Annotated in this window: 50 protein-coding genes (1 of these 50 running past the window's edge); 31 read left to right on the forward strand and 19 right to left on the reverse strand. The window is 65.7% G+C overall.

Annotated features, from left to right (window positions below):
• The 3 genes from CEY11_RS25995 to hpaI form a co-directional block, all read left to right on the forward strand.
• Positions 1-141: fumarylacetoacetate hydrolase family protein (locus CEY11_RS25995; protein WP_332888358.1), on the forward strand; the 141-nt coding region annotated here is incomplete at its 5' end.
• A gap of 69 nt (positions 142-210) precedes the next feature.
• Entirely contained in the window at positions 211-1,017 is an 807-nt protein-coding gene (hpaH, locus tag CEY11_RS03775; protein WP_088602047.1) for a 2-oxo-hept-4-ene-1,7-dioate hydratase, read from the forward strand.
• 360 nt (positions 1,018-1,377) lie between these two features.
• Positions 1,378-2,187 (forward strand): 4-hydroxy-2-oxoheptanedioate aldolase, encoded by an 810-nt coding sequence (gene hpaI, locus CEY11_RS03780; RefSeq protein ID WP_088602708.1) that lies wholly within the window; start codon positions 1,378-1,380, stop codon positions 2,185-2,187.
• 80 nt (positions 2,188-2,267) lie between these two features.
• Here the strand turns inward: hpaI and CEY11_RS03785 are convergent, their stop codons facing one another.
• Complete coding sequence (locus CEY11_RS03785) at positions 2,268-2,927, reverse strand: GntR family transcriptional regulator (RefSeq protein ID WP_233154709.1); 660 nt, start codon at positions 2,925-2,927, stop codon at positions 2,268-2,270.
• A 306-nt stretch (positions 2,928-3,233) separates the two neighbouring features.
• Here CEY11_RS03785 and CEY11_RS03790 point away from each other — a divergent pair, with 306 nt between their 5' ends.
• The 5 genes from CEY11_RS03790 to CEY11_RS03810 all read left to right on the forward strand — a co-directional run bounded on the left by CEY11_RS03790 (position 3,234) and on the right by CEY11_RS03810 (position 8,776).
• Positions 3,234-3,989: an NAD(P)-binding domain-containing protein gene (locus tag CEY11_RS03790; protein ID WP_088602048.1), complete on the forward strand. Its 756-nt coding sequence runs from the start codon at positions 3,234-3,236 to the stop codon at positions 3,987-3,989.
• Entirely contained in the window at positions 3,986-4,654 is a 669-nt protein-coding gene (locus CEY11_RS03795; protein WP_088602049.1) for an RraA family protein, read from the forward strand. Before CEY11_RS03790 ends, CEY11_RS03795 begins: the two co-directional genes overlap by 4 nt.
• Positions 4,655-4,960: 306 nt before the next feature.
• Positions 4,961-5,968 (forward strand): TRAP transporter substrate-binding protein, encoded by a 1,008-nt coding sequence (locus CEY11_RS03800; protein ID WP_088602050.1) that lies wholly within the window; start codon positions 4,961-4,963, stop codon positions 5,966-5,968.
• 20 nt (positions 5,969-5,988) lie between these two features.
• Positions 5,989-7,839, forward strand: a complete 1,851-nt coding sequence (locus CEY11_RS03805) for a TRAP transporter large permease (protein WP_088602051.1) — start codon at positions 5,989-5,991, stop codon at positions 7,837-7,839.
• 124 nt (positions 7,840-7,963) lie between these two features.
• On the forward strand, positions 7,964-8,776 hold the full coding sequence (locus CEY11_RS03810) for an amidohydrolase family protein (protein ID WP_088602052.1): 813 nt from the start codon (positions 7,964-7,966) through the stop codon (positions 8,774-8,776).
• A 71-nt stretch (positions 8,777-8,847) separates the two neighbouring features.
• On the opposite strand, the gene CEY11_RS03815 is transcribed toward CEY11_RS03810, so the two are convergent.
• On the reverse strand, positions 8,848-9,513 hold the full coding sequence (locus CEY11_RS03815) for an O-methyltransferase (protein WP_088602053.1): 666 nt from the start codon (positions 9,511-9,513) through the stop codon (positions 8,848-8,850).
• Between the two features lie 521 nt (positions 9,514-10,034).
• Between CEY11_RS03815 and argE the strand changes: the two genes are divergently transcribed.
• The 9 genes from argE to CEY11_RS03860 all read left to right on the forward strand — a co-directional run bounded on the left by argE (position 10,035) and on the right by CEY11_RS03860 (position 20,529).
• Positions 10,035-11,183, forward strand: coding sequence for an acetylornithine deacetylase (gene argE / locus CEY11_RS03820; RefSeq protein WP_088602054.1), 1,149 nt, complete (start codon positions 10,035-10,037; stop codon positions 11,181-11,183).
• Positions 11,184-11,310: 127 nt separating this feature from the next.
• On the forward strand, positions 11,311-12,891 hold the full coding sequence (locus tag CEY11_RS03825; RefSeq protein WP_408608104.1) for an ABC transporter substrate-binding protein: 1,581 nt from the start codon (positions 11,311-11,313) through the stop codon (positions 12,889-12,891).
• Between the two features lie 86 nt (positions 12,892-12,977).
• Positions 12,978-13,949, forward strand: a complete 972-nt coding sequence (locus CEY11_RS03830) for an ABC transporter permease (RefSeq protein ID WP_088602056.1) — start codon at positions 12,978-12,980, stop codon at positions 13,947-13,949.
• 13 nt (positions 13,950-13,962) lie between these two features.
• The gene (locus CEY11_RS03835; RefSeq protein WP_088602057.1) at positions 13,963-14,883 is read left to right on the forward strand and encodes an ABC transporter permease; all 921 of its coding nucleotides are present in this window, start codon (positions 13,963-13,965) and stop codon (positions 14,881-14,883) included.
• A gap of 19 nt (positions 14,884-14,902) precedes the next feature.
• Complete coding sequence (locus CEY11_RS03840; RefSeq protein WP_088602058.1) at positions 14,903-16,648, forward strand: dipeptide ABC transporter ATP-binding protein; 1,746 nt, start codon at positions 14,903-14,905, stop codon at positions 16,646-16,648.
• A gap of 233 nt (positions 16,649-16,881) precedes the next feature.
• The gene (locus CEY11_RS03845) at positions 16,882-17,130 is read left to right on the forward strand and encodes a GlsB/YeaQ/YmgE family stress response membrane protein (protein ID WP_088602059.1); all 249 of its coding nucleotides are present in this window, start codon (positions 16,882-16,884) and stop codon (positions 17,128-17,130) included.
• Positions 17,131-17,265: 135 nt separating this feature from the next.
• Positions 17,266-17,640 (forward strand): YkvA family protein, encoded by a 375-nt coding sequence (locus CEY11_RS03850; RefSeq protein WP_088602060.1) that lies wholly within the window; start codon positions 17,266-17,268, stop codon positions 17,638-17,640.
• The gene (locus tag CEY11_RS03855; RefSeq protein ID WP_408608105.1) at positions 17,637-19,115 is read left to right on the forward strand and encodes a DUF2868 domain-containing protein; all 1,479 of its coding nucleotides are present in this window, start codon (positions 17,637-17,639) and stop codon (positions 19,113-19,115) included. The genes CEY11_RS03850 and CEY11_RS03855 overlap by 4 nt, the downstream gene beginning before the upstream one ends.
• Positions 19,102-20,529, forward strand: a complete 1,428-nt coding sequence (locus CEY11_RS03860) for a GTPase/DUF3482 domain-containing protein (RefSeq protein WP_088602062.1) — start codon at positions 19,102-19,104, stop codon at positions 20,527-20,529. The genes CEY11_RS03855 and CEY11_RS03860 overlap by 14 nt, the downstream gene beginning before the upstream one ends.
• Before the next feature lie 271 nt (positions 20,530-20,800).
• Here the strand turns inward: CEY11_RS03860 and CEY11_RS03865 are convergent, their stop codons facing one another.
• From CEY11_RS03865 to CEY11_RS03875, 3 genes are all read right to left on the reverse strand, one after another.
• Positions 20,801-21,346: a TPM domain-containing protein gene (locus tag CEY11_RS03865; protein ID WP_233154711.1), complete on the reverse strand. Its 546-nt coding sequence runs from the start codon at positions 21,344-21,346 to the stop codon at positions 20,801-20,803.
• A 259-nt stretch (positions 21,347-21,605) separates the two neighbouring features.
• Positions 21,606-22,550 (reverse strand): TPM domain-containing protein, encoded by a 945-nt coding sequence (locus tag CEY11_RS03870; RefSeq protein WP_198958848.1) that lies wholly within the window; start codon positions 22,548-22,550, stop codon positions 21,606-21,608.
• A gap of 16 nt (positions 22,551-22,566) precedes the next feature.
• Positions 22,567-23,181: a LemA family protein gene (locus CEY11_RS03875; RefSeq protein WP_088602064.1), complete on the reverse strand. Its 615-nt coding sequence runs from the start codon at positions 23,179-23,181 to the stop codon at positions 22,567-22,569.
• 513 nt (positions 23,182-23,694) lie between these two features.
• Here CEY11_RS03875 and CEY11_RS03880 point away from each other — a divergent pair.
• From CEY11_RS03880 to CEY11_RS03895, 4 genes are all read left to right on the forward strand, one after another.
• Positions 23,695-25,179, forward strand: a complete 1,485-nt coding sequence (locus CEY11_RS03880) for a DEAD/DEAH box helicase (protein ID WP_198958827.1) — start codon at positions 23,695-23,697, stop codon at positions 25,177-25,179.
• 132 nt (positions 25,180-25,311) lie between these two features.
• On the forward strand, positions 25,312-25,941 hold the full coding sequence (locus tag CEY11_RS03885; RefSeq protein ID WP_088602065.1) for a LysE family translocator: 630 nt from the start codon (positions 25,312-25,314) through the stop codon (positions 25,939-25,941).
• A 60-nt stretch (positions 25,942-26,001) separates the two neighbouring features.
• Entirely contained in the window at positions 26,002-27,609 is a 1,608-nt protein-coding gene (locus CEY11_RS03890) for a peptide chain release factor 3 (RefSeq protein WP_088602066.1), read from the forward strand.
• Between the two features lie 219 nt (positions 27,610-27,828).
• Positions 27,829-28,506 (forward strand): 5-formyltetrahydrofolate cyclo-ligase, encoded by a 678-nt coding sequence (locus CEY11_RS03895; protein WP_088602067.1) that lies wholly within the window; start codon positions 27,829-27,831, stop codon positions 28,504-28,506.
• Between the two features lie 260 nt (positions 28,507-28,766).
• Here CEY11_RS03895 and bfr read toward each other — a convergent pair whose 3' ends face one another.
• A complete protein-coding gene (gene bfr, locus CEY11_RS03900) occupies positions 28,767-29,237 on the reverse strand; it encodes a bacterioferritin (protein WP_088602712.1) in 471 nt (156 codons plus the stop codon).
• 227 nt (positions 29,238-29,464) lie between these two features.
• Between bfr and CEY11_RS25910 the strand changes: the two genes are divergently transcribed.
• Complete coding sequence (locus CEY11_RS25910; protein WP_269845250.1) at positions 29,465-29,587, forward strand: hypothetical protein; 123 nt, start codon at positions 29,465-29,467, stop codon at positions 29,585-29,587.
• 91 nt (positions 29,588-29,678) lie between these two features.
• Here the strand turns inward: CEY11_RS25910 and CEY11_RS03905 are convergent, their stop codons facing one another.
• Both CEY11_RS03905 and rpoN read right to left on the reverse strand, forming a co-directional pair.
• The gene (locus tag CEY11_RS03905) at positions 29,679-29,957 is read right to left on the reverse strand and encodes a (2Fe-2S)-binding protein (protein WP_088602068.1); all 279 of its coding nucleotides are present in this window, start codon (positions 29,955-29,957) and stop codon (positions 29,679-29,681) included.
• A gap of 98 nt (positions 29,958-30,055) precedes the next feature.
• A complete protein-coding gene (rpoN, locus tag CEY11_RS03910; protein ID WP_456297769.1) occupies positions 30,056-31,465 on the reverse strand; it encodes an RNA polymerase factor sigma-54 in 1,410 nt (469 codons plus the stop codon).
• A 16-nt stretch (positions 31,466-31,481) separates the two neighbouring features.
• Here rpoN and CEY11_RS03915 point away from each other — a divergent pair, with 16 nt between their 5' ends.
• Together CEY11_RS03915 and leuA are read left to right on the forward strand one after the other, a co-directional pair.
• Positions 31,482-32,054 carry a hypothetical protein gene (locus CEY11_RS03915; protein ID WP_198958828.1) on the forward strand — a complete coding sequence of 191 codons (573 nt, stop codon included), beginning with the start codon at positions 31,482-31,484 and terminating at the stop codon, positions 32,052-32,054.
• Positions 32,055-32,355: 301 nt separating this feature from the next.
• Positions 32,356-34,062: a 2-isopropylmalate synthase gene (leuA, locus tag CEY11_RS03920; protein WP_088602070.1), complete on the forward strand. Its 1,707-nt coding sequence runs from the start codon at positions 32,356-32,358 to the stop codon at positions 34,060-34,062.
• A gap of 124 nt (positions 34,063-34,186) precedes the next feature.
• Here the strand turns inward: leuA and CEY11_RS03925 are convergent, their stop codons facing one another.
• Entirely contained in the window at positions 34,187-34,534 is a 348-nt protein-coding gene (locus tag CEY11_RS03925; RefSeq protein WP_088602071.1) for a DUF1840 domain-containing protein, read from the reverse strand.
• Between the two features lie 110 nt (positions 34,535-34,644).
• On the opposite strand from CEY11_RS03925, the gene CEY11_RS03930 reads away from it, so the two are divergent.
• The 4 genes from CEY11_RS03930 (at position 34,645) to CEY11_RS03945 (ending at position 42,065) form a co-directional block, all read left to right on the forward strand.
• Positions 34,645-38,493 carry a phospholipase effector Tle1 domain-containing protein gene (locus CEY11_RS03930; RefSeq protein WP_088602072.1) on the forward strand — a complete coding sequence of 1,283 codons (3,849 nt, stop codon included), beginning with the start codon at positions 34,645-34,647 and terminating at the stop codon, positions 38,491-38,493.
• A 232-nt stretch (positions 38,494-38,725) separates the two neighbouring features.
• Positions 38,726-40,411, forward strand: a complete 1,686-nt coding sequence (argS, locus tag CEY11_RS03935) for an arginine--tRNA ligase (protein ID WP_088602073.1) — start codon at positions 38,726-38,728, stop codon at positions 40,409-40,411.
• Between the two features lie 6 nt (positions 40,412-40,417).
• On the forward strand, positions 40,418-41,131 hold the full coding sequence (locus tag CEY11_RS03940) for an SPOR domain-containing protein (RefSeq protein ID WP_088602074.1): 714 nt from the start codon (positions 40,418-40,420) through the stop codon (positions 41,129-41,131).
• Between the two features lie 298 nt (positions 41,132-41,429).
• A complete protein-coding gene (locus CEY11_RS03945) occupies positions 41,430-42,065 on the forward strand; it encodes a thiol:disulfide interchange protein DsbA/DsbL (protein WP_088602075.1) in 636 nt (211 codons plus the stop codon).
• A gap of 163 nt (positions 42,066-42,228) precedes the next feature.
• Here the strand turns inward: CEY11_RS03945 and CEY11_RS03950 are convergent, their stop codons facing one another.
• Both CEY11_RS03950 and CEY11_RS03955 read right to left on the reverse strand, forming a co-directional pair.
• A complete protein-coding gene (locus tag CEY11_RS03950; RefSeq protein ID WP_088602076.1) occupies positions 42,229-43,584 on the reverse strand; it encodes a 2Fe-2S iron-sulfur cluster-binding protein in 1,356 nt (451 codons plus the stop codon).
• A 140-nt stretch (positions 43,585-43,724) separates the two neighbouring features.
• A complete protein-coding gene (locus CEY11_RS03955; protein ID WP_088602077.1) occupies positions 43,725-44,810 on the reverse strand; it encodes an aromatic ring-hydroxylating dioxygenase subunit alpha in 1,086 nt (361 codons plus the stop codon).
• Between the two features lie 304 nt (positions 44,811-45,114).
• On the opposite strand from CEY11_RS03955, the gene CEY11_RS03960 reads away from it, so the two are divergent.
• Positions 45,115-46,068 carry a LysR substrate-binding domain-containing protein gene (locus CEY11_RS03960; protein ID WP_088602078.1) on the forward strand — a complete coding sequence of 318 codons (954 nt, stop codon included), beginning with the start codon at positions 45,115-45,117 and terminating at the stop codon, positions 46,066-46,068.
• Positions 46,069-46,235: 167 nt separating this feature from the next.
• On the opposite strand, the gene CEY11_RS03965 is transcribed toward CEY11_RS03960, so the two are convergent.
• From CEY11_RS03965 to CEY11_RS04000, 8 genes are all read right to left on the reverse strand, one after another.
• Entirely contained in the window at positions 46,236-47,711 is a 1,476-nt protein-coding gene (locus CEY11_RS03965) for an FAD-binding oxidoreductase (RefSeq protein ID WP_088602079.1), read from the reverse strand.
• Positions 47,712-48,926 (reverse strand): amino acid aminotransferase, encoded by a 1,215-nt coding sequence (locus tag CEY11_RS03970; RefSeq protein ID WP_088602080.1) that lies wholly within the window; start codon positions 48,924-48,926, stop codon positions 47,712-47,714.
• 212 nt (positions 48,927-49,138) lie between these two features.
• Complete coding sequence (locus CEY11_RS03975; protein WP_088602081.1) at positions 49,139-49,993, reverse strand: amino acid ABC transporter ATP-binding protein; 855 nt, start codon at positions 49,991-49,993, stop codon at positions 49,139-49,141.
• 130 nt (positions 49,994-50,123) lie between these two features.
• Complete coding sequence (locus CEY11_RS03980; RefSeq protein ID WP_088602082.1) at positions 50,124-50,789, reverse strand: amino acid ABC transporter permease; 666 nt, start codon at positions 50,787-50,789, stop codon at positions 50,124-50,126.
• Positions 50,786-51,436, reverse strand: a complete 651-nt coding sequence (locus CEY11_RS03985) for an amino acid ABC transporter permease (protein ID WP_088602083.1) — start codon at positions 51,434-51,436, stop codon at positions 50,786-50,788. Before CEY11_RS03985 ends, CEY11_RS03980 begins: the two co-directional genes overlap by 4 nt.
• A 103-nt stretch (positions 51,437-51,539) precedes the next feature.
• Entirely contained in the window at positions 51,540-52,358 is an 819-nt protein-coding gene (locus CEY11_RS03990; protein WP_088602084.1) for a transporter substrate-binding domain-containing protein, read from the reverse strand.
• A gap of 274 nt (positions 52,359-52,632) precedes the next feature.
• The gene (locus CEY11_RS03995) at positions 52,633-53,700 is read right to left on the reverse strand and encodes a lactonase family protein (RefSeq protein ID WP_088602085.1); all 1,068 of its coding nucleotides are present in this window, start codon (positions 53,698-53,700) and stop codon (positions 52,633-52,635) included.
• Positions 53,701-53,736: 36 nt separating this feature from the next.
• Positions 53,737-55,827: an acetate--CoA ligase family protein gene (locus CEY11_RS04000; RefSeq protein WP_088602086.1), complete on the reverse strand. Its 2,091-nt coding sequence runs from the start codon at positions 55,825-55,827 to the stop codon at positions 53,737-53,739.
• Between the two features lie 374 nt (positions 55,828-56,201).
• Here CEY11_RS04000 and CEY11_RS04005 point away from each other — a divergent pair, with 374 nt between their 5' ends.
• A complete protein-coding gene (locus CEY11_RS04005) occupies positions 56,202-57,002 on the forward strand; it encodes an IclR family transcriptional regulator (RefSeq protein ID WP_088602087.1) in 801 nt (266 codons plus the stop codon).
• Positions 57,003-57,385: 383 nt separating this feature from the next.
• A protein-coding gene (locus CEY11_RS04010) for an MmgE/PrpD family protein (RefSeq protein ID WP_088602088.1) crosses the window boundary here: on the forward strand, positions 57,386-57,671 show its beginning. It continues 1,082 nt past the right edge of the window; the window shows 286 of its 1,368 coding nt (coding positions 1-286); it begins with the start codon at positions 57,386-57,388; its stop codon lies beyond the right edge, outside the window.

Genomic DNA, 57,671 nt, shown 5'->3' on the forward strand with positions numbered 1-57,671 from the left:
ATCCTTACTGGCACGCCCGACGGCATCGTCAACGTGCAGCCGGGCGACGAGGTCGTCACCGAAATTGAAGGCATCGGCCGCCTGGTCAACACCCTGGTGGCATGCCCCGGCGACACCGCCGCGCCGACCGACCCCGCCTAGCGCCTGTTCACACTAAGCCGCCGCCCGCCGGCCTCGAGCCGGCCCCATCCATTCCGTGGAAGCCACCCCATGCTAGACCAAGACACCATCAAGACCCTGGCCGCCAGGCTGCACCAAGCCGAACGCAGCGGCGAGCAGGTTCGCCAGTTCTCGCTGGAACATCCCGAAATGGCCATCGAAGACGGCTACGCGGTGCAAAGCGCCTGGGTCGCACTGAAACTGGCCGAAGGCCGCCGCGTCAAAGGCCACAAGATCGGCCTGACCTCGCGCGCCATGCAGCAGTCCTCGCAGATCGACGAACCCGACTACGGCGTACTGCTCGACGACATGTTCTACTACGACGGCGGCCAGATCCCCGCCGGGCGCTACATCATGCCCCGCGTCGAAGTCGAACTCGCCTTCGTCCTCGGCAAGCGCCTGCAAGGGCCGGACGTCACCCTGTTCGACGTCTACGACGCCGTCGACTACGTCACGCCCGCCCTGGAAATCATCGACGCGCGCATCCAGATGACCGACCCCGACACCCAGCGCACGCGCAAAGTCTTCGACACCATCTCCGACAACGCCGCCAACGCCGGCGTAGTCATAGGCGGCCGGCCCGTGAAGATCCGCGAATTCGACCTGCGCTGGGTCAGCGCCATCATGTCGCGCAACGCCGTGGTCGAAGAAACCGGCGTCGCCGCCGGCGTGCTGAACCACCCCGCCAACGGCGTCGTCTGGCTGGCCAACAAACTCGCCCCCTACGGCGTCGCCCTGGAAGCCGGCGAAGTCATATTGTCCGGTTCCTTCACCCGCCCCGTCTTCGCCCGCCCCGGCGACACCTTCAGCGTAGACTACGGCCCCCTGGGCACGGTCAACTGCCACTTCGCGGCCTGAAGGCGAGAGGCCTGGCAGCGTGCAGGCTCCAGGGTTCCCCCAAGGCCTTCAAATGTGCAGGCAAGCTCCGTCCCCGGCACCCAGCCGTCTACGACGCAAGCGGAGGGTATGGGGTGTTTCCCGGAGGCGAGTGGGTCATCGAGCCGGAGGGGAATACCCCATACCAGGCCGCGGCTCAAGAACCCGGCGCGGCGACGACCGCGCCCCTGCCGCAAACACACCCTACACGCCACTACCATAGCTACACTTAAGAGATGAGCCCTTCGTGCAGTACAGTGCCCGCATCGGCATGAATCCGCAGTTCTCCATTTTTCACCGTACATGACACCCACAGACGAGCTGGATCCCGACACGATCATCATGGACATCCTGACCAACACCTTCAAACAGTCCCTGCGCCAAGGCAAACCGCAAGTCGGCCTGTGGGCCGCCCTGGCCCATCCCCTGACCGCCGAAATCTGTGCCGGCGCCGGCTTCGACTGGATACTGCTGGACGGCGAACACGCCCCCAACACCCTGCAGACCCTGCTGCCGCAGCTGCAGGCCGCCGCCCCCTACCCCGTCGCCCCCGTAGTGCGGCCGTCCTGGAACGACCCCGTACAGATCAAGCAGATCCTAGAGCTCGGCGCGCAGACCCTGCTGATCCCCATGGTGCAGTCCGGCGCCGAAGCCGCCGCCGCAGTCGCCGCCGTGCGCTACCCGCCGCAGGGCATACGCGGCGTCGGCAGCTCCATCGCGCGCTCCGCGCGCTGGGGCCGCATCCCCGACTACCTGCAACGCGCCAACGAGCAAATGTGCGTGCTGGTGCAGATCGAAACCCCGCAAGGCGTTGCCGCCCTCGACGACATCCTCGCCACCGAAGGCGTAGACGGCGTATTCATCGGGCCGGCCGACCTGTCCGCCAACATGGGCCACCTGGGCCAGCCCGGCCACCCCGAAGTCGCCAAGACCATCGACGACGCCATTACCCGCATCGTGCGCGCCGGCAAAGCCGCCGGCATCCTGCACAGCAACATCGAGCAGGCCCGCCACTACCTGGAACTGGGCGCCACCTTCGTCGCCGTCGGCGTAGACGCCACCCTGCTGGCCCGCGCCGCGGAAAAGCTAGCCGGCGAATTCGGCCGCGCCCCCGCCAGCGCCGCGCCGGCCAAGCCGGCCGGCCCGTATTAATTATCACATCCGGTACAGCGGCCGGAGAGACTTGTCACCATGGCGACGTCCGACAACGAGCTTGTCGGACGCCGGCCAAACTATAAGCTATCCATCCGTCGGCTCATGAAACGTTGGCTTGCCATCAATAAGTGAACCGACATGATCTGTTCGGCCAAGTCTCCTTGCTTGAGCGACAGCGCCATCAAGAGATCCTTATGGTGCTGAAGGCTGCGCCGTAGATCTTCCTGGTCATACAAAAAGAAAGATCGGGTGATGATCGGCATGTCGATCATAGTCTCGAGCATCATCCTCAAACGCTGCGAGCCCGCCGCGTCGAGGAGCAAATGGTGGAACGTGCTGTTTGCTGCCTGAATCGCATTAATTGCGCCACTATCTTCACCCATTGCATCAATGGCCCTGGCCATTTGGTCATTGCATTGCTTCAGTTTCTCGAGCATCTTGGGATCCATGCGCTCGGCGGCCAAACGGGCGGCAAACGGCTCAAGACGAATACGCAATCGGAACATTTCCTCTATGTCCCAGCGCGTCCACCTGGCGACAAATACCCCCCGCCCTCCTTCGGCAACCGCCAACCCATCCTCGATCAACCGTTTCAGTGCCACACGCACAGGCGTTCTGCTGACGCCCATGTCTTGGGCGAGATGACTTTCCTTCAGCTGTGTGCCGGCGGTGTAGTGTCCGGCAACGATGCGCTTCTTAAGAGCTTCGTATATTTGCTCGCTACCTTTTTTCATCATTCGGCTCTCACCTCAGGCTGCATACAAGCCCGCTTTCTCAACTTTACCTTGGCCCGGCGAAATCATTGAATTTGCCGATGGGCCTGGGCACGCAGCACATAGCCCTTCGTACAACGGGCATCGTGGGCTGTAAGCCGAAAAACGATAGCCCTCTCCCGCTACGCGGCCTCCCCCTGAAAGTGTCGTTTCTATCATCATAATTAAATACTATAAAAATACAAAAATAATCTTGTTAAGGGTAAATACCTAATCTATTTTTAATAAAACCCACATATCATAGATTTATTGTTCTTTTTTAGTCTTTTTATGAAGACCGCAACCATCGGGCTTGGTGATGCAGGACATTGCTACGCAACTACGCTATCCGAGTCGGGCCACCGCATTTTCGATATCTGCGACAGCCGCCCAAACACACACATCGAAGAGTATGCCCACAGAGTCGGTGCAAACTTGCACACTACGCCAGGCCCGTGGCTGGCAGAAACCGACTCGGTAATTTCAGCGGCCTTCGACCGCGCAGCACTAGATGTAGCCAGACCGTCTCTGGCGCATATGCATAAAGGCGCGATATACGCGGACTCCACCACGGCCAATCCCGCGGAACTGGCCGTTGCTGGCCGCGTTGCGTCCGCAGCCGCGATCCATTACATCGACGTGGCAATTACCGGAACCATCTACACAAAAGGCGCCCAAGCACCTCTGCTGTGCGCCGGCCCGAATACCGGCAAACTGATTGAAATCATGCAGAGCATTGGCGGTGGAGTGTCTGGTGGCTGCCGAACACATAGGCTCGAGACACGAACCTTACAACGTGCTATCCGACATAGACGGCGCGGCTGCGATCTTCAAGCGCACCTTCGAGTCCGTCCGGAACAGCCCGAGCCCGGACACAGCAAAGACATGACGGAAAAACTCGAGCAGTCGGGATACACCTCGATAGCAAGCACACTGCTGAACAATTGGCGAAGCAGCATCGTGCAGATCACGAGGTGTTCGGCGCCCTGGTCAAAGAATCCGGCATCAAACCTCAATAATCGACTACCCGAGCAGGAAGAAACATGATTGGCTTTCAAATTCTTCAACGTCGGCGTGCAGTAGACACGGCGACGGCAGAGCGATTCAAGCAGTTGCCCGTCGCCAATGTCAGCGACAACATGGCACGTATGTATTCGGGCGGGGCACATCTTCGTCCCATGCACAATGGCAAACCCATGTCCGGCCCCGCCATAACGGTAAGATGCCGTCCCGGCGACAACCTTCTTGTGCACAAGGCGCTCGAAGTCGCCTCTGCGGGCGACGTAATCGTCGTCGACGCAGGCGGAGACCTCACCAACGCCATCATCGGCGAGATCATGGTGGCATATGCGAAGAAGCGCGGGCTGGCTGGCATCGTCATCAACGGCGCCATTCGAGACTCCGAAGAAATTGGCCGGGGAGATTTTCCCGTATTCGCTGCCGGCGTCACCCATCGGGGCCCCTACAAAGACGGCCCCGGAGAAATCAATGTCACGGTCTCTCTCAATGGAATGACGATCGAGCCAGGGGATCTCATCATCGGCGACAGCGACGGCATTTTGTGTGTTCCCTTCGACATGACAACTGAGGTTTACCAGCATACCGTCAAGAAGCATGCCGACGAGGGAAAGACACTAGCCGAAATCGACGCGGACAGGTACGACCCGAGCTGGGTGGATGCTCGCTTGAGGTCGTTGGGCTGCCCTTTGTAACGTGCCAACTACCGAGGAATAACGCATGCGACGAGCCCGGCTGCATTAACACAGTGCACCGGGCCGGCACCAATCTTGGCCTCCAGGATGCCGGGAACGGCTGGCTGGCGGCTGAATGCGGATCCAAGCGGCTACTTTGTTGGCGATTAACGGATATACAGCACATCCGGTCGGCGTTCAGAACGCAGACTATGAATAGCGTACACGCCGGACAGTGCATCATCCCTGCAAAAACCATACGTTCAACTCATCACCAATGCGGCACGTTGGACGGACATCAACCATAACTCTTTCAGGAGACGATTTATGAGCATCAGTAGACGACAGTTCATCGCGAAAAGCGCGATCGTGGGGCTGGGCAGCGCAGCCTTTGCAACCAGCAAGGCCGCATCCTCCAAAGTCACATTGAAGCTGACTTATCCCGATGTCAGATCTCACCCGTTCTACGAAGTCGGACAGCACTTCGCGGACGCCGTACGGGAAAAGACAGCAGGCGCCGTCGACATTCGGATTTTCACGCTGGGCGAACTCGGCAGCGGCGTCAATATCCTCACGGGCCTGCAAACTGGCACGATCGATTTGTGCGCCCACACCACGGGCTTCATCGGCCGGGTGCTGCCGCAAGTGCAAGGGCTTGACCTACCTTTCTTGTTCGACGACGTGAGCATCGGAGACAAGGTCGTCGATGGCCCCGTTGGCAGCAAGCTCCTGGGCCTACTCAAGCCCAAGCGGATTTACGGTCTGTCGTGGGGAACCTGGGCACCGCGCGTGACGGAGACCGTCAGCAAGCCTGTTACCGAGCCCTCGGCCATGAAAGGTTTGCGCATCCGCGTCCAGCCGGGCGCGATCTACGAGGAGACCTTCAAGGTTCTTGGCGCCATTCCCGTGGCGATGGAGCTGACGGAAGTCTATCTCGGGCTGTCGCAAAAGACGATCGACGCCACGGAAGTTCCCATGATCTCCGTTGCGGCAGGGAAAAACTACGAGGTTCTGAAATCGGTCACGAAAACCGACCACACCTACAACGCGGGCATCATGATGGCGAGCCAATCACGCTTCGATCGCCTCAAGCCGGCATATCAGGACGCCATCCGGACGGCTGCGGTCGAATTGACGCCTTATTGGCGGTCTCTCATCAAGAAGCGTAGCGAAGAGGCGGAAGTCTTCCTGAAGGGGAAGGGATTATCCATCCATGACGCCGACAAGGCTGCCTACAAGAAAGCGGTGGAGCCCGTCTACAAGGAATTCCGCAACAAAATAACGCCGGAATTCTACGACGAGCTCATGGCCGCCGTATCGGCGGCAAGGGCGTGACCGGCCAAGGAGCTAGCGGGATGACCATGAATCTTGCGAGGCGGTTCGGCGCGATGGTAGAGGCTCTGGATATGGCTGCCAGAGGGTTGGCCGGCGTGGCGCTGATCGTAGAGCTTTTGGTCGTGCTGGCCGATGTTTCGGCGCGATCTTTCTTCGGATTCTCATTGTTGTGGAGCCACGAAGTCTCGGAGATCGCGTTATCCGTCATTACCTTCGTGGGCGGCTGTGTCGCGTACAGGGCCGGCCATCACTCCGCTGTACGGATCATCACCGACAAAATGCCCGCGGCATCCGCCGAGTATGTGCTGCTCGTCATCGAGCATCTCATACTCGTGCTCGCAGCCACGGTATTTTATTCGGCCCAGCAGTTGCTGGAGATCAACATGCTGTCGACGATGCCGGTGCTTGGCATCGAAGTCGCTTGGCTGGATCTTCCCGCTCTGGTGGGCATGGCGATGCTCGTCTTGTTCTGCATCGAGAGCATACTGCGCCGGTATGACCGGCGTAAGGTGTTGCGCGTTGCACCCGCCATGTTGGTGGTCACCGTGGTGGCGATGTTCCTGTACCTCGGCGGATCCATAGCCGTTCAGCCGAACGACGCCCTCCTGATCATGCTTGCGGCGTTTTTCATAGGCGTGCTGCTCGGGCTTCCCGTCGCTTTTTCCATGACCTTCGCCAGCCTGCTGTTCCTGTTGGTGAGCGGCGAGGCTCCGGTCATTGCGCTGGCGCAGAATATGGTCGATGGCAGCACGTCCAGCTTCATATTGCTGGCCCTGCCCTTTTTCATCTTTGTCGGCCTGGTCATGGAAAGGGGCGGCATCAGCACCAAGCTGGTGGCCTGGGCGATGGCCATGGTCGGCCATCTGCGGGGCGGAATCCTGCAGGTCATGGTGGTCACCACCTATCTGGTTGCGGGCATTTCTGGGTCGAAGACCGCCGACGTGGCGGCCGTTGGGTCGGTCATGCGGGCGGAACTCATAAAGCGGGGCTACAAGCAGGAAGAGGGCGCCGCAGTCCTGTCGGCGGCGACGGCAATGAGCGAAACCATTCCGCCAAGCATCGGAATGCTGGTACTGGGTTCGGTGACGCCGATCTCCATCGGAACGCTCTTCCTCGCAGGCATCATCCCGGCTGCGGTCGTGGCCCTGTGCATTATGCTGGCCATCTACCTGATCACGCGGCTGCGCGGTGAACAGCCCGGCAAGCGAGCCAGCGGCAGCGTCATGCTTGCCGCCGCGATCCGCGCGATACCGGCGATGATCATGCCGGCGATCATGATCATCGGGATCAGGGCCGGTATCGCGACCCCGACCGAGGTGTCCGCCGTCGCAGCTTTTTATGGGGTTCTGCTCGCGGTCGTGATTTATCGTGCAATCGGCTGGAGGGATTTTTGCCGGATTACCGCGGAAAGCGCAGTGGTTTCCGGCATGGTGCTGTTCATCATTGCCGCTGCATTCGCTTTTTCGTGGGCGTTGTCGGCCGCCTATTTGCCCCAGCAGCTGGTCTCCTTCGTGCATGGTACGAGTAAGGCCGTCTTCCTGATTGAATCCATTTTCTTTCTGATTATTATCGGGTCACTGCTCGAAGGGCTGCCGGCGCTCATCATCCTGGGGCCCATGTTGCTGCCTCTGGCAACCGAACTGGGTGTCGGCAGCGTGCACTATGCGATTCTGCTGTTGCTTGCCATGGGCGTAGGCATCTTCATGCCCCCGCTGGGTGTCGGCTTTTATGTGGCTACGGCAGTTCTCGAATCGAAACTGGAGTCTGCTGCGAAGGCGATGCTGCCTTTCCTGGGGGTGCTGCTGATTGGAATCCTGCTGGTCGCCTTTGTGCCATGGTTTACGGATGTCCTGCCCGCTCTGTTCGAGTGACGAATCATGGGCTGCGCAGCGGCCTAGCCCGTACGAGTGACGGCAGCCCATGTTCCGCAGATTTTAATTTCACTATTTTCATATACATCTGAAGGAGGCGAACGTGAGTGTATGCGACTGCCATATGCACATATTCGATGCGCGGTTTCCCCTGTCGGCCAAGGCGGTTCTGGCGAGCCCGAAATCGGCAACTGTCGAACAGTATCGCGCGGTACAGGCAGGGTTGGGCAGTGACCATTGCGTGATTGTTCAGCCTTCAGGCTACGGCGTCGACAATCGGTGTCTCGTGGATGCGCTGAATCAATTCCATGGCGCGGCACGTGGCGTTGCGGTTATCGACGAAACCGTCTCGGAAGCGGAGCTTTCCGATTTGCAGCGTGCCGGAGTAAGAGGAATCCGGTTCAATCTCGTCCAGACGGGCGCCACATCGATTTCCATGCTGGAGCCGCTGGCGGCGCGCATCGCCCCACTGGGCTGGCATGTACAGGTACATTGCACGCCCGCCACCCTGCGCCAGATCAGCGGCATGCTCTCGGCCCTGCCCGTACCCGTCGTACTCGACCACATGGGTTCTGTAGGCGCAGATGGTGCCGCGCTTATCGCGCGCCATCGGGACGCGTTGCTGGATCTCATGAAGCAGGCCCATTTATGGATGAAGCTGTCGGGGCCGTATCTGAATAGCTGGTCGCCCGAGGCAGATGTGCCGGAGCTCGGGAAATTCGTCCGAGATCTGGCCCAACTGGCTCCGGATCGAATCGTCTGGGGAAGCGACTGGCCACACGTGACTGAAGCCACCCCTCCCGACGATCAGCTTATGGTGCAAACGCTGCGACAATGGGTCGGAAACGACTCCATCTGGGCTCGCGTACTCTGGGAAAACCCGCAGCGCCTGTACGGGTTCAGCCTTCCCCAAACGACAATCCCGTCGTCCAACTAAGGCTCAGGGGTATCAGGGCGCCACTCCGACCGCTCTCGTTGACAACGCAAGAGCGGTTTCCCGCCATCCTGCTAAGCCACCAGCGCCAGCGAAAACCCATCCCAGCCCTTGCTGCCCACCGTCTGTATTGCCGTGGCCGTCAGCCGCGTGTGATCCGCCATCATTTCGCAGAAACGCTGCACCCCCTGCACGTCCGGATCCTTAGTCGCTGCGTCGGCCACCTGGCCACGGCGCACCACGTTGTCGCCGATGATCACCGTGCCCGGCCGCGACAGCGCCAGAGACAGCTCCAGATAGCGCGGATTGTTCTCCTTGTCGGCATCGATGAAAACCAGGTCGAACGGCGCCTCGTCATCGCCGATCATGCGCTCCAGCGTTTCCACCGCCAGCCCGCAGCGGATCTCCACCCGGCCCGCCTGGCCGGCCAGCTCTACATTTTTCTCGGCCAGCGCCGCATACCGCTCGTCCCGCTCCAGGCTCACCACCATCCCGCCTTCCGGCAGCGCCCGCGCCAGCCAGATAGTGCTGTAGCCGCCCAGAGTCCCGATCTCCAGAATGCGCCGCGCGCCCTTCATGCAGGCCAGCAGATACAGGAGCTTGCCTTGATTGGGCGCCACGTTGATCGCCGGCAGCCCGGCCCGCTCGCAGCGAGCCAGCACCTCGTCCAGCACCGGATCCGGATCCAGCAGCGTGTCGGTGAAATAAGCATCGACAGCCGTCCAATTTTCCTGGTTCATGCATGACTCCATTGTTTGATGGGCCGGCCCGGCAAATGCCCAAAACCAAGCCGCAGATAATCGGGCCCCCAGCGGCCCCGCCGCGCAAGCCCGGCGCGGGAGAACCCCGCCGAAAGCGGCGAAGGCCACAAGCGCCCCGCAAGCAGCCACGGCCTGCCATCTATACCACGAATACATGACTCGCGCGTTTCCAAGGCACACCCGCAGGCTGCCACCCGCCCGGCCCGCCCTTCGCACCAAACCCGCCGGCTGTCCGGCCCGCCGTTCGCGCCAGGGCCGCCGCCCGCGTTCTGTAGAGGAAACCCATACACCCGCGCAAATGTATAGACTTATAGTAAACCCTAGGTTGGCGCCAAATTGACCGCAAACATCGGGCTTACCCCAAGGCGAAATCATTGACGTTCAAACTATTGCGTGACTAACATCCTCGCTGACCGCCACGAATAGAGAAAAGAATTGGCCGCAGTCCCGCCGCATGCGGGAACACATCACCCCGGTGGCCGAGCAGGAGAACGCAAGCTGTGAAGCCCCAGTCCCTAGAAATGATCACCACGCTGGTCGGATTCGACACGGTTTCGCGCAACTCCAACCTGGGCCTGATCCACTACGTGCGCGACTACCTGGCGGGGCACGGCGTGCAAAGCCAGCTCATCGCCAATCGGGAAGGCACCAAGGCCAACCTGTTCGCCACCGTGGGCCCGCAGGTCGAGGGCGGCATCGTGCTGTCCGGCCATACCGACGTGGTGCCCGTCGACGGCCAGCCCTGGGACACCGACCCCTTCGAAGTCGTGCAGAAAGACGGCCGCCTGTACGGCCGCGGCACCGCCGACATGAAATCCTTCTCGGCCGTCGCGCTGGCCATGGTGCCCGACATGCTGGCCCGGAACATCCGCCGCCCGGTGCATTTCGCGCTCAGCTACGACGAAGAAATCGGCTGCGTCGGCGCGCCGGCCCTGATCGAACGCCTGTCCATCGCAGCGGCCAAGCCCAGCGCCGTCATCGTCGGCGAACCCACCGGCATGCGGCCCATCGTCGCCCACAAAGGCATCGCGGCGCTGCGCACCACCGTCATCGGCCACGAGGCCCATTCCAGCCAGGTGCAGGACGGCGTCAGCGCCGTGACCATCGCCGCCCGGCTGATCGCCTTCATCGACGACATGATGGCCCGCAACAAAGCCGAAGCCGACCCCGCCAGCCCCTTCGTGCCGCCCTATACCACCCTGCACGTCGGCACCGTCGAAGGCGGCACGGCGCTGAACATCATCGCCCGCCAGTGCAGCTTCATATGGGACGTCCGGGCATTGCCCGGCGACGACTGGCACCGCTATCTCGAACGCTTCCAGGCCTATGCCGACACGCTGCTGCGCGACATGCGCGCGGTCGCGCCCGAGTCCTCGATCAGCACCGAAATCTTCGCCGACGCCCCGCCCATGCAGGATCAAGGCGGCGCGGCGCAGGAAATCGCCTGCCGCCTTTCGGGCTGCCCGTGCAACGGCGTGGTGCCCTATGCCACCGAAGCCGGCCAATACCAGGAAAAAGGCTTTTCCACCGTGCTGTGCGGGCCGGGCTCCATCGACCATGCGCACAAACCCAACGAATACATCGAGATCTCGCAGGTGCAGGCCTGCGAGGCTTTCATGGAAAAACTCATAGACCAGCTGGCCGCCTGAAGCAGGCCGCCGGCCCATTGCCTACACGAGGTGAGCCCCCCATCGACAACCGTATCCACGACCACAAGTTGTGCCATACCAAAAATACCTAACCGGCAGGAGATATACGATGAAGTTTTCCAAGTTGATGCAACACACGGCGATCGCCGCGGCCATCGTGCTGGGCGTGGGCGCCCAGGCGCAGAGCAAGACACTGCATTGGGCGTACCAGGGCGACATGATGTCGCTGGATCCGATGTCCCTGAACGAAACCTTCACCCTGGGCTTCCAGGGCTGGTTCTACGAGACCCTGGCGGGCTACGACAAGAACCTGAAACTGGTGCCGATGCTGGCCACCAGCTGGGAAAACCCCGAACCCACGAAGTGGATCTTCCACCTGCGCAAGGGCGTGAAATTCCATGACGGCAGCCCCTTCACCGCCGACGACGTGATCTTCTCGTGGAAGCGCAGCCTGACGCCGGGCTCCGACATGAAGGGCTACGGCGCCAAGGCCACCGACGTCAAGAAGATCGACGATTACACCGTCGAAGTCATCACCCCGGGCCCCAACCCCATCCTGCCGCGCGACTGGACTTTCCTGTACATCATGAGCAAGAAGTGGTCCGAGACGCACAACACCACCCAGGCCACCAACGTCAAGGGCGGCGAGAGCAACTACGCCAATATGCACGAGGACGGCACCGGCCCGTTCGTCGTCGTGGATCGCCAGCCCGATGTGAAGACCACCCTCAAGCGCTTCGACGGCTACTGGAACAAGAACATGCCCACCAACGTCACCGACGTGGTGTTCCAGCCCATCACCCAGGAATCGACCCGCGTGGCGGCGCTGATATCGGGCGAAATGGACATCGTCCAGCCGGTGCCCGTGCAAGACTGGCCGCGCCTGGAAAAAGAGCCCAACGTGCGCGTGCTGAACGAACCCGAGGCGCGCGCCATCTTCATCGGCATGGATCAGCACCGCGACCAGCTGCTGTTCTCCAACGTCAAGGGCAAGAACCCGTTCAAGGACAAGCGCGTGCGCGAAGCCATCGACCTCACGGTCGATACCAACGTCATCAACAAGAAGATCATGCGCGGCGCGGCCAAGCCCCTGGGCACGCTGATCGCCGACAAGATCAACGGCTATGACGAATCCTTCGGCAAGCCCTACAAGCCCGACGTCGCCAAGGCCAAGAAGCTGCTGGCCGAGGCCGGCTACCCGAACGGCTTCGAGGTGCAGCTCGACTGCCCCAACGACCGCTACGTCAACGACGAGAAGATCTGCCAGGCGGTGGCCAGCATGCTGGCGCGCGTCGGCATCAAGATCGACCTGCTGGCGCAGACCAAGTCCAAGTATTTCGCCAAGGTGCTGCTGCAGGCCGGCAACAACACCAGCATGTACTTGCTGGGCTGGACGCCGAGTTCGATCGACGCCGACAATTCCCTGGTCAACCTGGTTTCCTGCCGCAATCCCAAGACCGCGGCCGGCCAGTTCAACCTGGGCGGCTACTGCAACCCCAAGATCGACGCCATCACCGCCAAGATCGAGTCCGAGACCGACCAGGCCAAGCGCAATGCCCTGATCAAGCAGGCCTTCACCATGCTGCGTGACGACTACGGCTACCTGCCGCTGCACCAGCAGCCCATGTCCTGGGGCGTGCGCAAGGGCATCAAGGTGGCCCAGCGCGCCGACGACGTGCTCGACATCCGCAATGTAGTCATGCCTTAAGCCGGCTGGCGCTGTCCCATGCCGCAGGCCGCCAGCGCGGCCTGCGGCAGGCGGCGCACATTCGCCACCAGGCAAAGATTCCTCGCATGCTGAATTTCATCGCTCGGCGCATCCTGCAGTCGGTCTTCGTGATGCTGGCCGTGGGCTTCATCGCCTTCGCCATGTTCCGCTACGTGGGCGATCCCATCAACAATATGGTGGGCCAGGACACCACGCTGGCGCAGCGCGAAGCGCTCAAGAAGCAGCTCGGGCTGGACGACCCCTTCATGGTGCAGTACCTGCGCTTCATCGGCCATGCCGCGCAGGGCGACTTCGGCGTGTCGTACCGCCAGCGCCGGCCGGTCAGCGAGCTCATCGCCAGCCGCATGCCCGCCACGCTGGAACTGTCCTTCGTGTCGGCGCTGATCGCGCTGCTGCTGGGCATACCCATGGGCATCTACACCGCGTTGAAGCGCCGCGGCGTGCTGTCGCACACCTTCATGACCATCTCGCTGATAGGCATCTCGCTGCCCACTTTCCTGATCGGCATATTGATGATCCTGGTGTTCGGCGTGCTGCTGCGCTGGCTGCCGAGTTTCGGCCGCGGCGAAGTGGTACACCTGGGCTGGTGGACCACGGGCTTTCTCACCAAGAGCGGCTGGCTGTCGCTGATCATGCCGGCCTTCACGCTGGCGCTGTTCCAGATGACCCTGATCATGCGCCTGGTGCGCGCCGAAATGCTGGAAGTGATGCAGACCGATTTCATCAAGTTCGCCCGCGCGCGCGGCCTGCCCGAGCGCATGATCCACTTCCGCCATGCCCTGAAGAACACCCTGGTGCCGGTCATTACCATCACCGGCCTGCAGCTGGGTTCGATCATCGCCTTTTCCATCATCACCGAGACGGTGTTCCAGTGGCCCGGCATGGGGCTGCTGTTCATACAGTCCATAGGCGCGGTCGACATCCCGGTGATGGCCGCCTACCTGCTGCTGATCGCCTTCTTTTTCGTGATCATCAACCTGATCGTCGATTTATTGTATTTTGCGGTCGATCCCCGGCTGCGCTTACAGAAGAACTGAGAGCCTGCTTCATATGGACTCCACCAGCACCTGGGCCCGCCTGCGCAACAGCGACCTGCTCTACAGTTTCTGCCATTCGCCCATGGCCGTGGTTTCGGCGCTGCTGGCGCTGGCCATCATCCTGGGCGCCGTGTGCGCGCCGCTGATCGCCCCGCACAACCCCTTCGACCTCGCCTCCCTGAACCTGCTCGACGCCAACAACCCGCCCGCCTGGGCCGACGACGGCAGTACGCAGTTCCTGCTGGGCACCGACGACCAGGGCCGCGACATCCTGTCGGCGATTCTGTACGGCTCGCGCATCTCGCTGCTGGTCGGCCTGGCCTCGGTGCTGTTCTCGATCGTGCTGGGCGTTACGCTGGGCCTGATCAGCGGCTATGCCGGCGGGCGCATCGACGGCGTGATCATGCGCATCGCCGACGTGCAGCTGTCCTTCCCCGCCATCCTGATCGCGCTGCTCATCGACGGCATCGCGCGCGGCCTGATGCCGCGCGACCTGCAGGATCGCCTGTCGCTGTACGTGCTGATCTTCGCCATCGGCATTTCCGGCTGGGTGCAGTATGCGCGCACGGTGCGCGGCGCCACCATGGTCGAGCGCAACAAGGAATACGTGCAGGCCGCGCGCCTGATCGGCATGCGGCCGTTCACCATCCTGCGCCGCCACATCCTGCCCAACGTGCTCGGCCCGGTGCTGGTGATCGCCACCATCCACCTGGCCGTGGCCATCATCACCGAGGCCACGCTGTCGTTCCTGGGCGTGGGCATTCCGCCCACCACGCCTTCGCTGGGCACGCTGATACGCATAGGCAACAGCTACCTGTTCTCGGGCGAATGGTGGATCTCGATTTTCCCCGGCCTGACGCTGGTGCTGCTGGCGCTTTCGGTCAACCTGCTGGGCGACTGGCTGCGCGACGCGCTCAATCCCCGGCTGGGCTGACGGCGCAGGACACAGACACATGGCATTGCTCGACATAGAAAAACTGCACATCGAATTCGCCAGCCGGCACGGTGCGCTTACGGCCATCGACAACGTCACGCTGTCACTGGAAAAAGGCGAAATCCTTGGCGTGGTGGGCGAATCGGGAGCCGGCAAATCCACCATAGGCAATGCCGTCATGCGGCTGCTGGAGCCGCCCGGCAAAATGACCGGGGGCGCCGTCAGCCTGCAGGGCCGGCGCATCGACCAGCTGCCGCCGCACCAGCTGCGCGAACTGCGCGGCCGGCGCATCAGCATGATCTTCCAGGATCCGCTGACCTCGCTCGACCCGCTGCAGACCATCGAAAGCCAGCTGGTCGAGACCATGCTGGTGCACCTGAGCCTGACGCGCCAGCAGGCGCACGCGCGGGCCGTCGAGCTGCTCGAGAGCGTCGGCATACCCGAGCCGCGGCTGCGCCTGCAGCAATATCCGCACCAGTTCTCGGGCGGCATGCGCCAGCGCGTGGTGATCGCCCTGGCCCTGTGCTGCGAGCCCGAGGTGGTCATCGCCGACGAACCCACCACCGCCCTGGACGTCTCGATACAGGCGCAGATCCTCGACCTGCTGCGCAAGCTTTGCAAGGAAAAGCAGGTCGGCATGATCCTCATTACCCACGACATGGGCGTGATCGCCGAAATTACCGACCGCGTCGCCGTGCTGTACCGCGGCAAGCTGGTCGAGGAAGGCCCCACCGGCAAGATCCTGGGCAACCCCGACCACCCCTACACCAAGAGCCTGATTTCGGCCGTGCCGCGCCCCGACGTCAAGCTGCGCCGCTTCCCGATGGTGACCTACATCGAGAACGTGCAGACCGACAGCCGCAAGGATCTGGACATTCGCACCCACTGGCTGGGCCAGGCGCGCGACTACGGCCGGCACGACGACACGCCGCTGTTGCGCGTGGAAAACCTCGGCATGCGCTTCGTGCTGAAAGATGCCTTCCTGAAGAAGAACCGCCGCATGCTGGACGCCGTCAAAGGCGCCAGCTTCACCATCCGCGAAGGCGAAGTCTTCGGGCTGGTGGGCGAATCGGGCTCGGGCAAATCCACCATCGCGCGCCTGATCGCCGGCCTGTACAAAGCCAGCAGCGGCTCGGTGATCTTCGACAACGTCAACGTTACGGCGCTGCGCAACGAGGCCGGGCTCAACGCCTTCCGGCGCCAGATCCAGATGGTGTTCCAGGATCCGTATTCCTCGCTCAACCCGCGCATGCGCATCCTGGACATCGTCGCCGAGCCCATCCGCTTCCACAAGCTGGCGTCCAGCGAGGCACAGACCCGCGCCATCGTCGCCGACCTGCTCGACTATGTCGGGCTGGGCCAGCGCGCGCTGCGCCGCTACCCGCACGAATTTTCCGGCGGCCAGCGCCAGCGCATCTGCATCGCGCGGGCGCTGGCCACACGGCCGCGCTTCCTGATCTGCGACGAGCCCACTTCGGCGCTGGACGTGTCGATCCAGGCGCAGATCCTGAACCTGCTCAAAGACCTGCAGGAAAAGCTGCACCTGACCATTCTCTTCATCAGCCACGACCTGCCCGTCATCCGCCAGATGTGCGACCGGGTGGGCGTCATGCGCCACGGCGAATTGCTGGAAGTCGCCGACACCGAAACGCTGTTCGCCCATCCGCAGCACGAATACAGCAAGCACCTGCTGTCGCTCATGCCGACGCTGCATTTCATGTCGCGCGAAGGCCTGGAACTCGAAAAGCCGGCCACCCTGGCCTGAGCAAGGGCCCGGCAGGCCCCGCCGCACGGGCTCGCCGCACGGCACCCCCTGTGTGACCTCCACGCCACACCCGCAGGAGGCAAAGCGTCAAAATTCGCCAAGCCCTAACTTTTTGAAACGAAAATTGCCCCCTCATGCTGGACGATGGTGCGCCCGCCGCCCTATGATGAACGCGCATGCTCGGCTCGTGCCGCTGTATCGGCTTTTCTCGTCAACTACCAGAAAGGATCACCATGGGTATCATCAGCATGATCATCGTCGGCTTCATCGTCGGCCTCATCGCCAGGGCCATCATGCCCGGGGAACAGAAGCTCGGCTTCATCATGACCGTCATCCTGGGTATAGTCGGTTCGCTGGTCGCCGGGTACATCGGCCACGCGGCGGGCTGGTACGCGCCCGGGCAAGGCGCCGGCTGGATAGGGTCGATCGTGGGCGCCATCATCGTGCTGTTCATATACGGGCTCATCGTCAAAAAATCCTGAGCTCCCGGGTACATCCCATACGGCCCCAAGGCACCCGGCAGGGTGCCTTTTTCATGGGCCGGGACGCGCCGGCCCACTACAATGTCTGCACGCCGGGCCGCGGTTCGGCCGCCGCCACTTTCTTGCGGAGCAAGCATGAATCCTCAATACTCCCGCCAGCCGCAGGCTCCCCAGGGCTTGTGGCGCAAGCTGCAGCAGCACGCCGGGGCCGCGGGCCGGGCGGTGCTCGAGAAGGCGCTGTACCTGTACTACGCGGCGCAAAGCCCGGCCACCCCGAAATGGGCCCGGCGCGTAATCTACGGGGCGCTGGCCTACTTCGTGCTGCCGCTGGATGCCATACCCGATCTGATCCCCGGCATCGGCTACACCGACGACCTAAGCGTGATGGCCGCGGCATTGGCAACCGTGGCGCTGTACATTACTCCGGAAGTCAGGGCGCTGGCGCAACACAAGATCGCGCAGTGGTTCGACGGCGAGCCGCACCGCGGCGCCACCCGCAGCTCGGCTTGATGCCCGGCGCCGACGGCCTGGCGGCCCACTGGATGGCCGAGACCGTGCGCCTGCGGGAGGCGCACTGGGGGCCGCTGGAAGACGCATCCGAATCGCGCCGCGCCCGCGCAGAAGGCCGGGGGCTGGCCGCCAAAATCCTGCTGCGCGCCCGCTATCTGGGGCAGCGCGAAAAGCTCGACGAACTGCTTGCTCGCTGGAAGCGCGGCGCGCGCCTGGCCCTGCTGGGCCTGGCCGTCGCCGCGCTATTCGCCGGCGCCGGCGCGGCCCTGGGCGCCCTCGGCAACGGCGAACGCCCGGTCAATCTGCTGCTCGCCTTGTTCGCCATATTGGGGCTGCACACACTCACTTTTCTGGCATGGCTGCTCAGCTTCGGCGTACACGCCCAGGTCGCCGGCCTGGGCCGCCTGTGGCTTTGGCTGACCCGCAAGCTGGCGCGCAGCCCCGACGCCGCCCTGGCGCCGCGCGCATTGCTGGAGCTCCTGTCGCGCAACGGCGCGCTGCGCTGGATCCTGGGCGGTGTCAGCCATGGCCTGTGGGTCTGCGCCTTCGCCAGCCTGCTGCTGGTTCTGGTCGCAGTGCTGTCCACGCGCCGCTATACCTTCGGCTGGGAAACTACGCTGCTGTCGGCCGACGCCTTCGTGCACGCCACCACGATACTGGGCTGGCTGCCCGCCAGGCTGGGCTTCGCCATGCCGGCGGCTGACATGGTGCGGGCCAGCAACGGCCTGCACACCCTGCCGGCATCGGTGCAAATGCTCTGGTCGAGCTGGCTGCTCGGCTGCGTGCTGGCCTACGGCCTGCTGCCGCGCCTGCTGGCACTGCTGCTGTGCCTGTACATGAGCCGCAGGCGCCTGGCCGCCACCGCGCTCGACGCAAGCCTGCCGGGCTACGCCGAGCTGCGCGAACGGCTGCAGCCCTCCAGCGAGCAGACCGGCATCGACGCCCCCGACACGGGGGAGGTTGCCACGCGCATACCGTCCGGCCATGGCGCCGCGCAGGCGGGCCGGCCGCTGGTGGTCGGCATCGAGCTGCCGGGCGACGAGCCCTGGCCGGTGCAGGCGCTGCCGGAGGGCATGGCCGACGGCGGCAATATCGATAGCCGTACGCAGCGCAATGCGCTGCTCGAAAGCCTGCGCGCCCATCCGCCGTCGCGGCTGCTGGCCGTCTGCGACGCGCGCCAGACACCCGATCGCGGCGCCCTGGCGCTGCTGGCGGAATTGGCGGCGCCGGCCGGCGAGCTGCGGATACTGCTGCATGGCGCCGCCGCGGGCGCGGGCCGCAGCGCGGCATGGCGCGAGCGCCTGGCCGCCGCCGGCCGCCCCGCCGACAGCCTGTATGAACATTGGCCGCCCGCGCTCGCGTGGCTGCAGCATGGCGGCGACCCGAGCCAGGCAGACAGCGGTGCCGGGCCCGACGCCCCGGCGCCGGGAAGGCCGCAGCCCCCATTGCAGGAACACCGCGATGGCCGAAACTGAACGCGCCCGCCTGCGCCTGGCCGTCGTCGGCCACACCAACACCGGCAAGACTTCGCTGCTGCGCACGCTGACGCGCGACGCGGACTTCGGGGTGGTGCGCGACAGCCCCGGCACCACCCGGCACGTGCAGGGCGCACGGCTGCTGGTCGAGGGCCAGCCGGCGGTAGAGCTGTTCGACACCCCCGGCATGGAAGACGGCATGGCCCTGCTGGATTACCTGGATCAACTGGCACAGCACGCCGGCACGCGCCTGGACGGCCCCGAACGCATCCGCCGCTTTCTCGACACGCCCGAGAGCCAACGGCGCTTCGAGCAAGAGGCGCGCGTGCTCAGGCAATTGCTCGACTGCGACGCCGGCCTGTACGTGGTGGATGCGCGCGACCCGGTGCTGGCCAAGCACAGGGACGAGCTGGCCATACTGGCGGCCTGCGGCAGGCCCCTGCTGCCGGTACTGAATTTCGTGCGCAGCCCGCAGCAGCGCTGTGCCGCGTGGCGTGAGGCCCTGGCGCGGCTGGGCCTGCATGCCAGCGTCGAATTCGATTCCGTCGCCCCGGCCCTGGACGGCGAGGCGCAGCTCTATGACAAGCTGGCGCTGCTGCTGGATGGCTACTCCGGCCTGCTGCGCACGCTCAAGGACGACATCGCCACCCAGCGCGAGCGGCGCCGCCACGACGCACTGCTGCTGATCGCCGAGCTACTGGTGGACGCCGCCGCCTGGCACCTGGCCACTGCGGTGGACGAGGAGTCCCTGCGCAATGCCACCGCCGCGCTGCGCGACAAGCTGCGGCGCCGCGAAGGCCGCTGCGTCAAGGCGCTGCTCAAGCTGTACCGCTTCCGCACGGCCGACTTCCCGCAGCACGCGCTGCCCCTGGAAGGCGAACGCTGGGGCATGGATCTGTTCCATCCGCAAGCCCTCAAGTCAGTGGGGGTGCACGTCGGCAAGGGGGTCGCGGCCGGCGCCATGGCGGGCGCAACCATCGACGCCTTCACGGCCGGCATGAGCCTGGGCGCCGCCGCGCTGGCCGGCGCCGCCATCGGCGGCCTGTGGCAGGGTGCAGACCGGCTCGGCAAGCGGCTGCTGGGGCGCGTGCGCGGCTACCGCGAGCTGGGCGCGGACGATGCCGTGCTGCGACTGCTCGGGCTGCGCCAGCTGGATCTGCTGGCGGCGCTGGAGCGGCGCGGCCATGCCGCCCAGGAAGGTATCGAGCTACCGCGCGATGCCGGCGCCATGTGGCTCGACGCGGCAGGCGGCGCGGCCGCGGCGGCGCTGCGCAAGGGACGGCTACCGGAAGAAATCACGCTGGCGCGCAGCCAGCCGCAATGGTCGACGCTGTCGGACGACTATGAAAACACGCCGGAGCGGCGGCGGGCGATCGCCGCACTGGCTAGGCATCTGGGCGACGTTCCTTCATAAAGCTGCATGCCGCGCCGCCAGAACAAGTTCGACGCAAATATGTATTGAATTTTTCTGGCGTTTACCTAACGGTCATGGCGGGCGCCGCCTCCCCCGAGGATGAAAGAGGCTTCTTTCACGCTAATGCCTGATGCAGTGCTTCGAAGAGCGTAAATATCCTGGCTGAAAAGGCTCCACGCGGACGCGCAGTACCGGTTGAAGGCACCGGTATCCGGCTCCTCAGCGCCATGGCAAATCCGCGGAGGTCGCAGTGGCCGGCCCTGCAGCGGCCCTACAACATCACCGGCTCGTCGGGTAGCGCATTGGGGTGCGGCGCGCCGGGCACGGGCGCGGGGCAGTGCGCCTGCAACAGCTTTTCAATGGCGTCGACGGTTTCCAGCAAGGCGTGGCCGTAGCGCCCGGCGGCCAGGCCGGCCTGCAGCTGCGCGCAGGCCTCTTGCCATGCGGCGTCGGGAACGCCCACTCCGCGGTCGGCGATGATTTCCACATAGTGCCTGTCCAGGGCCAGGTACAGCAGCACCCCGGTGTCGCCCGGCGTGTCCCAGACCTTGAGCCGGCCGAAGACTTCCAGCGCCCGCAAGCCGCAGTCGCGCTCATGCGGCGGCGCAACCGCCTCGACCGCTACCATCAGTTCGCCCGTATGGCCGCGTTCGGCGCGGCTGATATGTTCGGCGATCTCGCCCAGCAGCCGTGCCGTGAAATGCCTGCGGCGCAACCAATGTCCCTGGACGTAGCCCCAACCCGTGAGTTCGCGCCACGCGGTGCCGCCTTTGCGTACCTTGGATTTATTTTCGGTCATAGCATCGGGTGTCGTCATGTTCAATTTGGTTCGTGGCAGCCGCGATATACACCTCGCAGCATGGCTCTTCGAGATCCGGCGGCGAGCCTAGACACAATGTATTGACCTACCCCCCTCAATTACGGCTCTGCGCCCCTGGTTGCAAAACCTCTAGCGTAATCCGCGTCGCTTGAGCTGCGGTAGGTCAATATATTGTGTCTAGCATGCACAGGCCCTTATCGATCCAGCCCTTGCCGGGAAAGGCGAGCCAAGTCATTTTTTCCGCGATGAGGTGCCGCTACCAGCTGCCCGAAGCGCCACCGCCGCCGCTGCTGCCGCCACCCCCGCCGAAACCGCCGCCACCGCCGCCGAAGCCTCCGCCGCCGCCAAAACCCCCTCCAAAACCGCCACCGAAGCCGCCCAGGCCGCCTATTACCCCGCCGGTACGCGAGACGCGGGCCGCGCCGCGCCGCCCGGCTCTTGCGGCGCGGGCCACGTGGCTCAGGACGAAGGCCGCCACGGCTCCGGCCAGCGCGTAGCCTATGCTGTGGAACATCAAATAGACGAACAGCGCCGCGGCCAGGGCCGCGAAGGCCGAAGGCAGCAACATGACGATGAAGGCCAGCGGCAGCAGCATCTGCACCGGCGCGGCATCGCCGCCCGAAGCCCCGGCGCGCGCAGGTGGCGGCGGCAGGGACTCGCCGTCGACCAGCTTGACCAGACTGTCCACACCCGCCTTCACCCCTGCGGCGAAGTCGCCCTGCTTGAAGCGCGGCGCGACCTGCTCGCGGATGATGCGTCCGGCCAATATGTCGGGCACCGCGCCCTCCAGGCCGTAGCCGACCTCGATGCGCAGCTTGTGGTCGTCTTTGGCAATCACGAACAGAATGCCGTCGTCGACGTTCTTGCGCCCCAGCTTCCACTTATCGAACACGCGGACGGCGTATTGCTCGATGGTGTCCTTGCCGATGGACGGCACCATCAGCACCGCGATCTGCGCCCCCTTGCGCTGCTCCAGCGCGGCCAGCTGCTGTGTAAGCTGCGCCTGCGTGGCGGCATCCAGGGTGTGCGTCAGGTCGGTAACGCGCTGCGTCAGCACCGGCACGTCCTGCTGCGCGCCGCACAGCGGCGCGTACAGCGCGAACAGCGCAAGCAGGCACGGCAGCAGCCATGGCGCGAGCCACGCCGCCATGGTCGAACCGGCACGATTGGCGCGGGCTGGCGCCGCGGCGCTGTATAGCATCATGATGCCTCCGCGGTCATTTGGCTGCCGCCGGCTCCGGCAGGCTGAACTTCACTTCGGGGTCGCGCATCAGTTGCTCTTGCTGCGCCACGCCATAGTTTTCCATGGTGTGATAGCCGAATATCTTGGCCGTGATCAGCGTCGGAAACTGCCGGATGGCCAGGTTGTAGGCCTGCACCGCCTTGACGTAGCGGCCGCGCTCGGTGGCAATGCGGTTTTCCGTGCCCTCGAGCTGCGTCATCAGGTCGCGGAACAAACCGTCGCTCTTGAGCTGCGGGTAATTCTCGGACACCGCGATCAGGCGCGACAGCGCCGAGCTGAGCTGGCCCTGGGCCTGCTCGAACTGCTTCATGCGCTCGGGGTTGTCGAGGTCTTTGGCGCTGATCTGCAGGCTGCCGACCTTGGAACGCGCCTCGGTCACCTGGGTCAGCACCGCGCGCTCGTTGACCATATAGGCATTGACCGAGTTCACCAGCTTGGGCACCAGCTCGGCGCGGCGCTGGTACTGGTTCAGGGTCTCCGACCATGCGGCCTTGACCTGTTCGTCCAGGCGCTGGATGTCGTTGTAGCCGCAGCCCGAAAGCATCACGGCCAGGCAGGGCAGGAGCAGGGCCAGCAGGAATCGTTTCATGTATAAGCGGGGTATGTATCGTTGAACGGAAACCGGGAAAAGCCGCCAGCAGTCGCGCAGCCGCACAGACAGCACCTGTGGCTGCGGCTATGGCTATGGCTATGGCTACGGCTACGGCTGCGGCTGCGGCTGCGGCTGCGGCACATGCGGATTGTCGCGGCAATCGGCCGCGGGCGGCATCCCATTTAACAAAACCTTACCATTGCAGGCCGCCGCAGGGGCCGCAGCACCGCCGGCCTTGCGCAAAACCGGCGGCAGTGTGATCCGAACGCCACATAAAAGGCATCGAGCGCCCGGCATTCCACTTGGAATGCCGCCGCATACGACAGGCGTGGCGCATCTACGCTACAATGGCAGGCTTAGCGCGTCATGCCAGTCAACGCGCATCTCGCAGGCCGTGATCGTATTGATCCTGTCGGCCCTGCCAGCAGCTGATCCCTCAGCCTCACCTTTTTTCGCCTGCCTAGATTGGTCTCTCTCGACTCGAGCGATAGGCTGTCGCGGGAGTTTTTCTTGAATACGCAATCTTCATTTGCCTCGCTGGGCTTGGCAGAGCCCTTACTGCGCGCCATTTCCGATACCGGCTACAGCCAGCCGACCCCCATCCAGGCGCAGGCCATCCCCACCGTGATGCAAGGCACCGACGTCCTGGCCGCGGCCCAGACGGGCACCGGCAAGACCGCCGGCTTCACGCTGCCGATTCTGCACCAGCTCATGCAGCGCCCGCTGGCGCAGCGCAAGCCCGGGCGGCCGCGCTGCCTGATCCTGACGCCGACGCGCGAACTGGCCGCACAGGTGGAAGAATCGGTACGCACCTATGGCAAGTACACCTCGATGCGCACCATGGTGATGTTCGGCGGCGTCAATATCAACCCGCAGATCAGCGCCCTGCGCAAACCCCTGGACATCCTGGTGGCGACGCCGGGCCGGTTGCTGGATCACGCGCAGCAAAAGACCGTGGATCTGTCGGGCGTGGAAATCCTGGTGCTCGACGAAGCCGACCGCATGCTGGACATGGGCTTCATCCGCGACATACGGCGCGTGCTCGCGCTGCTGCCCAAGCAGCGCCAGAACCTGCTGTTCTCCGCCACCTTCTCCGACGAGATCCGCGAGCTGTCGCGCGGTGTGCTGAACCAGCCGGTGGAAGTCTCGGTGGCACGGCGCAACACCGCTTCGGAACTGGTCAGCCAGAGCGTGGTCATGACCGAACAATCGCACAAGCGCGACCTGCTCAGCCACATCATCCGCGAAAGCGGCTGGCACCAGGTGCTGGTCTTCACCCGCACCAAGCACGGCGCCAACCGCCTGGCCGAAAAACTCGTCAAGGACGGCCTGTCGGCCGCCGCGATCCACGGCAACAAGAGCCAGGCGGCGCGCACCCGCGCGCTCAGCGGCTTCAAGGACGGCAAGGTCGCCGTGCTGGTGGCCACCGACATCGCCGCGCGCGGCCTGGACATCGAACAACTGCCCCACGTGGTCAACTTCGAGCTGCCCAACGTGCCGGAAGACTATGTGCACCGCATCGGCCGCACCGGCCGCGCCGGCAGCGAAGGCGCGGCCCTGTCGCTGGTGGACTCCAGCGAAATCAAGCTGCTCAATGCCATCGAGAAGCTGATCCGCAAGCCCATAGAACGCAGCACCGTGGCGGGCTGGTCGCCCTCGATGGTCAAGGCCGACCCCACCCCCGAGCGGCGCGAACCCCAGCCCGGACGACGTTTCGGCGCGGGCCAGGGGCGTGGCCGCCAGGACGCCGCACCGCGTGCGCGCGGCGCCCGCCCGTCGGCACAGGGCCGGCCGGCACAGCCGGCGGCCAGGAACGCGGAACGGCGCGAAGGCGAAAGGTCGGGCGCGGCCCGTTCCGGCACGCCCCGGCCCGGTTCGGCCAGGCCGGCCGCAGGGCGCGCCGAAACAGCGGCCCGCCCCGACTCCGCGCGGGCTAGCGGCAGCGGCCGCCGGCCCGCACAGGGCGCCGCGGCGCTGCTGAGAAAATCCGCCTGACGGGGCGCGCAATCAAAAAAGGCAGAGGCGTTGCGGCGCCTTGCCGTACTATCTGTACCGTCAGCGGCTGCGCGCCTCGTTCCTCCAGGCGCCTGCCGCTTTGATTGCAAAACCCGTGCGAGGCCTGCCGCCATGCCGCTGTCCACCTGGCTTACCTTTTTCGCCGCTTCCTGGGCGATCTCGTTCTCTCCCGGCGCGGGCGCCGTCTCGGCCATGGCCGCGGGGCTCAAGTACGGCTTCCTGCGCGGCTACTGGATCACGCTGGGGCTGATCTCGGGCATCCTGTGCCAGCTGCTGGTGGTAAGCGTGGGCCTGGGAGCGCTGCTGTCCGCGTCCGAGGTGGGCTTCGCCATCGTCAAGTGGCTGGGCGTGGGCTATCTGATCTACCTGGGCTGGCGGCAATTCCGCAGCGACGCTTCGCCCGTGGCCGTGGACGCCGGCAACCCGGCCGCCTTCCGCATCCGCGAACTGCTGCTGCGCGGCTGGCTGGTGAACGTCACCAACCCCAAGGGCACCGTGTTCCTGCTGGCCGTGGTGCCGCAGTTCCTGGATCCCACGCGGGCGCTGACGCCGCAGTACCTGGCCATAGGCGCGACGCTGTGCTTCACCGACATCGTGGCCATGGGCTGCTATACCGCCCTGGCCTCGCGCGCCCTGAAGCTGCTGCGCAAGCCGCGCCACGTGCGCTGGCTCAACCGCTGCTTCGGCGCGCTGTTCATCCTTGCCGGCACGGTGCTGGCCACGTTCAGCCGCCACAAATAAGCCCGTAAGCGCCATGCGCCGCCACGCAGCCGCGGCGCGCACACACGTTAAAATCCTCGCATGAGCATCAAACAAGAAGTCGCGCGGCGACGCACCTTCGCCATCATTTCCCACCCCGACGCGGGCAAGACCACACTTACCGAGAAACTGCTGCTGTTCGCCGGCGCGATCCAGATCGCGGGCAGCGTCAAGGCGCGCAAGGCCAGCCGCCATGCGGCCTCCGACTGGATGGAAATCGAAAAGCAGCGCGGCATCTCGGTGGCCTCTTCGGTCATGCAGATGGAATACCGCGACTGCGTGCTGAACCTGCTCGACACCCCGGGCCACCAAGACTTCTCCGAAGACACCTACCGCGTGCTGACCGCGGTGGACGCGGCACTGATGGTGATCGACGCGGCCAACGGCGTGGAGCCGCAAACGATACGGCTGCTGCAGGTCTGCCGTGCGCGCAACACGCCCATCATCACCTTCATCAACAAGCTCGACCGCGAGGTGCGCGAGCCGCTCGACCTGCTCTCCGAGATCGAAGCGCACCTGGGCATGGACGCCGTGCCCTTTTCCTGGCCCGTGGGCATGGGCCGCGCCTTCGGCGGCGTGTTCGACATCCGCCGCGACCGCATGCGCGTCTTCAAGGCTGGCCAGGAACGGCGCGGCGCCGAAGACGAAATCATCGACGGCCGCGACAATCCGGCGATTGCCGAACGCTTCGGCGACGCCTACGCCCAGGCCCGCGAGGAAATCGACCTGATCGAAGCAGCGGCCCAGCCCTTCGACCACGCCGCCTTCTTGGCCGGCCGCCAGACCCCGGTGTTCTTCGGCTCGGCAATCAATAATTTCGGCGTGCAGGAAGTGCTCGACGCGCTGGTGGAGCTGGCGCCCAAGCCCGGGCCGCGCGCCGCCCTGGAGCGCGAAGTGCAGCCCGACGAACCGCGCTTCAGCGGCGTGGTATTCAAGGTGCAGGCCAATATGGATCCGGCGCACCGCGACCGCGTCGCCTTCCTGCGCGTCAGTTCGGGGCGCTTCGAGCGCGGCATGCGCCTGAAGGTGTCGCGCACCGGCAAGGAAATCCGCCCCAACAACGTCGTGTCGTTTCTTTCGCAGCGCCGCGAACTGCTGGACGAGGCCTATGCCGGCGACGTCATCGGCATCCCCAATCACGGCGTGCTGCAGTTGGGCGACGTGCTCACCGAGGGCGAGAACCTGCAGTTCACCGGCCTGCCCTTCTTCGCGCCCGAGCTGTTCCAGGCGGTGGAAGTCAAAGATCCGCTGCGCACCAAGCAATTGCGCACCGGGCTGACACAGCTGGGGGAAGAAGGCGCGATCCAGGTGTTCAAGCCGGCGGCGGCCGGCGGGGCGCTGCTATTGGGAGCGATCGGCCAGCTGCAGTTCGAAGTGGTGGCGCACCGCCTCAAGACCGAATACGGCGTGGACGCGCGGCTGATGCCGTCGCGCTACAACATGGCGCGCTGGATCACGTCGGACGACCCGAAGGCGCTGCGCAAATTCCTCGATTCGAACGCCGCCAATATCGCCTACGACGTGGTCGATGCCGTGGCCTTCCTGGCCAGCTCGCCAGCCCAGCTGCGGGTCGCCGCAGAGCTGTACCCGGCCGTGCACTTCCACGCCATGCGCGAGCATGGCGGCCAAGTGTTCGGCGACAAGGCCTGAACGCGCCATGGGCAGTCCTCAACCCGCCGTCGGGGAACGATACGCCGCCGGCAAGATCAGAACTTCTCCTAACATTCTCGCGGGCGCACGCGTGCCCGCGTTGTTTATACTAGGATTTGTCCTCTGGATGGCCACCGCGGCGGGCTGGCGCCCGCGTGCCTCAGCCGCCGCCCCCGGGCAGCAGAGGCTCATACATTTCATGAACCGAGGGTAAGTCGCATGTCCTGGCGTTTCCTCATTGTCGTATTGCTGGTTGCCGCAGGCGCGTCCGCCTGGGGCGGCCTGCGCCTGGGAGACTGGCTGGTGGTGCACGCCCCCGTGGCGGCCACCGACATGCCCGGCCAGTCCAAAACCGATGCCGTGCCGGTGCTGGACGCCAACGGCCGTCCTTACACGGCCCGACCGCCCCAGCCTCTGGTCAACGGCACCTTCGGCGTGCCCGAACCCATCCCGCCGGTTACCTGGGAACTACCCGAAAAGGCGCTGGTTGACGCTTCCAACCCGAATGCCGTGGTAGATCTGGCCACCACCACCATCACGGAAGACGAGGCCAAACAAATCGCAGCGGCCGGCGCGGGCGCCGGCCAGCCGCTAGTGGGCATCGCCGACGTGGGCGGCCTGAACTTGGGCGGCGGCGTCGGCACCAACGGCTCGCAGCCCATTCAGCCGATCCAGCCCGTGCAGCCAGTCCAGCCCGTCGAAGCTCCGCCCCCGCCGCCCGCACCGCCGCTGGACAACAGCGGCGAGTGGCGCACCGCCCTGCATCGCGAAATTCTCGCTTGCAGTGCCCAGAGCTTCTTCGAAAGGCCCAGCTGCGCCTGGACTGCCCGCAAGAAGTACTGCGAGCCCAACAACGCCTGGGGCAAAGTGCCCGACTGCCCGGCCAAGAGCTTCTGATACGGGCTTGCGCTCAAAGCGACAAGCGTGCCGGATCAAAGCGACAAGAGTGCCGGAAGAATCACGCACGTAGCCGTCGAACGGCATAAGTAGTATGGATACGCCCGGGCAAAGCAACGCCGCGGGCTTTTTGACAGCGCATCCACAGTTTTGACGGCGCATCAATAGGGGCACGAAGCGCGGCGCACGGCAGCAGGCCCGCGCCCCGCTTTCGGCGGAGGCTCGCGGGCGCTGCCCGCTGTTCACCCGATATTTGCCCGCTACTCGTCCATTTGCGACTGCAGGTAGTTCTGCTCGCCCACCTTGCCGACCAGCTCGATCTGGGTTTCCAGCCAGTCGATATGCTCTTCGGTGTCGTTGAGTATGTCCTGGAACAGGTCGCGCGACACGAAGTCGCGCACCGATTCACAGTACGCCATACCTTCCTTCACCGTGTCCTGGGCCATGGATTCCAGCTTCAGGTCGCACTGCAGGATCTCGGGCACGGTCTCGCCGATCAGCAATTTATGCAGATCCTGCAGATTGGGCAGGCCGTCCAGCATGAAAATGCGCTCGATCAGGCGGTCGGCATGCTTCATTTCGCCCAGCGACTCATCGTATTCATGCTTGCCCATCTTGTTCAGGCCCCAATGCCGCAGCATGCGGGCATGCAGGAAATACTGATTGATGGCGGTAAGCTCGTTCTTGAGCTGTTGATTCAAATATTGGATGACGGTTTTATCACCTTTCATGGCCATGCTCCTGTAAGTTGCGCGGCTGCTGAAACAAGCAGCATCGAGCGGGCGTACACCCGCAGCGCGGCGCGCCATGGCGCCGTCATAAATGCAAGGCTAGCATGGGAAATCGACGATTTCACCCACCTTGAACGGGGCGAAGGGCGCGTACAGAGAACGGGGATGGGAACGCTAATGATTCCACATGTAGCTACCGCTCAAGGCCTTGCAAGAGCGGATGCCAGATGGAACAAGGGCTGCGGCGGCAAGCACCAGCGCATTTTTGGGAAAAATCGGGGACAAAACAGACCGGCGGACAGGGCCGCCACGGCGATGAAGAGGAGGGAAAGCCGATGCGGGAAATTTGAAACAAAAAGCAACGGCACCGCCCCTAAGCCTGTCGTTGCGATTCACGGCCGCCGGAAAGGCGCCCCGGAAACGCACAGGCGCGGCAGCGGATCAGGCGCGGCGGGCGACGACTTCCACCAGCTCGGCGGCACCGACACGGGCGTCGTTGGCTGCGGCACCCGCCAGCACACCGCCACCCAGGCCGTACTCGCCGGTGGCGTGCTCGGCATGGCGGCCGCCAGGCAGATATTCGGCAACCGTTTCAGCGCAGCAGCCGCAGCAGGTCGCGACCCCTAATTGGGCCTGCAGATCCGACAGCGAGCTGGCCCCTTCCGCAACAGCGGAACGGACGTGGCTTTCGGTGATAGCGTTGCAGATACAAATGAACATGAGAACAATTATCATCCGTCGCCCTGTAAAAAGCAAGCGACAAATGCTGCACCGCGTCGGCTCGCCGCCACAACTGCCGCCGCACCCCGCGCCCGCGCTCAGCCCGATTCCAGCGCGGCCCGGGCCTTGCGCAAGGAAGCGGGCTGGATGCCCGCGGCTTCGCGGTACTTGGCCACGGTGCGGCGCGCGATCACCACGCCGCGCTCGCTCAGGCTGGCCGCGATCTGGCTGTCCGACAAGGGCTTGGCGCCCGACTCCTGGGACACCAGTTGCGCAATCAGCGTGCGCACCGCGGCGGCCGAGGTCGTGTCGCCGTCCTCCGTGCCCAGCGCGCTACCGAAGAAACGCTTCAGTTCCAGCACGCCCCAGGGCGTGGCCGCATATTTCTGGCGGGTGGCGCGCGACACGGTGGATTCGTGCATGCCCAGGGCCTCGGCAATATCGCGCAGCACCAGCGGCCGCATGGCCTGCATGCCGCGTTCGAAGAATTCCTGCTGGCGTTCGACGATGGCCTGCGCCACCCGCAGCACGGTTTCGAAACGCTGGTTGACGCTGCGCAGCAGACCGTGAGCCTGCTGCAATTGCTCGTGCAGCGGGCCGCGCTCGCCGCTTTGCGACAGCAGGCGCTCGTAGTGGCTGTCGACGCGCAGCCGCGGCACGGTGGCGGGATTCAGGCGCGCCACCCAGCGGCGCCCCGCCCTGGACACCAGCACCTCGGGCGTCACGAAGTCGGCGACGTTGCCCGCCCAGGCACGGCCAGGCCGGGGCTCGAGCCCGCGCAGCAGCGCATGCGCACCGCGCAGGGTTTCCTGCGAGCAGTCCAGGGCCGCGCGCAGGCGCGCCAGATTGCCGGTGGCGAGCAGATCCAGATGGCGCTGCGCCAGCACGCGCGCGCAGGCCCGCACCTGTGCATCGCCCTGGCCGCCGCCCGCATCCATCTGCAGAATCAGGCATTCGCCCAGAGAGCGCGCGCCCACCCCGGGCGGGTCGAAGGATTGCAGCAGCCGCAAGGCCGTATTCAGCTCTTCGGCTTCGACGCCCAGCTCGGGCGGCAGGCAGGCCGCGATTTCCTCGAGCGGCGTCTGCAGATAGCCGTCGTCGTCGAGTTCGTCGATCAGCAGCGTCACCAAGGCCACGTCGCGCCCGCCGGCGCGCGTCAGCCCGAGCTGGCCCAGCAGGTGCTGCGCCAATGTTTCCGTCGCGGCCGCCTCGGGCCGTTCGAATTCGCCGTCTTCGCCAGCATGACGCCCCGGCAGGGTCAGGTTGGCCCAATCGTCGCGCGGCTCGGCATCGGCGGCCTGGGGCTCGGCGGGTTCCGGTGCCGCGCCATCAATGTCATACTCTGCCTCCGGCTGTCGCTCGAGCAGCGGGTTGTCCTGCAGCGCCTGCACGATTTCCGCCTCGAGGTCGGGCGCCGAAAGCTGCAGGAACCGTATCGATTGCTGCAGCTGGGGTGTCAGCGCCAATTGCTGATGGTTACGAAGTTCTAATGAATGGCGCGCTTGCATAGGTACAATATTTTGCATGAAACAGAATCCAACATCACAGCCCACCCGCCAAGATGACGCCCTGCTGCGCAATGCCTTGCTCAAGCTGACCGCGGCCCAGAAAATCACCTGCGTGGTGGTGATCGTGGTGGTGGCGCTGATCTGGTACGACCTGCTCAATCGCCTGGTGGCCTTTGGCCACGATCTCGATTATTCGGGCCTGCATGCGCTGGGCCCGCAGGCCATCGAATTCATCCAGCAGTACAACCCCTTCTTCTGGTGGGGCCTGGTCGCGCTCTGCACGCTAATTATTGCGTATTTTCTGTACCGCTACGTGCGCGGCAGCCAGGACAAAGTGCGCGGCAAGCTGGTCAGCGCCGAGATGTTCACCGAACTGGTGCAGCAATTGTCCGAACCCGCCAAAGAGGTGCTGCGCTGGGCCTGGCAAGACCGCCGCGACCCGGTCACCGTTGGCGATCTGCAACGCACCGCCCACGAGTTGCGGGCGCGCCGCGCCGCCAAGATCACGCTGGCGCGCCAGCACGAACAGGCCCTGGATACCGCCGCGCCCGCCCCCGCGCCAGGCGCCAGCGGCTTGCAATCTTCGTGAAAATATGGTCGACTATGGGAATGGAAGCACGCGCCCATTCCCTTCAATCCGTCTTGCGCAGCCACGCTGCGGGCGGTTGTGCGCGCATTGGTTCTTCCCATGGCGCTTCCACGCCCCCCGCGGCTTCTTCCCTTCCCCTCGCCCTATCGCTACTGCTACCGATCGGTTGCCGGGCCTAGCGTTCCCGTGGCAGTTCGGCAACCGTTGCGCCACGCATACATACATCGCCGCTCGGCCCATTCCTGAATATCCCGTGCCAGCCGGCGATCTCGCTTAGATTCCAGCCTGATAGGTGCACGACATGATTCCCCGTCCTTCCGATAAATACCGGCCGTTCCGCCCTTTTACCCGCGATTTCTCCGAACGAACCTGGCCGTCGCGGCGCATCGAGCATCCGCCCATCTGGATGAGCACCGATCTGCGCGACGGCAACCAGTCGCTGATCGAGCCCATGAGCGTAGAGCGCAAGCTGCGCTTCTTCGAACAGTTGATAAAAGTCGGCTTCAAGGAAATCGAGGTCGGCTTTCCTTCCGCCTCGCAGACCGACTTCGACTTCGTGCGCAAGCTGGTCGATGAAAAGCGCATTCCCGACGACGTCACCATCATTGTGCTGACGCAGGCACGCGAAGACCTGATCCGCCGCACCGTCGACGCGGCCGCCGGCGCCAAGCGCGCCATCGTGCACCTGTACAACGCCTGCGCGCCGGCGTTCCGCAAGATCGTCTTCAACATGAGCAAAGACCAGATCAAGGAAATCGCGGTCAGCGGCACCCGCGTGGTCAAAGAGCTCACCGCGCAGCATCCGGAAACCTCGTGGCGCTACGAATATTCGCCCGAGGTCTTCAGCACCACCGAGCCTGAATTCGCGCTGGAAGTCTGCAACGCGGTGGGCGACGTCTGGCAGCCCACGCCCGAATCCAAGATCATCTTCAACCTGCCGGCCACGATCGAGGCCACCACGCCCAATCTGTACGCCGACCAGATCGAATGGATGCACAAGAACCTGAAGCGCCGCGACAGCGTCGTGCTCAGCGTGCACCCGCACAATGACCGCGGCACCGCGGTGGCGGCCGCCGAATTCGCCGTCATGGCCGGCGCCGACCGCATCGAGGGCTGCCTGTTCGGCAACGGCGAGCGCACCGGCAACGTCGACCTGGTGACGCTGGCCCTGAACCTGTACACCCAGGGCGTACACCCGGGCCTGGACTTCTCCGACATCGACGAAGTGCGCCGCTGCGTCGAATACTGCAACCAGCTGCCCGTGCACCCGCGCCACCCCTACGCCGGCGATCTTGTGTTCACCGCCTTCTCGGGCTCGCACCAGGACGCCATCAAGAAGGGCTTCGCGCAGCAGCAGCCCGACGCCCTGTGGGAAGTGCCCTACCTGCCGATCGACCCCGCCGACCTGGGCCGCAGCTACGATGCGGTGATCCGCGTCAACAGCCAGTCCGGCAAGGGCGGCGTCGCCTACCTGCTCGAACAGGAACACGGCCTGGCGCTGCCGCGCCGGCTGCAGATCGAATTCAGCCGCGCCATCCAGCGCGTCACCGACGAGACCGGCTCGGAAGTCACCTCCGGCGCGGTGTACAAGATCTTCAGCAAAGAGTACCTGGAACAGAACCAGCCCTGGAAACTGGTGCGCCACCGCATCAGCGGCGACCCGCAGGCCGGTAGCGGACACCAGTTCGCCATCGAGGCCGAGGTCGAGGAAAACGGTGTGATCCGCCATCTGCAGGGCAAGGGAGACGGCGCCATCGCCGCCTTCGTCAACGCCTTGGGCATGCCGGTACGCATCATGGACTACCACGAACACGCCATAGGCACCGGCACCGACACCCGCGCCGCGTCCTACGTGGAACTGCGGGTAGGCGATTCGGCCACCGGTTTCGGGGTGGGCATCCACCACGACATTGTCACGGCATCGTTCCTGGCCATCCTCAGCGCCGTCAACCGCCATGCGGCGACCGAGGCGGCGCAAGCCACCGCGGCCGAAGCGACCACGGCCTGACCCTTGCGCGCGGCATGTGCCGCGCCATGCAAAGGGCCGCGCCGGCTATATGCCGGCGCGGCCTTTGTTTTGGCCCTTTGTTTTGCTTGTATCCCCTGGCGGGGGCGACGGCCCGCCCGGGCGACTACCAGGTCGTGGGGGCGGGCTCCCAGAGCACGTCGGCGTCTTCGTCGCGCGACAGCTTCAGCATGGCCAGCAGAGGCCAGGCGCGGCGCCGGAAGCTTACCGCCTGCGACACGGGATGCTCTTTGGAATCGTTCTGGTCATTGTCGAAGGGAATTGCCGAGTCGGGATTCGCCGAGATGGCATTTTCTATGCCGGCGATGGCCTGGGCAAGCTGGTCGCGCGTGATGACCCCGCGGTCGGGCATGCTGTCGGTATAGGGCTTACCCGCCGCCTTCAGTATGGGCAGCGCGTGCTCTTTGAACATCAAGACTTCGGCCGCGGCCTTCGAATGAAATACAACTAGCATTGGCAGGTTTTCCTCAATGGACACATGGATACACTACCCTATCTTGCACAGGCTGCCAAGCGGCAATATGGGAGGCATTACCCGTACCGCCCCATGCAGGAGAACGCCTCATGCCGCCGCGCTGCATCCCGATACTGCTGCTCGCGCTGTGCTGCGCGGCAGGCGCCCATGCGCAGCTCAGTTGCGGCCCCACGCCCCTGGGCCAGCCCTGCGGGGCAGGCGGCATCGCCACCCTGCCCGCCAGCACCGAGCCCGGCATCAACCTGGGGGCGGGCAATCCCGTCAACCTCGCCACCGGCAATAAATACCAGCAAGAACTCGACCTGCCGCCCAGCCGGCTCGCCCCACGCCTCGAACTGCGCCGCCACTACAACGCGCAAGACCCGCGCGATTCGGCCCTGGGACGCGGCTGGGCCTGGTCTTACGACACGCGGCTGTATCACGCGGGCGGGCGCTGGCAAGTCGTGCAGGCCGACGGCAGCCGCATCGCCTTCATCGCCGACACCGATGCCGGGGCGCACGGCGTCGTGCCCGCCCTGCACGCCGCCCATGGCAGGCTGGAACGGCGCAATCGGCTATGGGTCTGGATATGGCCCAACCGCCAGCAGCATTATTTCGACCGCCGCGGGCGCCTGGCACGCATCGTGTTTCCCGAAGGCGACGTATTGCGCATCGAACGCCACCCGCCGGCCGCGGCGGGCTTGCAAGCCCGGGCGCAGGCGGGCCAGATCAGCAGGCTGGTCGGCAGCCGGGGCGTCGCGCTGGTGTTCCATTACCAGATCCATGGCGGCCGCGCCTACATAGACCGGATCGAATCGCCCGCCGGCATGTTCCGCTATGTCTTCGAGCCCGTGCCCGCGGGCACGGGCCGGCGCCTGCGCGAAGTCGCGCGTCCCGACGGCATGCGGCGCCGCTACCTGTACGAACCGCAACAGCAGGCGGGCCACGCCCGCCACCTCACCGGCATACAGATCGTCGCGGCCGACGGCCGCAGCCTGCGCACGGCAAGCTGGGCCTACGACACCCGCGGACGCGCCGTCATGTGGGCGCCCGGCCAGCCCGACGCCGCGGGGCGGCTGCACATACGCTACGTCGAACCCGCCACGGCGCGGCGGCCCGGCACGACCGAGATCACCGATAGCGGCGGGCGCCTTACGCGCCTGCGCATCGCCCGCATCGGCGCGTACTACCGGGTACTACAAGTGGACGGTGCGCCCTGCGCGGGCTGCCCGGCGCCGGGCACCCGGGCGCGCTACGACGCGCAGGGGCGCCTGCTGCACATCAACGGAACCGACCTGATCCGCCGCCCTTCGGGCGCGCTGGCGGCCATACGCGCGCCGGGCTCGGGCTGGCCGGGGCTGGAATTGCACTACGGGCTATGGGGGCGGCGCAGCGCGTGGGCCAGCACGCTCACCGGTGCCGAAAACCTGCGCTACGACCAGCGTGGCCGGCTCATGCAGCGGGCCTACGCCAACGGCGACCGCTGGGCCTATCGCCACGATGCCCGCAACCGCCCCAGCCTCATCCTGCACAGCAATGCGCAGGGCTCGGCCCGCACGCACGTAAGCTGGCAGGGCGGCCTGCCGCTGCGCATCGACCACCCGCACGAAACCGAGGCCCGCCACTACGATGGCCTCGGACGCTTGGCAGGCCATGACGTCGCCAGGCCTGCCCTGGGGGCCCGCCCCGCCATCCGCTACAGCGAAGCCTTCCGGTACGACCCCGCCGGCCGCCTGCTGCACCATCAGCTGCCCGAAGGCGGCGCGCTGCACTACCGCTGGGGCCCTCGCGGCCGGCTGCAGGCCATAGACTGGGTCGACGCACGGGGCCGCAGCCGCCCCGTCATCGCCGGCGATCCGCGGCGGCCCGGCTACCGCTACGGCAACGGCCTGGAACTGCAGGTGCGCGTCGCCGGCCGCCGCGCCCGCAGCCTGGCGCTGCACCACCACGGCACGCTGGTGTGGGCGCAGCACCTGCAATATGACGCCGCCGGCCGCATCGCGGGCGAGCGGCATAGCGTTCCCTCGCTGCGCCACGAACAGGCCTGGCGCTATGCCTACGACACACGCTCGCGCCTGGTGGGCGCGCAACGGGCGCAAGCCGCAACGCCCATCTGGTATGCCTGGAACGAAGACGGCTCGCTGGCTGCGCGCGGCGCGCCGGGCCACAGCATCAAGCCGGCCATCGTGCGCGACGCCAGCGGCCTGCCGCTGCAGCACGACGGCTTCCGGCTGACATACGGCCCACAGCGCCGCCTGGCGTCCGCGCAGCGCAACGGCCTGGCTCACCGCTACTTCCACAATGCGCGCGGCCAGCGTATTGCCGTGCGCTCTCCGGCCGGCGACATCGATTATTTCTACCTGGACAACCGCCTGGTGGCCGAAGCCCGGCATGGACGAGGCCCGGGCCGGCCGGAGCAAGAGCAGGGGCAGGGGCAGGAGCGGAAGCGGGAGCAGAGGAAGGCACAAAGACAGGGGCCGGTGCAAACACAAGCACAAGAGCAAGCACAAACACAGGCACAGGCACAGGCACAGGCACAGGCAGGCTATTCCATCACGCGCCGCTATATCTATGCACGCCACGCCTTGGTGGGCTTCATCGACTACGCCACCGACCCGGCCACGCACGCACCCACGGCTAGCCTGTACGCGGTGCACTCCGACCTGCTGGGCGCGCCCCGCCTGGTCACGGACGCCGGCGGCCGCATCCGCTGGCTGGCCGAGTACGAACCCACCGGCTCGGCGCGGCGCATCGCCGGCGACCTGGAACTCGACCTGCGCCTGCCCGGCCAGGTGCTGGATCGCGGCACCGGCTGGCACGATAACCTGCTGCGCACCTACCTGCCCGGCCTCGGCCAATACCTGGAATCCGATCCGCTCGGCCCCCTGCCGGGCAGCCAGGCTCTGGGCTATGCCGCGCAGCAGCCGCGGCGCCACGCCGACCCGCTCGGGCTGCTGCTGTTCGCCTTCGACGGCACGCGCAACAGCCCCATATCGCAGACCAATGTCTGGAAACTGAGCCAGTGGTACCAGGACGGGCCCGTGTTCTACCAAAGCGGCCCGGGCAACTCCGCCGCCTTCGACTGGGACGCCATCACCGCCCACTCGGCCGGGCAGATCCTTGAAAACCAATGGGACTTCCTGCTGGTCGAACTGGCCGACGCGGCGGCCTCGGGCAAGCGCAACGAGACCATTCCCATAGACATCATCGGCTTTTCCCGGGGCGCGGCCATGGCGCGGCACTTCGGCAATATGATCGCGCAGCAAGTCAGCGACGGCCTGTTCTCCTATCAAGACACGGATCTGGGCCTGGTCACCGCTTGTGTCGACCTGCGCTTCATGGGGCTGTTCGACACAGTGGCCCAGTTCGGCCTGGACGGGGTGGCCAACCAGTTGTACGACCTAAGCATTTCGGCCGCCTGGCAGTGGGTGGCACACGCCGTGGCGCTACAGGAATACCGCTGGATGTTTCCTCTGACCAGCGTCGCCGGCGCGCCCGGCGGCAATGCCGTGGAAGCGCCGTTCATCGGCGCGCACTCCGACATCGGCGGCGGCCTGGCGATCGACGAAAACGACAACTACGCGACGCGCGGCGACCTTTCCGACGTCGCCCTGAACTGGATGCTGTGGCAGGCGCGGGCGGCGCTGGTGCGCTTCGATACGCCGCCGTCGGCCGACCGCCGGATCACCGAGCCCATCCTGCACGACCAGCGCTCGTCCATCGTGCGCACCCTGTACGACGGCGACCGCGCTGTGCAGACCGCCGCCGGAACCACCCAGTACGCGCGCCAGGACGAGCACCCCGACCTCGGCCGCGAGCGGCGCGAAGCCACCGAACAGTTCATCGCGCGCCTGGAAGGCTGGCATGCAAGCGGCTCGGACGAAGTCGGCACGGTAGACATGGCAGGCTACGCGCTATGGCTGCAACAAGAGCTGGGCTGGCAAGCCGTTCCCGCGTGAAGGCGGCCCCATGGGCCCGCGCCGCAAGCGCGCCCCCTACTGCCATGGCCCGGCCGGCGCCGCCGGGCTAGTGTCTGTTGACGCTAAAGCCGCAAGGCCGGCGGCCGGCGGCAAATCACGCTATTATTTATACCTTCCGGCCCGCCGCAACACGCGGCGCCAACCGGCACTTCCGCCAGACCCCTGCGCGGGGCCGCGCACGGCTCTGCTACGCCTTATACCAGCACTTCTTATGCTCCCAGAGCAACAAAAACAACTTATTGCACTGATCCAGGCCGCCGTGGCCGCCATCGTCCCCGACGCCCAGGTCACGGTCACCCTCGAACGCCCCAAAATAGCGGCCCACGGCGACATCGCCACCAACACCGCCATGCAGCTGGCCAAGCCGGCGCGGCGCAACCCGCGCGAGCTGGCGCAGCAGATCGTCGAAAGGCTGCTGGCCGATTCCGCGTTCCGGCAGCTGGCCGAAAGCGCCGAAGTCGCCGGCCCCGGCTTCATCAATTTCCGCCTTACCGCCGCGGCGCGCCAGGCAGTGATCCACGCCGTGGCCGAGCAGGGCGAGCGCTACGGCATGCTGGAGCCCGGCGGCGAGAAAGTGCTGGTCGAATTCGTCTCGGCCAACCCCACCGGGCCGCTGCACGTGGGCCATGCGCGCCAGGCGGCGCTGGGCGACTCGCTGTGCCGGCTGTTCACCGCCCGCGGCTATGATGTCACCCGCGAGTTCTATTACAACGACGCCGGCAACCAGATCAACAACCTGGCCGTCAGCGTGCAGGCGCGGGCGCGCGGCATCGCCCCCGACGCCCCGGAATTCCCGGCCGACGGCTACAAGGGCGACTACATCGCCGACATCGCCCGCGACTTCCAGGCCAAGGCCACGGTGCAGGCCTCCGACGGCGCGCCGGTCACGGCCAGCGGCGACCTCGACAATCTCGACGACATCCGCCGCTACGCAGTGACCTATCTGCGGCGCGAACAGGATCTCGACCTGCAGGCCTTCGGGCTGAAGTTCGACAACTACTACCTGGAAAGCTCGCTGTACACCAGCGGCAAGGTCGAGCGTACCGTGCAGGCCCTGATCGCCGCCGGCCATACCTACGAAAGCGACGGCGCGCTGTGGCTGCGCACCACCGAGCTGGGCACCGGCGACGACAAAGACCGCGTCATGCGCAAGTCCGAAGGCGGCTACACGTATTTCGTGCCCGATGTGGCCTACCACGTGGCCAAATGGGAACGCGGCTTCCATCGCGCCATCAACATCCAGGGCAGCGACCACCACGGCACCATCGCGCGCGTACGCGCCGGCCTGCAGGGCCTGAACCTGGGCATACCCAAAGACTTCCCCGCCTACATCCTGCACAAGATGGTGAAAGTGGTGCGCAACGGCGCCGAGGTCAAGATCTCCAAGCGCGCCGGCAGCTACGTCACCATGCGCGACCTGATAGACTGGGTCGGCCAGGATGCGGTGCGCTTTTTCCTGATCCAGCGGCGCGCCGACTCCGAATTCGTGTTCGACATCGACCTGGCGCTGTCGCGCAACGAAGAAAACCCCGTCTACTACATCCAGTACGCGCACGCGCGCATCTGCTCGATGCTGGCCCAGTCTGAACACCCGGCCGAAACCATCGCCGGCGCCGACCCGCAGCTGCTGACCGCACCCACCGAATTCGCCTTGCTGCAGCGCCTGGCGGAATACCCCGCCACCGTGGCCCTGGCCGCGCAGGAACTGGCGCCGCACCATATCGCGTTCTGGCTGCGCGACTGCGCCGCCGATTTCCACGCCTGGTACAACGCCGAGCGCGTGCTGGTGCCGGAAACCGGCCTGCAGCTGGCGCGCCTGCGCCTGGCGGCTACGACCCGCCAGGTGATCGCGGCGGGCCTGCGGCTGCTGGGCGTATCTGCCCCCGAAAGGATGTAATCCGCCATGGCCAATACCAAGCGCAAATCTTCGGGATCCCGATCGGGCGGCAACACCCTGTTCGCGATGCTGGCCGGCCTGATCATAGGCCTGGCGCTGGCCGCCGCCGTGGCCACGTTCGTCATGCGCGCGCCCATGCCCTTCGTCGACCATGCCACCCGGGAGCCTGCCAAGACCGCCCTGCTGCCCAACGTCAAGGACGCGCCCGATCCCAACCTGGGCCTGTACGGCGCGGACGGCGGGGCCGGCACGCTGCCCCAAGGCGGCCCGGTCAATACGGCCCCCAAGCCCCTGCCCGGCAATGCGCCGCACGGCGCGCCGGCGCCGGCAGCCAACGACAATATCAGCAAGTTGATCGCCACGCTTACCGACACCAGCAAGCCCGCGCCCGCCCAGGGTGCCGCGCCGGCGGCGCCGGCCCGTGCACCATCGTCCGGACACTCGGCGGCCGCCACGCAGCCCAAACCCGCAGCGGCGGCGCCGGGAACACAGACCGTTTACTATCTGCAGGCCGGCTCGTTCCACTCCAGCAGCGAGGCCGAGGCCGTCAAGGCGCGCATCCTGATGCTGGGCCTGCCGGTGGCAGTGCAGAAGGCGCAGGTCAACGGCACGACCGTCAATCGCGTGCGTGTCGGGCCTTTCAAGGGTATAGATGAAATGAACCGCTCGCGCACCCGCCTCGGAGAAGAAAAGATCGCCTCGACGGTGGTGCGCCAATAGGCCCGCCGGCGCGGTTCGGCCGGCGCAGGCCGGCCTGCCGCGCGACCGCCTGGGGCAAGTTCTGCGCAAGGGTGTACTGGATTTTCACGGCGCCTGCCTGATGCGGCGCGTTGCAGCGTGTGTATGTGCATATATGAGGCGACAATACCCCCGATTCAGGCCCGCGCGGCCCGAACTATACGGGCCGGCCTACGCGGCTCTACATACGCGGCCCGACCTGAACTTGCGCCGGCGTTTACTGTCTCAATTGCCACACCCATTTCCGGCTGCGGCCGGCTTTACCTACGGACTATAAATCATGTCGCTAAAAACCCTGTTCCTGCGTGCAATCGCAATCATCGCCCTGGGTTCGGGCGCCATGCTGGCACCCGCCAGCCAGGCTGCCGGCAGCAGCCCGCTGTACGTCACCCTGGATCAGGCGCAGCCTTCCGACACCCCGGGCAAGATCGAGGTGCTGGAATTTTTCGCCTACACCTGCCCGCATTGCAATGCCATAGAGCCGATGGTAGAGAAGTGGGTCAAGACGCTGCCCTCGAACGTGGTGTTCCATCCCGTGCCGGTGGCCTTCAATGCCAGCATGGCCGATCTGCAGAAGCTTTACTACACGCTGGCGGCCATGAATCGCCTGGATCTGCATGCAGCGGTCTTCAAGGCCATCCACGAGCAGCACAAAGCCATCTACGCCGAGCCGGCGATTGTCGACTGGGCGGCGGCGCAGGGCCTGGATCGCAACAAGTTCAAGTCCATCTTCGACTCTTTCGGCGTGCAGACCTCTGTCACGCGCGCCAATGAGCTGGCCAAGAACTACCAGATCGAGGGCACGCCCAGCATCTCGGTGGCCGGCAAGTACGTGACCTCGCCGTCGATGACGCAAAGCTACGAAGGCACCATTACGGAAGCCCAGAGGCTGGTCGAGATGGCCGAGAAGAAGTAGGCGCAAGGCCCCGAGCCTCGGCCGCTGCGGCGGCGCCTGGCTCGCCGGCCTGCCACTATAGACATACCGTCCTGTACGCGGCGGGCGCCTTAGCAGCCGTATTCGACCGTATCGATGCGGCAAGCGAAGCCGGGCGGGCGCCTGTGGGCCCGCCGGTGCTTGTTCAGCCCGCCAGGTCTACCGCTACCGGCCCCACGGGCCGCGAGCAGCACAGCAGCACCTTGCCCTCGGGCGGTGGATCCAGCGGCTCTTCGAAATATTCCACCGCACCGCTGACCAGCGTGGACATGCAGGTGCCGCACAGGCCGGCCCGGCAATTGAAGTCGGGACTCAATCCGGCGCGCTCGGCCAGGTCGAGCAGCGACGGGCAGCTATCGTCCCAGGGCACTTCCACCCCCGAAGGGCCGAAGCGCACCGACGGCCCAGCGGCCGGCTGCCCGGCGGCGGCTGGCTGCCCGGCCGCGGGCTCGCACGCCGGGCGATGACCCGCCGCCGAAGCGTCTATCGCCACGGCGCCGGCCGGCACGCCTGGTTCCGACACGCTGGAGCGCGCGGCGGCAAGGCCAGACGTCAAGCCGGATTCCCCTTCCTGCGACGGCCCCCCTGTTCTCTCCCCAGCCCAGGCCTCGGCAGCAACCGGGACAGCGGGAGCCCGCGGCGCCACGCCGTCCGCCGCCGGAGCGGCCGCGGTGGCCGCAACGCCCGCCTCCAGCACCGTGGCGGAGCCGAAAAACTCGTAGCGGATGCGGCCGGGCTCTATGCCCAGGCCGCGCAACAGGCGCCAGCCGGCCTGCATGAATGGCGGCGGCCCGCACAGGTAGACCTCGTAATCGTCCAGCGGCAGCAGCGACTGCAGCAACGCCTTGTCCACCAGCCCGCGGCTGTGGCAGCGCTCCTGCGCCAGGTCTTCGTCCGTGGCGCAGCGGTAGCGGAAATGCGCCGTCACGCCGGGCCGCACGCTTGCCAGCGCCCGGACTTCTTCGGCAAAGGCGTGCACCTCGCCGTTCTCGCAGGCATGCACGAAATACACCCGGCGCCCGCTACCGCGCACCAGGCGATACAGCATGGCCAGCATGGGAGTCAGGCCCACGCCGGCGCTGAGCAGCAGCACCGGCCGCTCGCTGTCTTCATCCAGCACAAAACCGCCCATGGGGCCGGCGGCCGCCAGCACGTCGCCCACCTGCACACGGTCGTGCATATAGGCCGAGCCCCGCCCCGGCGGCAGGTCGGGCCGGCCCGGCGGCGCCGGTTCACGCTTGACCGATATGCGCAGCAGGCCGCGTTCGGCGGGGTCGCCCGATACGCTGTAATGGCGCAGCATATTGCCGCCCGCCTCGTCTTTCAGGCGGAACACCAGGTGCTGGCCCGGCCGGTAATCGGGCGGCGGCGCACCATCGGCGGGCGCCAGCACCAGCGATGTGATGATCCGGCTTTCCTCGTGGCGCGCCACGACCTTGTACAGGCGAAAACCGCGATTGTCCGTCCCGGCGTTCGCGGCCCGATCCGCAACCTCAGGCATGTCAGGCTCCGCAGTGCGGCAGGCAGGCGGGCGAACCCGCGCCCGGCGCAGCCCCTGCGGGCCGGGTCATGCCCAGGGAGCCCGAACGGCAGGCCAGCCGCCAGGCAAACGAGGAACGCGGCAAGCGCAAGGCCATCGCCTCAAGCCTCCTGCAGGGCCGCCGTGGCCCGGGCGGCAGGCACGGCGGCGGGTGCCGCCCCGGCCGGCGCGCCGGCCTGCTCGGCCTCGATCAGCTGCTGCAGCTTGCGGCGAAAACGCAAGGGGCCGGAATCCAGCGGCAGATCCAGCTTGGAAGGGCTTTTTTTCATGCCGGCGTGCACGGCGGTCAGCACCGCGCGATCTTCTTCGAAGGCGTGGCGCACGTCTTCCGAAAATTGGCGCGACACTTCTTCGTCGTCCGGGCTGAAGTTGCGCATCTGGAACCAGTAATAGCGCGTGGTTTCTTCGTCGACCGGGGTCATGAAGTTGTACGAGTCCATGAGGAATACGTCTTCATGGAAGGGCTCGGCGTCGGCGGCCGTACCGGCCGGCGTGAAGATCGCCTTGATCAGCGCATGCGAGGGGAAGTGCACCTCGTAGTGCTGCTTGCGGTCGCAGTTGCCATGGAATTTCACGAACTTGGCGTAGAACGGCGCCACCTCGACGTCGCGCATCCAGCGCGACACCACCACGCCATTTTCCCTGACCTCGGTCTTCAGGGGCTCGCCCACGATCGCGGCATTGCCGAACGAGGTCTGGTGCACCCAGGACACATGCGACGGATCGAGCAGATTGTCGGTGACGTACAGATAATTGCAAGACACCGTCATCGCATCGCCCCGGTTCACGCCCCAGGCCGGGTCGCCCCAGTGCTCGACTTCCATAATGCGCGACTCATCGGCCAGCGCCGGGTCGCCCATCCAGACCCACACCAGGCCGTAGCGCTCGACGGCCGGATAGCTGCGCACCACCGCGGCCTTGGGAATGTGCGACACGCCGGGGGCGCGCACGCACTGCCCGGAACAATCGAAGGTCAGGCCGTGGTAGCCGCACTCGATCGTGTCGCCCTGCAGGCGCCCCATGGACAGCGGCAGCTTGCGGTGCGGACAGGAGTCTTCCAACGCGGCCACGCCGCCGTCCTGGCGGCGGTACAGCACCAGGTCTTCGCCGAGCATCTTGGCGGCGTGCAGGCCGCCGTCCACTTCATGCTGCAGGGCCGCGACATACCAGGCGTTCTTGAGGAACATGAGGATCTCCCGACGCCCGCCCCCGCACTAACTGTCTTTTTCCGGCCTCCGCGGCCAGCGGACAGGGACAGGCAAATTGAACAAATCGGCAATCAGCGCAGGACGGGGCCGCATGTTCCGCGCCAGTGCAGCGCGCAGCATGCGGCACGCCACACCGGCGCGGCGGTGCCGGTACCCCCGCACGCCCGTGCCCGCGCAGCCGTATGCCCGGAAACGGCGGAACTGCCGCCGCATACCTACACAGCATAATGATAGCTCTGGCAATTCTGCGATAATCAATGTAATTGTTTAGGAAAACTATATCGTGGACGCCCTGCCCCCCTTGCGGGCCCTGCAGATCTTCGACACCCTGGGCCGCAGCCGCAGCCTGGCGGAAGCCGCGCAGCGGCTGCAGATCACCCCCGGCGCCATCAGCCAGCAGATCCGCCTGCTCGAGCAGGCGCTGGACGCGAGCCTGACCTTCAAAGACGGCAAGCGCCTACGCCTTACCGAGGCCGGCCTGCGCTTTCACGAATCCTGCGCACGCGCCTTCGAGCAGCTGCGCGAGGCGCAGGCCGAGCTGCAACGCTCGAAGAACCAGCACAATCTGTCGCTCAGCGCCCTGCCTTCGCTGCTGACGGCCTGGCTCGCCCCCCTGGTATTCGCATGGCAGGATAGCCACTACCCCGATCTGACCATACAGTTTCACGGCAGCCATTCCGAGCCGGCCGGCGAACTGGAAGACATCGACTTTCGCATCACCTATGGCGACAATGCCACGCCCGGCCCGAACGCGCTGGCGCTGTATACGGACAGCGTGGTGCCGGTGTGCAGCCCGGCGCTGATCGCGCCCGCCCAGGGCCTGCGCCACCCGCGCGAGCTGCTGCGCTACCCGCTGCTGGCCACCGACTGGCGGCCCAAGTTCACCTCGCCGCCGTCATGGCGCGACTGGTTCGCCGCATACTTGCAGCAAGCCGGCGACGCCGCGCCCGAGCCAGTCAGCCACCGCATCTTCACGCTGTCGCACATGGCGATCGAGGCGGCGGTCGAGAGCCAGGGCCTTGCGCTGGCGCAATGCTCGATGATAGGCCGCGAAGTGGCGGACGGACGGCTCGTCATCCCGTTCCGCCTGGCCCTGCCGCTGCCCTGGCCCTACGTGCTGACATGGAAGCCCAGCGCCTTCGACAGGCCGCATTGCCGCGCCTTCCACCGCTGGCTGGCGGCGCGCGGCAGGCAGCAGGAAGAGCTGAACCGGCAGATGCTGGCCGGCGCGAACTGACTCATACAGGCTAGCCTCGGAACGGCAGGCGCGCAGGAACCAAGGCGCGAGGCCGATGAGCCCGGACGCGCCGCAGTCCCTGCGTACTGCGACGCGCCCGGCGAATCGGGGCATCAGGCAGGCAGCAAGGAGAACAGCGAACGGGCAAGCGCGGCGGCTGTTGCCATTCAGGCGTCGATCACCCGATGCCGGTTCAGCCCCGAATCGCCGTCCAGCGCGCGCTTGACCTGTTGCATCAGCGCGCGTTCAGCCGCGCCGCGGCTGTGCTTCAGGAACGGCTTCTTGATGCGCCCTATGCCATGCTCGGCCGAGATGCTGCCGCCGACGCGCTCTACCTCGCGATAGACCAGCTCTTCCACCGCCAACAGGTTTTCGGGTGCGTGTGGCCCGGTGGACAGGTGCAGATTGCCGTCGCCCAGATGGCCGAACAGCAGGTTCCGGGCATTGGGCTCCAGACGCGCCAGGCCGGCGCAGGCCACCTCGATGAAGGCATCCATTTTCTGCAGCGGGATGCCGATGTCGAAAGCCACATACGGCTGCATGGTGCGCAGGATCTCGCCGATGGCATCGCGGAACTTCCACAGCATGGCGGCCTGCTCCTGGCTGTGGGGAATGATGGCGTCCAGCACTTCGCCGCTTTCCAGCAGCTCGCCCAGGAACCCTTCCAGCGCCGCGGCCGCCTCGGGCGTATCGCGGCCCTCAGTCTCGAGCAGCACGCAGATCGGATAGCGCGATTCGAAGGGCGGCGTCTTCTGCAGCACCTGGCCGGCCGCCGCCAGATAGTTGCGCCACATCACCTCGAACGACGACAGCTCGGGCAGCCGCGCGCGCGCCAGCTGCAGCAGGCGCGCCACCTGATCCAGGCCGGAGACCGCGGCCAGCGCGCTGTAGCGCCGCTCGGGCCTGGGAAACAGCCGCAACACCACTCGGGTGATCACCCCCAGCGTGCCCTCCGTGCCGATGAACAAGTGCTTCAAGTCCAGGCCGGTGTTGTTCTTCAGCCCCTTGTTCAGCATCGTCATGAGCGTGCCGTCGGCCAGCACCACTTCCAGGCCCAGCACCAGCTCGCGCGTGGTGCCGTAGCGCAGCACCCGGTTGCCGCCGGCATTGGTGGCGACATTGCCGCCGATCTGGCAGGAGCCGCGCGCGCCCAGATCCAGCGGGAAATACCAGCCCCGGGCCTCGACCAGCGCGCACAGGTTTTCCAGGATCATGCCGGCCTGCACGGTGATGGTGCCGCCGACGGTGTCGAATTCCTCGACCCGGTCGAGCCGTTCCAGCGCCAGCACCACGTCGCCTTCGTCGGGCACCGCGCCGCCGGCCAGGCCGCTGCGGCCGCCCTGTATCGTCAGCCTGCGGCCTTCTTGGTGACAGGCGCGCACGATCTGCACCACCTGCTCGACGCTGTCGGGACGCAGCACCATGGCGGGCAGGCCCGCGGCGGCCAGGCCGCTGGCGTCCTGCAGATAGGCCTGAATGTCTGCGGGCTTGCGCAGACAAGACACTGTCTGCGCTAAGGACTCGAGAGTACAGGGAGCATCCGGAATCGAGCCGCCCGGCGGCTGCGCGGGCAAGAGCGCATCGGGCTCGGCCCGCGAGTTCGCGGCTTGCCCGGCCACAGGATGCTGCCGCTCAATGGCCATTCACGACTCCGCGCCCGGCCGCCCGCGCAACACGGCGGCCATGGCTTCAGTGAAATAATCGATGTTGCGCGTGTTCAGGCCCGGCACGCTGATGCGGCCCGAATCGATGATGTAGACGCCGTGCTCGGCGCGCAAGGCATGCAGCTGCGCGGCGCTCAGGCCAGTGTAGCTGAACATGCCCTGCTGTTCGGTCAGGTAGCCGGCATCGTAGCCCGGCAGCCGCGCCTCGAGCTGCTCGCGGGCCTGGCGCCGCACCGCGGCGATGCGCGCGCGCATCTCGGCCACCTCGTCTTCCCACAAGGCGCGCAGTTCCGGATCGCTCATCACCAGGGCCGTAACTTGCCCCCCGTGCATCGGAGGATTCGAATAAATGCGGCGCACGATGGCCTTGAGCTGGCCCTGCACCCGCTCGGCTTCGTCGGCACTGCCGCAGACTACCGACAGGCCGCCGCAGCGCTCGGCATAGAACGACAAATTCTTGGAAAAAGAATTCGCGGCAAGAAACGTCAGGCCGGCATCGGCCATGGCGCGCACCGGCCCGGCGTCCTCGTCCAGGCCGCGGCCGAAGCCCTGGTATGCCATGTCCATGAAAGGGATCAGCTCGCCCGCCGCCAGCACCGGTATCAGTGCCTGCCACTGCTCGCGCGACAGATCCGCGCCCGTAGGGTTGTGGCAGCAGGGGTGCAGCAGCACGAAGCTGTGGCGCGGCAGCGCCCGCAAGTCTTCCAGCATGCGCTCGAAACGCAGCGACTGCCCCTGCGAGTCGTAATAGGCATAGGTATGAGTGGCGATGCCCGCCCCCTGGAAGATGGCGTGGTGATTGTCCCAGCCGGGGTCGCTGATCCAGATATGGCTGTCGGGATAGGCCGCGTGCAGGAAATCCGCGCCGACCTTCAGCGCGCCCGTGCCGCCCACGCTTTGTATGGTCGCGACGCGGCCGGCACGCACCGCCTCGCTGCCGGCGCCGAACACCAGCTCTTGAACCGCACTGCGATAGGCGGGCAGCCCTTCTATCGGCAGATAGGGCCGCGGCCGCAGCTCGCCGCCAAGCCGCGCCTCGGCCTGCTGCACCGAGCGCAGCAAGGGAATGCGGCCCGCGTCGTCGTAGTACAGCCCGACCGTCAGGTTCACCTTGCGCTCGCGCGGATCCTGGTGGAATTCATCGCCCAGGCGGAAGATCGGATCGCCGGCGTATTTTTCTAGATGCTCGAACATCGGAAGAAATCCTTTGTGCTTCGTATTCGTAATTCAGGGTTATCGGGGCACCGCCGCGGATGCGCAATCGGATCGGCGGTTCGCGCCCGGCGCATGAGCCATGAGCCACCATGAGCCACCACGAGCCGCCGCAATTCGCCTCATGCCGTTTCCAAATCAATCGTGACTGCGCAAGCGAAGCTGGCAAAGCACATGGTTATTTTGAAATGGAATCACGCCGCGGCGCTGCCCGGCACGGCCTGGGGCCGAGTCCAGAACGCGTTGCGATCCAGGTAATTCTGCAGGAACTGGCGCAGCCGCGGCTGCGCCGGGTTGCGGAAGATCTCGTCGGGCGGGCCGCTGACGGCGATCTCGCCCTTATCCAGGAAAACCACGCGATCGGCCACCTGCGCGGCAAAGCCCATTTCGTGCGTCACCACCACCATGGTCATCCCTTCGCGCGCCAGCTCTTTCATGACCTGCAGCACCTCGCCCACCAGCTCCGGGTCGAGCGCCGAGGTCGGTTCGTCGAACAACATGATGTGCGGCTCCATGGCCAGCGCCCGCGCGATCGCGACGCGCTGCTGCTGGCCGCCGGACAGGCGCGCCGGATAAGCATCGGCCTTGTCAGCCAGGCCTACTTTCTCGAGCATGTGCATGGCCCGCTCGCGCGCCCTGGCGCGCGGCATTTTCTTCACCCGCAGCAGCGCCTCGGCGACATTGCCCGCCGCGGTCATGTGCGGCCACAGATTGAACTGCTGGAACACCATACCGACATGACGGCGCACGCGATTGATCTCGGACAAGGGCGCCCGGGCGCGCGCACCGTCCTTCTCGATATAGCCCAGCAGCTCGCCTTCGATCAGCACGTCTCCGCCGTCGTATTCTTCCAGGAACGCCAGCGAGCGCAGCAGCGTGCTCTTGCCCGAACCCGAAGGGCCGATGATGCAGGTCACTTCGGACTTGCACACCCCCAGCGATATATTGTTCAGCACCCGGGTCTGGCCGTAGTACTTGCTGATGCCGCGCGCCTCGACCAGATAGTCTCTGCCGTCCTGCCGCGCGGCGGCCTTGGCATTCAAATTCATCGAACTCTCCGAGAAACCCCGGCACTCATGCGGGAGAAGACAGGAACCCAGGCCTCGGGCAGCAGCCCTGCCGCCATGCGCCATCGCGGGCCGACGGGCCGCCTCGCCGGCCATGTATCGTGCCTGGCCATCAGCGCACCATGTAGCGGCTCATGCGCACTTCGGCCCAGCGGCCCAGGCGCTCGGTCACGCCGATAAGCAGCAAATAGCATATGCACAGAACCAGGGTCGTTTCGACATAGGAAAACTGCTCGGTACCGATCTGCGTCAACACCGCGGTCAGCTCGGGCACGGTCACCACCGACAGCACCGCGGTTTCTTTGCTGAGGATGATGACCAGGTTCACCAGCGCCGGCGTGATGATCACCAGCATCTGCGGCAGCTGCACCCGCCACACGGTGGTCAGCCGCGAAAAACCCAGGCACTGCGCGGCCTCTATATGCCCACGCGGCACCGACATGAAGCCCGAGCGGAAAGACTCGGCGAAATAGGCGCTGCCATAGATGGCCAGCGACACCACGCCGGCCGCGATCGGCGACAGCTCCAGCCCCACGCTGGGGCCGCCGTAATACAGGATGAACAGCTGGATCAGGAACGGCGTGGTGCGCAGCACTTCTATATATACGCGCAACACCGCGCGCAGCCAGCGTCCGCCGAACAGCTGCAGCACGGCGATGACGAAACCCAGCGCCATGCCCAGCGCCACCGCACCCGCCCAGGTAACCATTGTCACCAGGAAGCCACTGACGATGTTCGGCCAGTATTGGCTGAGTATGCCCAGGTGCAGCGCCATCATGACCTCCCGTAGCGGCGCTCGGCGGCGTGGCCGGCCATCGCCAGCACGCCGTTGATGACCATGTACACCAGCCCGGCGGCGATGTAGGTCTGCAGCGGCAGGAAGGTGCTGGCCGCGATGTTCTGCGCGGTGCGCGTGATCTCGGCCACGCCCACGATGGAGATCAGCGACGAGGCCTTGACCAGCATGATCATCTCGTTGATGAGCGAGGGCATGGTGAGCTTGAGCGCCTGCGGGATCTCGATGCGCAGCAGCGTGTCCAGGCGCCCGAAGCCCAGCAGCTGCGTGGCTTCGAGCTGGCCTTTGGGGATACCCATGAAGCCGCCGCGCAGTATCTCGCCCAGATAAGCGCCCTCGCACAGCGAAATAGCCAGTATAGATGCCGTGATGGGCGGAACGTTGATGCCCACGAACGGCAGGAAATAATAGGCCATCATCAGCTGCACGATAAGCGGCACGCCGCGGAATATGAATACATAGACCGCGCCCAGCCGCTGCAGCAGGGGGCTGGGCGACAGGCGCGCCGTGGCGATGCCCACCGCCAGCACATAGCCCACCACCAGCCCCAGCACGGACACCAGCAGCGTCATTTGCGCCGCCTTCACGAGCAGCGGCAGGGCGTCGGCGATGGCATTCAGATCGAACATGTGTATCGGAAAAACAGACCCCGCCCGGACGCGGCGGGGTCGAGGATCAAGAATCGAGATTCAAGCATCGAGCCCCGAAGGCCGAGGCCCCGTGGGCCGGCGCTCAAACATTGGGCACGAACGAGCTGGTAGGCACTTCCATTTCCACGCCGAACCATTTCTTCTGCAGCGCGGCCAGGCGGCCGTCCTTGTGCATGGCCAATATGACATTGTTCACCGCCTGGATCAGCGAATCGCTGTCCGCACCCTTCATGCCCATGTATGCGAAATACACCTTCTTACCGAAGGCCGGCTTGACCACCGCGAACATGTTCGGGCGCTGCTTGGCCACATAGGCGATATTGGTCAGCGAATTGCCCACCGCCACGATGCGCCCGGCCGCCAGGTCGGCATAGGCCTGGTTGTTGTCGATGTACTCGCGAATCGTCGGCTTCGGGTTGAGCGTGCTGGCATAGTCCTTGAGCTGCGCCGAACCCTTGCCCCCGCCCACCACCTTGCCGGCAATGTCCGCGGGCTTCTGCAGCGACTTGTCGCTGGCGCGCTTGAGCAGCGCCACGGTGCCGTCGGCAATCGGCAGCGTGAAATGGTAGCGCTCCATGCGCGCCTTGGTGACATTCAGCGGGCCGGCCACCATATCGAACTTCTTGGCGTCCAGCCCGGGCAGCACACTCGGCCAAGGCAGGTCGATGAAGCGCACCTTCACGCCCAGCCCCTTGCCTACTTCGGCGAAGAATTCTTTGTTGAAACCTTCCTGCTTGCCGTCCTTCAGGAAATCGAACGGCGCGAACTGCATTTCCGTGCCCATCACCAGCACGCCGGCCTTCTTGATGCGCGCCAGCTGATCCTCGGCATGGGCGGACACCGAGGCCGCCACGAAACACGCCGCGGCCAGGCAGGCCTTCAGGGTGTATGAAAATCGCATTTTCCTGTACTCCTCACTCTGGATCGAAAGACTGTTTTGTATCACACAGCCGTCTGCGCGGCTGCGGGCCCAGCAGCGCCACAGCACCGATTGTTGGCCTGACAAAAAGTATATACATACTCTTTATGACGTCAACCATTATCGGGCCGGCCTGCGGCGGCGCGAAGGGTGAGTTAGGGTAAATACGCAGAATGTGGCGGCGCACTTGTCCGCGCGAAGGCCCGCGCGTCGACGACGCGGCGGAATAGCGGGCCCGAGCCTGGAAGCGCCGGCCTTACCGTGCAAGCTGCCCGGGCGCCGGAACGATCTCGATCCAGCTCGGCCGCCGGCCCACGGCATGGCGCTGCACCAGGGTCAATGCGCCGGTGCCGGGGTCGATGACAAACACGGCGAGCCGATTGCTGTTCTGCCCCGCGCACAACAGGAACCGGCCGGCCGGGTCAATGGCAAAGCCGCGCGGATAGTCCTCGGCCTCGAAGGCACCGGCGCTCGACATCATGCCGGTCGCGGGGTCGATGCGAAAGGCCGTGATCGTATCGGTCTTGCGAACACAGGCATAGATGAACGCGCCGCCCGGCGCGAGGTGGATGTCGGCCCCCATCGCGCGGCCGGAAAAGCCCGCGGGCATGAGCGATTCGTACTGCAGCTCGGTCAGCGCACCGCAGGCCCGATCGACACGATATGCAGCCAATGAGCCGGCGGACTCGTTGACGCAGTACAGCGTGTCCAGCGTAGGATGGAAGACCAGGTGGCGCGGGCCGGATTCCGGCCGCACGGCAGTGGCCGCCACCGCCTGAAGCCGCCCCGATGCCGCGTCCAGGCGATAAACGAGTATGGCCTCGCCGTCGACCGATGTGGCATAGACGAAGCCGCCAAAGGGCGCCTCGATGACGCAGTGCGCTTTCGGCGGCGTGGGCAGAATCTGCAGGCACGGCATGGACAGGCGCCCGTCCGCCTGGATGCGGTTGACCGCCAGCAGCGCGTTGTCATAGGACGCGCCCAGCAGGTACCGGCCGTCGCGCGTGACCGAAAGGTAGGCCATGGGCGCGGGCATGGCGCAGGACTCGAGCAGCCTCAGCCTGCCCGAGGCCGGCTCGACGGCGAATGCGGACAGCGGAAACGGGTCGGTACGAACCTGGGCGTACAGCACCTTGCCGTCGCGGCTCCAGGCCAGCGGAATATTGCCGCGCGTGGGGGCGCCCGAGCCCGGCACCGCGACCACTTCGACAGGCTCGAGACCGCCGGTTTGCGAGTCGAGCCAGAATGCGTGGATCTCCCGGCTCTCGGACGAGGAAACGTGCACGAGGAAGGAGGCCGGGCGGCCGATACTGGCGTTATTCATATTCCCACCATCCGCTTGCAAGAAAAAGATATCCGGCTATGCGTCTGCGAGCACCACGACGCCGTCCGCCGCCCGCACCCCCTGCCCGGCCGGCAGCACGAACAGCGGGTTGATCTCGGCTTCCACCAGGCGTTCGCCGAGCTGCGCCGCCATCTGCGAGAACGCCACGATAGCGCGGGCCAGCGCATCCAGGTCGGCCTTGGGGCGCCCGCGAAAGCCGTCGAGCAGCGGCCAGGTCTTCAGCTCGCGCACCATCCCGACCGCAACGTCATGGCTCAGGCCCGCGCCGGGCGACAGCAGGCGCATGGTGGTGTCCTTGAAGAGTTCGGCGGCGACACCGCCCATGCCCAGCAGGACAGCCGTACCCAAGGGGTCGCGATGCATGCCCAGAATCAACTCTGTGCCGCCGCACACCATCTCCTGCACCAGAAAGCGTTGCGGCGCGATGCCGGTCTTGCTTTGCACCTCGGCCTTCATTGCCGTCAGGCGCGCGCCGACCTGCCCGGACTCGAGATTGACGGCAACCCCGCCCGCGTCGCTCTTGTGGGTGATCTGTCCCGAAAGGATCTTGAGCGCGACACGGCCGCCGAAAGCGCGTGCCGCCCGCTCGGCCTCGGCCGGCGTCGCCACCACGGATTCGCTCGCGCAAGGCACGCCGAAGCGCGCGAACAACTGCTTGGCCTGGGCTTCGTCCAGCGAACCCGCCGGCAGGCCAGCGATGTCCACGGGCGCGGCGGGGGCAGAGTTCGCCGGTGCCTGCCAGCGCGCGCTGTGCAGCATGCCGGCCAGCGCAACGGTGCAGCTCTCGGCGGCCGAGAAAGCCGGAACGCCGCGCTGTGTCAGCGAGGCAACGAGTTCCGGTGCATGAGGGCTGACGTAGGCGATCACCGGCTTGTCGCTTTCGGGCAGGCACTCCAGAATTGCGCCGGCCATGAGTTCCGGCATGGCAAGGCTGGAGGAGCCGACGATGATGGTAAGCGCGTCGTAATTGGGGCTGGCAAGCAGCGCGCGTATGGCGCCGCGCAACAGGTCGGGCCGCAGGCCGGCAAGAGTCACGTCGATCGGATTGCGATCCAGCGCGGCATGGTCGCCGGTCTGCAGGGCGCGCAGCCGCGCGGCGGTGTCGGCGTCGGGCGCAGGGGTCTCGAAGCCCGAGACCCCCAGGCTGTCGGACACCAGCGTGCCGGCCCCGCCGGTCGAGGTCAGGATCGCAACCCGCTTGCCGCGCAGCCTGCGGCCGGTGGCCAGCGCGGCGGGGATGTCGAGCAGCTCGTCCAGGGTTTGGGCGCGGATCACGCCGACTTGCTTGAACAGTGCGTCGTACATGCGGTCGGCGCCGGCCAGTGCGCCGGTGTGCGAAACAGCCGCCCTTGCGCCAGCCTCGGAGCGGCCGATCTTGAACGCCACCACGGGCTTGCCGGCGCTTGCGGCTTTCAAGGCCGCCACACGGAACTTCTCTGGATTGCGCACGCTTTCGATGTAGAGCGCGATGACACTGGTAGCCTCGTCGCCCACCAGGTAGTCGACATAATCGGCCAGATCGAGGTCGGCCTCGTTGCCGGTCGAGATCAGTTTCGACAAACCGATGCCACGCGGCGCTGTGCGCGACAATAGGGAACCGAGGATGCCGCCGCTTTGCGACACCACGCCGATAGAGCCGGCCAGGAACTGCCCCATCTCGAGCGCGCCGCTTGCGGAAAGCACGATGTGATCGGTCAGGTTGACCACGCCTATGGTGTTGGGGCCGAGAATGCGCATATCGCCCGCAGCCTCCATGAGCCGGGCCTGTCTCTGTGCGCCCACTGCGCCGATCTCACTGTAGCCGCTGGCCAGCACGATCGCCGCCGCGGTGCCGAGCTGCGCGAGTTCCTGCACGGCCAAGTGGGCGCGCTCGGCGCCCAGCAGCACGATGCCGACATCCGGCACCGAGGGCAGCGAAGAAACGTCCGGGTAGCAGGGCAAGCCCTCGATACTGGCCACGCGCGGGTTGACCGGATAGATAGCCCCGGTGTATCCATGTTTGCGCAGATAGGCGACCGGGCGTCCGGCAGTCTTGCTGGAATCGGCGGAGGCACCGACGACCGCCACGCTGCGTGGCTTGATCAGGCGGGAAATGGCATTCATCATGCTTGCCACGCCCCGCCGGCACGCACGGCATCCAGGCCGGCGCGGCCTTGCCCCGGTGCCCGGCCACGCGTACCACGCAGGCAACTGCCTGGGGCCTCGCATTGTTCCGGGCCGCCCCGCTGTCGTGTCGCGCAGCCGCCGGCAGCGCTCAGTTCGATAAGATCCGTAGTCATGTCATGCATCTTCTTGCTTCTTGAATTGGCTCGATCGTTGCCAGTACCCCCGGCAGTCTTGCGTCGACGCGCTTTCGGGCACCTGAACATCAGGTAAGCAGTGTAGGTTCCGGGGTCTCGATACGCATCCCCCGAATTCCAAAGACTGGAAATGAAGATAAACTGTGCCGTGCTCCCCACATCGCCCTCGAGGCGCGCGCCATGTCCACCACACCGTCACAGACGCCACGTCGGCCACATCACAAGAATCCCGTACTGAACCGTTCTTTGGTGCGCGGCGTAGAGATTCTGCGCGCGTTCCAGCCGGGCGTGGATCTGCTCGGCAACGGAGAAATCGCCGAGCGCACACGGCTTTCGCGCCCCACCGTCAGCCGCCTGACCCAGACGCTGGTTGAATGCGGGCTCTTGGAGTACGAGCGCAGCCAGCGCGCCTATCGGCTGGCCGCGCCGGTGCTCAGCCTTGCGCATGCGATGCGCACGGGCTCGCCCGTGCTGGGCGCCGTGGCTCCGCTGATGCGGGCCCTGGCCGAAAAAATGCGCATCAACGTCGGGTTGGCAACTGCGGATCGCGACGAAATGGTCTATCTGGAATCGTTCCGCTACAACCGCAAGGTGGCGCTGCGTAATGTGGTGGCCGGGCAGCGGGTGCCGATGGAACTCACCTCGCTGGGCAGGGCTCATCTCGCGGTGGTGGACGACGCGCAGCGCAGCGCGCTGCTCGCGCAGTTCCGCCTGCGGCACCGCGCCGACTGGCAGCGCCTTCGCGAAGAGATAGACACCGCCAAACGCAATGTCCACGCGAAAGGCTACTGCGCGGCTTCCTGGCAGCCCGAAGTCGTCGCCATCGCCGCGCCGCTGGTGCTGCCTGGGCGGCCCATCTATGTTCTGAACGTCAGCGTCAGAACCACGGCCGGGATTCCGGCCACCGAGAAACAGCTAAGCGGCTTGTTGCTCACACTGAGCAAGCAGGCGAAGACGGCGCTGCTGTCCACCAACGAGTAAGACGCCGGCGGCGCCGGCCCAGCACCGGGCCCGCCGCTCGGAACGCCGTCCGGAACGGCGTCCGCAACGAGATTCCAGCGTGCCGCAGCGTGCCGGCCCCGCCGTTACCGAAAGGCCGGGCATCGAGCCCGCTCGCATCCCCTTCACACGCTCTCCATTCCGCGCCAAAGCGAGTGCTGGCGCGCCATCCACGGCCGAAACGAGCGCCGCCTGACGAGCCGGAATTTCCAGTGCATGGAAATCGCTGGTTGACGGTAGGCCGGCCCGGCTCCATTCTTCGAGGCGGGCAAGGATGACCGCCACGACACGGCCACAGCCGACGACGGACGGCCCCTCATCCATGCATAACGATACATACACCGCAGGAACTCAAGAGGACATCCATGGATCACGCACTCGAGCAGATCACCGACTTCGTCGCCAGCGTGCGGCCCAAGGACATCCCCGACCCGGTGGTCGAGCACGTAACGGGCATCCTGGTGGACTCCATCGCCTGCGCGATGGCGGCGCGCGAGTGCCCCGGCGCTCTCGCCGCGGCGGCCATCCCCGACCTTCCCCGCGGCGCGGGCGGCACGGTCATCGGCAGCTCCGCCGTCGCCACATTGGGCATGGCGGCGTTCTGGAACACCTCGATGATCCGCTACCTCGATTACAACGACACCTTTACCG

The sequence above is a fragment of the Candidimonas nitroreducens genome, assembly GCF_002209565.1.
Classification (GTDB): Bacteria; Pseudomonadota; Gammaproteobacteria; order Burkholderiales; family Burkholderiaceae_B; genus Candidimonas; species Candidimonas nitroreducens.

Excerpts from the sequence above, each read along its gene's own strand:
- CEY11_RS03930 (WP_088602072.1), top strand. The coding sequence starts at position 34,645 with ATGCCGCCGCGCTGCATCCCGATACTGCTGCTCGCGCTGTGCTGCGCG.
- CEY11_RS03985 (WP_088602083.1), bottom strand. The coding sequence starts at position 51,436 with ATGTTCGATCTGAATGCCATCGCCGACGCCCTGCCGCTGCTCGTGAAG.
- CEY11_RS03790 (WP_088602048.1), top strand. The coding sequence starts at position 3,234 with ATGAAGACCGCAACCATCGGGCTTGGTGATGCAGGACATTGCTACGCA.
- CEY11_RS03795 (WP_088602049.1), top strand. The coding sequence starts at position 3,986 with ATGATTGGCTTTCAAATTCTTCAACGTCGGCGTGCAGTAGACACGGCG.
- CEY11_RS04005 (WP_088602087.1), top strand. The coding sequence starts at position 56,202 with ATGTCCACCACACCGTCACAGACGCCACGTCGGCCACATCACAAGAAT.
- CEY11_RS03870 (WP_198958848.1), bottom strand. The coding sequence starts at position 22,550 with ATGCTATACAGCGCCGCGGCGCCAGCCCGCGCCAATCGTGCCGGTTCG.
- CEY11_RS03860 (WP_088602062.1), top strand. The coding sequence starts at position 19,102 with ATGGCCGAAACTGAACGCGCCCGCCTGCGCCTGGCCGTCGTCGGCCAC.
- CEY11_RS03885 (WP_088602065.1), top strand. The coding sequence starts at position 25,312 with ATGCCGCTGTCCACCTGGCTTACCTTTTTCGCCGCTTCCTGGGCGATC.
- CEY11_RS03975 (WP_088602081.1), bottom strand. The coding sequence starts at position 49,993 with ATGAATTTGAATGCCAAGGCCGCCGCGCGGCAGGACGGCAGAGACTAT.
- CEY11_RS03995 (WP_088602085.1), bottom strand. The coding sequence starts at position 53,700 with ATGAATAACGCCAGTATCGGCCGCCCGGCCTCCTTCCTCGTGCACGTT.
- CEY11_RS03785 (WP_233154709.1), bottom strand. The coding sequence starts at position 2,927 with ATGATGAAAAAAGGTAGCGAGCAAATATACGAAGCTCTTAAGAAGCGC.
- CEY11_RS03845 (WP_088602059.1), top strand. The coding sequence starts at position 16,882 with ATGGGTATCATCAGCATGATCATCGTCGGCTTCATCGTCGGCCTCATC.
- CEY11_RS03805 (WP_088602051.1), top strand. The coding sequence starts at position 5,989 with ATGACCATGAATCTTGCGAGGCGGTTCGGCGCGATGGTAGAGGCTCTG.
- CEY11_RS25910 (WP_269845250.1), top strand. The coding sequence starts at position 29,465 with ATGGAACAAGGGCTGCGGCGGCAAGCACCAGCGCATTTTTGGGAAAAA.
- CEY11_RS03865 (WP_233154711.1), bottom strand. The coding sequence starts at position 21,346 with ATGACGACACCCGATGCTATGACCGAAAATAAATCCAAGGTACGCAAA.
- CEY11_RS03990 (WP_088602084.1), bottom strand. The coding sequence starts at position 52,358 with ATGCGATTTTCATACACCCTGAAGGCCTGCCTGGCCGCGGCGTGTTTC.
- CEY11_RS03830 (WP_088602056.1), top strand. The coding sequence starts at position 12,978 with ATGCTGAATTTCATCGCTCGGCGCATCCTGCAGTCGGTCTTCGTGATG.
- CEY11_RS03875 (WP_088602064.1), bottom strand. The coding sequence starts at position 23,181 with ATGAAACGATTCCTGCTGGCCCTGCTCCTGCCCTGCCTGGCCGTGATG.
- bfr (WP_088602712.1), bottom strand. The coding sequence starts at position 29,237 with ATGAAAGGTGATAAAACCGTCATCCAATATTTGAATCAACAGCTCAAG.
- rpoN (WP_456297769.1), bottom strand. The coding sequence starts at position 31,465 with ATGCAAGCGCGCCATTCATTAGAACTTCGTAACCATCAGCAATTGGCG.
- CEY11_RS03925 (WP_088602071.1), bottom strand. The coding sequence starts at position 34,534 with ATGCTAGTTGTATTTCATTCGAAGGCCGCGGCCGAAGTCTTGATGTTC.
- CEY11_RS03955 (WP_088602077.1), bottom strand. The coding sequence starts at position 44,810 with ATGTTCCTCAAGAACGCCTGGTATGTCGCGGCCCTGCAGCATGAAGTG.
- CEY11_RS03835 (WP_088602057.1), top strand. The coding sequence starts at position 13,963 with ATGGACTCCACCAGCACCTGGGCCCGCCTGCGCAACAGCGACCTGCTC.
- hpaI (WP_088602708.1), top strand. The coding sequence starts at position 1,378 with ATGGACATCCTGACCAACACCTTCAAACAGTCCCTGCGCCAAGGCAAA.
- argS (WP_088602073.1), top strand. The coding sequence starts at position 38,726 with ATGCTCCCAGAGCAACAAAAACAACTTATTGCACTGATCCAGGCCGCC.
- CEY11_RS03905 (WP_088602068.1), bottom strand. The coding sequence starts at position 29,957 with ATGTTCATTTGTATCTGCAACGCTATCACCGAAAGCCACGTCCGTTCC.
- hpaH (WP_088602047.1), top strand. The coding sequence starts at position 211 with ATGCTAGACCAAGACACCATCAAGACCCTGGCCGCCAGGCTGCACCAA.
- leuA (WP_088602070.1), top strand. The coding sequence starts at position 32,356 with ATGATTCCCCGTCCTTCCGATAAATACCGGCCGTTCCGCCCTTTTACC.
- CEY11_RS03850 (WP_088602060.1), top strand. The coding sequence starts at position 17,266 with ATGAATCCTCAATACTCCCGCCAGCCGCAGGCTCCCCAGGGCTTGTGG.
- CEY11_RS03980 (WP_088602082.1), bottom strand. The coding sequence starts at position 50,789 with ATGATGGCGCTGCACCTGGGCATACTCAGCCAATACTGGCCGAACATC.
- CEY11_RS03950 (WP_088602076.1), bottom strand. The coding sequence starts at position 43,584 with ATGCCTGAGGTTGCGGATCGGGCCGCGAACGCCGGGACGGACAATCGC.
- CEY11_RS03970 (WP_088602080.1), bottom strand. The coding sequence starts at position 48,926 with ATGTTCGAGCATCTAGAAAAATACGCCGGCGATCCGATCTTCCGCCTG.
- CEY11_RS03895 (WP_088602067.1), top strand. The coding sequence starts at position 27,829 with ATGTCCTGGCGTTTCCTCATTGTCGTATTGCTGGTTGCCGCAGGCGCG.
- CEY11_RS03890 (WP_088602066.1), top strand. The coding sequence starts at position 26,002 with ATGAGCATCAAACAAGAAGTCGCGCGGCGACGCACCTTCGCCATCATT.
- CEY11_RS04000 (WP_088602086.1), bottom strand. The coding sequence starts at position 55,827 with ATGATGAATGCCATTTCCCGCCTGATCAAGCCACGCAGCGTGGCGGTC.
- CEY11_RS03915 (WP_198958828.1), top strand. The coding sequence starts at position 31,482 with ATGAAACAGAATCCAACATCACAGCCCACCCGCCAAGATGACGCCCTG.
- CEY11_RS03840 (WP_088602058.1), top strand. The coding sequence starts at position 14,903 with ATGGCATTGCTCGACATAGAAAAACTGCACATCGAATTCGCCAGCCGG.
- CEY11_RS03940 (WP_088602074.1), top strand. The coding sequence starts at position 40,418 with ATGGCCAATACCAAGCGCAAATCTTCGGGATCCCGATCGGGCGGCAAC.
- CEY11_RS03810 (WP_088602052.1), top strand. The coding sequence starts at position 7,964 with ATGCACATATTCGATGCGCGGTTTCCCCTGTCGGCCAAGGCGGTTCTG.
- CEY11_RS03825 (WP_408608104.1), top strand. The coding sequence starts at position 11,311 with ATGCAACACACGGCGATCGCCGCGGCCATCGTGCTGGGCGTGGGCGCC.
- CEY11_RS03945 (WP_088602075.1), top strand. The coding sequence starts at position 41,430 with ATGTCGCTAAAAACCCTGTTCCTGCGTGCAATCGCAATCATCGCCCTG.
- CEY11_RS03815 (WP_088602053.1), bottom strand. The coding sequence starts at position 9,513 with ATGAACCAGGAAAATTGGACGGCTGTCGATGCTTATTTCACCGACACG.
- CEY11_RS03965 (WP_088602079.1), bottom strand. The coding sequence starts at position 47,711 with ATGGCCATTGAGCGGCAGCATCCTGTGGCCGGGCAAGCCGCGAACTCG.
- CEY11_RS03800 (WP_088602050.1), top strand. The coding sequence starts at position 4,961 with ATGAGCATCAGTAGACGACAGTTCATCGCGAAAAGCGCGATCGTGGGG.